Source organism: Hydrogenophaga sp. (assembly GCF_025699295.1).
GTDB lineage: Bacteria > Pseudomonadota > Gammaproteobacteria > Burkholderiales > Burkholderiaceae_C > Hydrogenophaga.
This window is the reverse complement of record NZ_JAILWB010000002.1, coordinates 170,334-227,671: the sequence shown is the minus strand read 5'-3', so window position 1 is coordinate 227,671 and position 57,338 is coordinate 170,334. Positions and strand designations below refer to the sequence as shown.

Annotated in this window: 53 protein-coding genes and 4 pseudogenes (1 of these 57 only partly in view); 26 read left to right on the top strand and 31 right to left on the bottom strand. The window is 61.0% G+C overall.

Annotated features, from left to right (window positions below; all coding sequences use genetic code 11):
• Positions 1–19 precede the first annotated feature (19 nt).
• A complete protein-coding gene (locus K5880_RS02645; RefSeq protein ID WP_079364944.1) occupies positions 20–1,348 on the top strand; it encodes a M23 family metallopeptidase in 1,329 nt (442 codons plus the stop codon).
• A gap of 140 nt (positions 1,349–1,488) precedes the next feature.
• Entirely contained in the window at positions 1,489–2,628 is a 1,140-nt protein-coding gene (locus K5880_RS02640) for a L,D-transpeptidase (protein WP_179130008.1), read from the top strand.
• Between the two features lie 108 nt (positions 2,629–2,736).
• On the opposite strand, the gene K5880_RS02635 is transcribed toward K5880_RS02640, so the two are convergent.
• From K5880_RS02635 to K5880_RS02570, 14 genes are all read right to left on the bottom strand, one after another.
• Positions 2,737–4,911, bottom strand: coding sequence for a heavy metal translocating P-type ATPase (locus K5880_RS02635; RefSeq protein ID WP_297648505.1), 2,175 nt, complete (start codon positions 4,909–4,911; stop codon positions 2,737–2,739).
• Positions 4,912–5,162: 251 nt separating this feature from the next.
• Positions 5,163–7,496, bottom strand: a complete 2,334-nt coding sequence (locus K5880_RS02630) for a heavy metal translocating P-type ATPase (RefSeq protein WP_179130009.1) — start codon at positions 7,494–7,496, stop codon at positions 5,163–5,165.
• Between the two features lie 3 nt (positions 7,497–7,499).
• Positions 7,500–7,748, bottom strand: a complete 249-nt coding sequence (locus tag K5880_RS02625) for a DUF2933 domain-containing protein (protein ID WP_079364947.1) — start codon at positions 7,746–7,748, stop codon at positions 7,500–7,502.
• 12 nt (positions 7,749–7,760) lie between these two features.
• Positions 7,761–8,207: a hypothetical protein gene (locus K5880_RS02620; protein ID WP_079364948.1), complete on the bottom strand. Its 447-nt coding sequence runs from the start codon at positions 8,205–8,207 to the stop codon at positions 7,761–7,763.
• 35 nt (positions 8,208–8,242) lie between these two features.
• Positions 8,243–8,509, bottom strand: a complete 267-nt coding sequence (locus K5880_RS02615) for a heavy metal-associated domain-containing protein (protein WP_297648502.1) — start codon at positions 8,507–8,509, stop codon at positions 8,243–8,245.
• Positions 8,510–8,588: 79 nt separating this feature from the next.
• Positions 8,589–9,257: an isoprenylcysteine carboxylmethyltransferase family protein gene (locus tag K5880_RS02610; protein WP_079364950.1), complete on the bottom strand. Its 669-nt coding sequence runs from the start codon at positions 9,255–9,257 to the stop codon at positions 8,589–8,591.
• Positions 9,254–9,538: a DUF2933 domain-containing protein gene (locus tag K5880_RS02605; protein WP_079364951.1), complete on the bottom strand. Its 285-nt coding sequence runs from the start codon at positions 9,536–9,538 to the stop codon at positions 9,254–9,256. Before K5880_RS02605 ends, K5880_RS02610 begins: the two co-directional genes overlap by 4 nt.
• A gap of 24 nt (positions 9,539–9,562) precedes the next feature.
• Entirely contained in the window at positions 9,563–11,203 is a 1,641-nt protein-coding gene (locus tag K5880_RS02600) for a multicopper oxidase domain-containing protein (protein ID WP_079364952.1), read from the bottom strand.
• Positions 11,204–11,260: 57 nt separating this feature from the next.
• The gene (locus K5880_RS02595) at positions 11,261–11,761 is read right to left on the bottom strand and encodes a hypothetical protein (RefSeq protein ID WP_079364953.1); all 501 of its coding nucleotides are present in this window, start codon (positions 11,759–11,761) and stop codon (positions 11,261–11,263) included.
• A 158-nt stretch (positions 11,762–11,919) separates the two neighbouring features.
• The gene (locus K5880_RS02590) at positions 11,920–12,282 is read right to left on the bottom strand and encodes a c-type cytochrome (RefSeq protein ID WP_079364954.1); all 363 of its coding nucleotides are present in this window, start codon (positions 12,280–12,282) and stop codon (positions 11,920–11,922) included.
• Positions 12,283–12,422: 140 nt separating this feature from the next.
• Positions 12,423–12,761 (bottom strand): copper-binding protein, encoded by a 339-nt coding sequence (locus K5880_RS02585; protein WP_079364955.1) that lies wholly within the window; start codon positions 12,759–12,761, stop codon positions 12,423–12,425.
• Between the two features lie 49 nt (positions 12,762–12,810).
• On the bottom strand, positions 12,811–13,302 hold the full coding sequence (locus K5880_RS02580) for a cupredoxin family protein (protein WP_079364956.1): 492 nt from the start codon (positions 13,300–13,302) through the stop codon (positions 12,811–12,813).
• Positions 13,303–13,362: 60 nt separating this feature from the next.
• The gene (locus K5880_RS02575) at positions 13,363–14,751 is read right to left on the bottom strand and encodes a copper oxidase (RefSeq protein WP_079364957.1); all 1,389 of its coding nucleotides are present in this window, start codon (positions 14,749–14,751) and stop codon (positions 13,363–13,365) included.
• A 13-nt stretch (positions 14,752–14,764) separates the two neighbouring features.
• On the bottom strand, positions 14,765–15,874 hold the full coding sequence (locus K5880_RS02570; protein WP_127806696.1) for a TolC family protein: 1,110 nt from the start codon (positions 15,872–15,874) through the stop codon (positions 14,765–14,767).
• A gap of 146 nt (positions 15,875–16,020) precedes the next feature.
• Between K5880_RS02570 and K5880_RS02565 the strand changes: the two genes are divergently transcribed.
• The 12 genes and pseudogenes from K5880_RS02565 (at position 16,021) to K5880_RS02510 (ending at position 30,517) form a co-directional block, all read left to right on the top strand.
• Complete coding sequence (locus K5880_RS02565) at positions 16,021–16,707, top strand: heavy metal response regulator transcription factor (protein WP_066159830.1); 687 nt, start codon at positions 16,021–16,023, stop codon at positions 16,705–16,707.
• Entirely contained in the window at positions 16,707–18,104 is a 1,398-nt protein-coding gene (locus K5880_RS02560; protein ID WP_079364959.1) for a heavy metal sensor histidine kinase, read from the top strand. The genes K5880_RS02565 and K5880_RS02560 overlap by 1 nt, the downstream gene beginning before the upstream one ends.
• Before the next feature lie 9 nt (positions 18,105–18,113).
• Complete coding sequence (locus K5880_RS02555) at positions 18,114–18,470, top strand: hypothetical protein (protein ID WP_079364960.1); 357 nt, start codon at positions 18,114–18,116, stop codon at positions 18,468–18,470.
• A 110-nt stretch (positions 18,471–18,580) separates the two neighbouring features.
• Complete coding sequence (locus tag K5880_RS02550) at positions 18,581–19,924, top strand: TolC family protein (RefSeq protein WP_066159728.1); 1,344 nt, start codon at positions 18,581–18,583, stop codon at positions 19,922–19,924.
• Positions 19,921–21,552 carry an efflux RND transporter periplasmic adaptor subunit gene (locus K5880_RS02545; protein ID WP_066159725.1) on the top strand — a complete coding sequence of 544 codons (1,632 nt, stop codon included), beginning with the start codon at positions 19,921–19,923 and terminating at the stop codon, positions 21,550–21,552. The genes K5880_RS02550 and K5880_RS02545 overlap by 4 nt, the downstream gene beginning before the upstream one ends.
• A pseudogene (locus tag K5880_RS02540) lies at positions 21,549–22,724 on the top strand (efflux RND transporter permease subunit); the annotation flags it as partial. The gene K5880_RS02545 and the pseudogene K5880_RS02540, both read left to right, overlap by 4 nt.
• Before the next feature lie 555 nt (positions 22,725–23,279).
• Complete coding sequence (locus K5880_RS02535) at positions 23,280–24,524, top strand: branched-chain amino acid ABC transporter substrate-binding protein (protein WP_297648302.1); 1,245 nt, start codon at positions 23,280–23,282, stop codon at positions 24,522–24,524.
• A 92-nt stretch (positions 24,525–24,616) separates the two neighbouring features.
• Entirely contained in the window at positions 24,617–25,564 is a 948-nt protein-coding gene (locus tag K5880_RS02530) for a branched-chain amino acid ABC transporter permease (RefSeq protein ID WP_297648300.1), read from the top strand.
• Between the two features lies 1 nt (position 25,565).
• A complete protein-coding gene (locus K5880_RS02525; protein WP_297648298.1) occupies positions 25,566–26,900 on the top strand; it encodes a branched-chain amino acid ABC transporter permease in 1,335 nt (444 codons plus the stop codon).
• The gene (locus K5880_RS02520; protein WP_297648295.1) at positions 26,897–27,667 is read left to right on the top strand and encodes an ABC transporter ATP-binding protein; all 771 of its coding nucleotides are present in this window, start codon (positions 26,897–26,899) and stop codon (positions 27,665–27,667) included. Before K5880_RS02525 ends, K5880_RS02520 begins: the two co-directional genes overlap by 4 nt.
• Before the next feature lies 1 nt (position 27,668).
• On the top strand, positions 27,669–28,364 hold the full coding sequence (locus tag K5880_RS02515) for an ABC transporter ATP-binding protein (RefSeq protein ID WP_297648293.1): 696 nt from the start codon (positions 27,669–27,671) through the stop codon (positions 28,362–28,364).
• 203 nt (positions 28,365–28,567) lie between these two features.
• Entirely contained in the window at positions 28,568–30,517 is a 1,950-nt protein-coding gene (locus tag K5880_RS02510) for an enoyl-CoA hydratase-related protein (protein ID WP_297648291.1), read from the top strand.
• A 369-nt stretch (positions 30,518–30,886) separates the two neighbouring features.
• Here the strand turns inward: K5880_RS02510 and K5880_RS02505 are convergent, their stop codons facing one another.
• The 11 genes and pseudogenes from K5880_RS02505 to K5880_RS02455 form a co-directional block, all read right to left on the bottom strand.
• The gene (locus tag K5880_RS02505; RefSeq protein WP_297648289.1) at positions 30,887–31,609 is read right to left on the bottom strand and encodes an SDR family oxidoreductase; all 723 of its coding nucleotides are present in this window, start codon (positions 31,607–31,609) and stop codon (positions 30,887–30,889) included.
• Positions 31,610–31,740: 131 nt separating this feature from the next.
• Entirely contained in the window at positions 31,741–32,445 is a 705-nt protein-coding gene (locus tag K5880_RS02500; protein WP_297648287.1) for a TetR/AcrR family transcriptional regulator, read from the bottom strand.
• 659 nt (positions 32,446–33,104) lie between these two features.
• Positions 33,105–33,842: an IS21-like element helper ATPase IstB gene (gene istB / locus K5880_RS02495; RefSeq protein WP_297648286.1), complete on the bottom strand. Its 738-nt coding sequence runs from the start codon at positions 33,840–33,842 to the stop codon at positions 33,105–33,107.
• A 49-nt stretch (positions 33,843–33,891) separates the two neighbouring features.
• Positions 33,892–35,436: an IS21 family transposase gene (istA, locus tag K5880_RS02490; protein ID WP_297648284.1), complete on the bottom strand. Its 1,545-nt coding sequence runs from the start codon at positions 35,434–35,436 to the stop codon at positions 33,892–33,894.
• 193 nt (positions 35,437–35,629) lie between these two features.
• Positions 35,630–36,595: pseudogene (locus K5880_RS02485) on the bottom strand (IS30 family transposase); the annotation flags it as partial.
• Between the two features lie 105 nt (positions 36,596–36,700).
• A complete protein-coding gene (locus K5880_RS02480) occupies positions 36,701–38,275 on the bottom strand; it encodes an AMP-binding protein (RefSeq protein WP_297648281.1) in 1,575 nt (524 codons plus the stop codon).
• A 46-nt stretch (positions 38,276–38,321) separates the two neighbouring features.
• Positions 38,322–39,116, bottom strand: coding sequence for an enoyl-CoA hydratase-related protein (locus K5880_RS02475; protein WP_297648279.1), 795 nt, complete (start codon positions 39,114–39,116; stop codon positions 38,322–38,324).
• Positions 39,117–39,152: 36 nt separating this feature from the next.
• Positions 39,153–39,935 (bottom strand): SDR family NAD(P)-dependent oxidoreductase, encoded by a 783-nt coding sequence (locus K5880_RS02470; protein WP_297648276.1) that lies wholly within the window; start codon positions 39,933–39,935, stop codon positions 39,153–39,155.
• Positions 39,932–41,110 carry an isovaleryl-CoA dehydrogenase gene (locus K5880_RS02465; protein ID WP_297648273.1) on the bottom strand — a complete coding sequence of 393 codons (1,179 nt, stop codon included), beginning with the start codon at positions 41,108–41,110 and terminating at the stop codon, positions 39,932–39,934. Before K5880_RS02465 ends, K5880_RS02470 begins: the two co-directional genes overlap by 4 nt.
• A 30-nt stretch (positions 41,111–41,140) precedes the next feature.
• Entirely contained in the window at positions 41,141–41,941 is an 801-nt protein-coding gene (locus tag K5880_RS02460) for an enoyl-CoA hydratase-related protein (protein WP_297648270.1), read from the bottom strand.
• A gap of 249 nt (positions 41,942–42,190) precedes the next feature.
• Positions 42,191–43,168, bottom strand: a complete 978-nt coding sequence (locus K5880_RS02455; protein ID WP_297648499.1) for an NAD(P)-dependent alcohol dehydrogenase — start codon at positions 43,166–43,168, stop codon at positions 42,191–42,193.
• Positions 43,169–43,399: 231 nt separating this feature from the next.
• Between K5880_RS02455 and K5880_RS02450 the strand changes: the two are divergent.
• Together K5880_RS02450 and K5880_RS02445 are read left to right on the top strand one after the other, a co-directional pair.
• Positions 43,400–43,594, top strand: a pseudogene (locus K5880_RS02450) (IS30 family transposase); the annotation flags it as partial.
• A 109-nt stretch (positions 43,595–43,703) separates the two neighbouring features.
• Positions 43,704–43,829, top strand: a pseudogene (locus K5880_RS02445) (transposase); the annotation flags it as partial.
• Positions 43,830–43,854: 25 nt separating this feature from the next.
• Here K5880_RS02445 and K5880_RS02440 read toward each other — a convergent pair.
• Positions 43,855–44,994, bottom strand: coding sequence for an aminotransferase class V-fold PLP-dependent enzyme (locus tag K5880_RS02440; protein ID WP_297648268.1), 1,140 nt, complete (start codon positions 44,992–44,994; stop codon positions 43,855–43,857).
• A gap of 90 nt (positions 44,995–45,084) precedes the next feature.
• Here K5880_RS02440 and K5880_RS02435 point away from each other — a divergent pair, with 90 nt between their 5' ends.
• The 7 genes from K5880_RS02435 to K5880_RS02405 all read left to right on the top strand — a co-directional run bounded on the left by K5880_RS02435 (position 45,085) and on the right by K5880_RS02405 (position 51,605).
• Complete coding sequence (locus tag K5880_RS02435) at positions 45,085–45,939, top strand: LysR family transcriptional regulator (RefSeq protein WP_297648265.1); 855 nt, start codon at positions 45,085–45,087, stop codon at positions 45,937–45,939.
• Between the two features lie 81 nt (positions 45,940–46,020).
• Positions 46,021–46,833, top strand: a complete 813-nt coding sequence (locus K5880_RS02430; protein WP_297648262.1) for an aspartate dehydrogenase — start codon at positions 46,021–46,023, stop codon at positions 46,831–46,833.
• Positions 46,834–46,885: 52 nt separating this feature from the next.
• Positions 46,886–47,914 carry an amino acid ABC transporter substrate-binding protein gene (locus K5880_RS02425; RefSeq protein WP_297648259.1) on the top strand — a complete coding sequence of 343 codons (1,029 nt, stop codon included), beginning with the start codon at positions 46,886–46,888 and terminating at the stop codon, positions 47,912–47,914.
• Positions 47,915–47,959: 45 nt separating this feature from the next.
• Entirely contained in the window at positions 47,960–48,916 is a 957-nt protein-coding gene (locus K5880_RS02420) for an ABC transporter permease subunit (protein WP_297648256.1), read from the top strand.
• Positions 48,917–48,923: 7 nt separating this feature from the next.
• Positions 48,924–50,048: an amino acid ABC transporter permease gene (locus K5880_RS02415; RefSeq protein WP_297648253.1), complete on the top strand. Its 1,125-nt coding sequence runs from the start codon at positions 48,924–48,926 to the stop codon at positions 50,046–50,048.
• Between the two features lies 1 nt (position 50,049).
• Positions 50,050–50,811: an amino acid ABC transporter ATP-binding protein gene (locus tag K5880_RS02410; RefSeq protein ID WP_297648250.1), complete on the top strand. Its 762-nt coding sequence runs from the start codon at positions 50,050–50,052 to the stop codon at positions 50,809–50,811.
• A 2-nt stretch (positions 50,812–50,813) separates the two neighbouring features.
• Complete coding sequence (locus K5880_RS02405) at positions 50,814–51,605, top strand: asparaginase (RefSeq protein ID WP_297648247.1); 792 nt, start codon at positions 50,814–50,816, stop codon at positions 51,603–51,605.
• Between the two features lie 42 nt (positions 51,606–51,647).
• On the opposite strand, the gene K5880_RS02400 is transcribed toward K5880_RS02405, so the two are convergent.
• From K5880_RS02400 to K5880_RS02385, 4 genes are all read right to left on the bottom strand, one after another.
• Positions 51,648–52,172 (bottom strand): hypothetical protein, encoded by a 525-nt coding sequence (locus K5880_RS02400; RefSeq protein ID WP_297648244.1) that lies wholly within the window; start codon positions 52,170–52,172, stop codon positions 51,648–51,650.
• Entirely contained in the window at positions 52,169–53,740 is a 1,572-nt protein-coding gene (locus K5880_RS02395; RefSeq protein WP_297648242.1) for an IS66 family transposase, read from the bottom strand. The genes K5880_RS02400 and K5880_RS02395 overlap by 4 nt, the downstream gene beginning before the upstream one ends.
• 61 nt (positions 53,741–53,801) lie before the next feature.
• Positions 53,802–54,149: an IS66 family insertion sequence element accessory protein TnpB gene (gene tnpB, locus K5880_RS02390; protein WP_054257764.1), complete on the bottom strand. Its 348-nt coding sequence runs from the start codon at positions 54,147–54,149 to the stop codon at positions 53,802–53,804.
• Complete coding sequence (locus K5880_RS02385) at positions 54,146–54,541, bottom strand: transposase (RefSeq protein WP_297648237.1); 396 nt, start codon at positions 54,539–54,541, stop codon at positions 54,146–54,148. Before K5880_RS02385 ends, tnpB begins: the two co-directional genes overlap by 4 nt.
• Before the next feature lie 76 nt (positions 54,542–54,617).
• On the opposite strand from K5880_RS02385, the gene K5880_RS23120 reads away from it, so the two are divergent.
• Complete coding sequence (locus tag K5880_RS23120) at positions 54,618–54,905, top strand: hypothetical protein (RefSeq protein WP_366882412.1); 288 nt, start codon at positions 54,618–54,620, stop codon at positions 54,903–54,905.
• 39 nt (positions 54,906–54,944) lie between these two features.
• Here the strand turns inward: K5880_RS23120 and K5880_RS02380 are convergent, their stop codons facing one another.
• A complete protein-coding gene (locus K5880_RS02380; protein WP_297648234.1) occupies positions 54,945–55,592 on the bottom strand; it encodes a thermonuclease family protein in 648 nt (215 codons plus the stop codon).
• Positions 55,593–55,839: 247 nt separating this feature from the next.
• On the opposite strand from K5880_RS02380, the gene K5880_RS02375 reads away from it, so the two are divergent.
• On the top strand, positions 55,840–56,163 hold the full coding sequence (locus K5880_RS02375; RefSeq protein ID WP_297648231.1) for a hypothetical protein: 324 nt from the start codon (positions 55,840–55,842) through the stop codon (positions 56,161–56,163).
• Positions 56,164–57,079: 916 nt separating this feature from the next.
• On the top strand, positions 57,080–57,338 hold the 5' portion of the coding sequence (locus K5880_RS02370; protein WP_297648229.1) for a helix-turn-helix transcriptional regulator. 74 nt of this gene lie beyond the right edge of the window; 259 of the gene's 333 nt are visible here — the first part of the coding sequence; it begins with the start codon at positions 57,080–57,082; its stop codon lies off the right edge, out of view.

The following is a 57,338-nucleotide window of genomic DNA, read 5'->3' as shown; positions in this document are numbered from 1 at the left end:
AGCCACTGCCTGCCTTGCCATGAAGCCTGTCCACTTGCGCAATCTGCAAACACTGATCCACAGCCACCGACGGCCCGTGCTGGCCGCCCTGGGCACCTTGCTGCTGGGCACGGGTGTCGTGGCCTTTGGCGTCTCACCTACCTTGCCTGACGCCGCCCAGTGGCCGGTCCGGCAGGTGGTGGAGACCATGGATACCCCTCTGGCGGAGCCTGCGCTGACGGCATCGGCGCCCGAGTTTCTGATTCACCAATCGCAGCTCACCCGCCGAGACGACTCCCTGCAGGCCTTGCTCAAACGGCTGGGCGTCGATGATCGTGAAGCACAGAGCTTTCTCGCCCGTGACACCACATCACGGCTGCTGCTGACGGGTGCTTCTGGCAAGCTGGCTTCTGTCACCCGTACCCCCGAGGGGCGCTTGAGCACCTTGTCGGTGCGCTGGGTGGACGCCGACAAGCAGCGCGTCAGTCGACTGGTGGTGGAGCGGCAAGACATTGGATTCAACGCCCGGCTCGAACAGCCCACGCCACGTCGCCTGGTGCGGTTCGGCTCGCTCACCATTCGCTCCTCGTTCTACGCGGCCACCGATCAGGCCGACATTCCAGATGCCATCGCCGCGCAGACGGTCGAGGCCTTTTCCGGAGACCTCGACTTTCAGCACGATCTGCGGCGTGGTACGCGCGTCAATCTTGTCTATGAAGCCTTCGAGCTGGACGGCGAAATCCTGTTCACAGGACAGCTGCTGGGCGCCGAGATCCAGCATGGCCGGGAAACACACCAGGCCATGTGGTTCCAGGCGCCTGGCAAAGCGGGCGAATTTGTCAGCCTAGATGGGGCGAGTCAGCGACGCGCCTACCTGGCTTCTCCCCTGGCGTTTTCCCGGGTCACCAGTTCTTACGGGCCACGTATCCACCCGGTGTTCGGGGGGCAGAAAGCCCACAAGGGCACGGACTACGGCGCGCCGACCGGCACCCCTATCCGAACCGTGGCCGACGGCGTGGTGAGCTTCGCGAGTCGCCAAGGTGGATATGGCAACTACGTCGTGATCCAGCACCCCGACAAAGCCGCCACTGCGTATGCGCACCTGGAACGCATCGCCGTCCGGGTGGGCCAACGCGTGCAGCAAGGCCAGACCATCGGAACGGTCGGCTCCACCGGGACGGCGACAGGCCCGAACCTGCACTTTGAATACCTCGTCAAAGGCGTGCAAACCAACCCGTCGCGGATCTCCAGCGATTCGTTGGTCTCGACCGTTGCGGTTGCCCAACTACCCGGCTTCAAGCAAGAGGCCAAGACCATTCGGGAACAGCTCGCCATGGCCGCTTCCGTCGCCCTGGCCGACGCGCAATGACCTTCGGACAGACCGATCTCATGACAGGGACATCCAATCTGTCCACTACTCGTCGAAAGCTGCTCTCCCGAGCTGCGCTCGCGGGTGCATCTCTGGTCCTGCCAATCGGACAGGCCACCGGCCAGACTGCCAGGAGCAGCTTGAACGATGGCGCTGTGCTTGCCGGCTCATTGCGTTCGTCGCCGGAAGCACGCCTCATCGCGGTCTACCACGCCATCGCAGCCGGGAACCGGCAAGCCCTGCCATTGGCCGCAGCGCTGGTGCGAGACGTGCCTGGTTTCCAGTTGGGGCAACTCGTCTATGGGGACCTTCTGATGACCCAGAGTGGAACGCTGCCCAGCTTCGCCACAGTGAAGGATGGCCCACCGGCCGTTCGCGAGCAACTGCAAAAGCTGCGCGCCGAGGCCGCCCGGCGCCTCGGTTCGCTCAGCGAGATGCCTCCGCCCGGCACGGTGCCGGAGCAAGTGCTGGAATTGGCTGGTAATGTTCGGCATGTGGTCGTCGTGGACGCCAGCCATTCACGGGTCTACGTGTTTGCGCAGCAGTCCGGCGGCCTGCAACTGATCCGCAGTTTCTACGCGTCCATCGGTCGGGCGGGTTTCGACAAAGAGGTGGAAGGCGATCTGCGCACGCCGCTGGGCGTGTACCACATCACCAGCCGGCTGGACGACCAGCAGGTCGAAGAGCTGTACGGGATCGGGGCGCTGCCGCTGAACTACCCGAACGAGCACGACCGCCGCATGGGCCGCACGGGCAGCGGCATCTGGTTGCATGGCGTGCCTCGCGTGTCCTACGTCCGCAGCCCCTACGCCACCGAGGGTTGTGTCGCTTTGGCCAACGATGACATGGCCTACCTCATGCGCGAGCTGGAGCCACGCCGCACGCCGGTCATCATTGCCGATGAGGTGAATTGGGTCAGACCGGACACGCTCTCCGCCCACAAAGCAGAGTTCCGCCAACTGCTCTCACGCTGGACGGAAGCCAGGTCACTGGGCGACTGGGCGACGATCCAGGCCCTGTCCGCCCGGGACTTCCAGGCAGACGACGGGGCACAGGACCGACCGCTCAAGACATTGGTGCGCGCTGCAGCGCCAGCGCGCCAGAACCGGCGCATCGATCTCAAGGAGGTGTCGATCTTTCGCTGGAAGCGCGGCACCGAAGTCACGGTGGTCAACTTTGCCGAGGTCGTGGAAGGTGAAACACGCGGGCTGGTCAAGCGCCAGTATTGGCGCAAGGAACAGGGCCGCTGGAAGCTGTTCTACGACGGCGTGACCGGCTGATCTGCGTTTGGTTGTCTCGCAAAAACGTGACCACCCAAACATTTCGGCAGGGCTTCACCGGTAGGAGGGAGCCCCCCTGAGCGCGGTTTTCAGACCGGGGCATGCCAATCAGCGCCCCATGCGAAGCACCCGCAGTCCATTGAAAACGACGAGCAGACTGCCCCCCATATCAGCGAACACAGCCATCCACATCGTCGCGCCGTTGAACAAGGCGAGCAGCAAGAACACGGCCTTGATGCCCAGAGCCAATGCGATGTTTTGCCAGAGGATGGACTGGGTCTTGCGTGAGAGCCTGATCGTCTCGGGAATGCGGCGCAGATCGTCGTTCATGATCACCACGTCCGCCGCTTCCATGGCCGTATCGGTACCCGCGCCACCCATGGCAAAGCCGATGTCGGAGCGCGCAAGCGCTGGGGCGTCGTTGATCCCGTCGCCCGTCATGGCCACACAGCCGAATTGTTTTTGCAACGCCTCGATAGCGGCGAGCTTGTCCTCCGGAAGCAGATTGCCGCGCGCATCGTCAATCCCAGCTTGCATCGCGATGGCCTTGGCGGTGGCAACGTTGTCACCCGTGAGCATGACCGACGTCACACCCAGAGCGTGAAGCTCTGCAATGGCCTCGCGCGAACTCTCCTTGATGGTGTCGGCCACAGCAAAGATCGCCAGCACCTGGCTGCTGGACGCCAGCATCGTGACCGTGCGGCCCTGTGCTTCCTGCTCTGCCAGACGCGCCTCGATCTGGGGACTGCAGAGGCCGCGCTCTTCCATCAGTCGGTGATTCCCCAGAATCAGTGTCAATCCATCGGCTTGGGCTTCAACACCACGCCCCGGCAATGCGGTGAACCCATTGAACTGACTGCCGCCCTTCTCTCTCACAAGCCCTTGTGCGATGGCTTGTGAGACGGGGTGGTCGGAGTGGGCCGACAGATCCGAGGCCCAGCGCAGGACCTGTGATTCACCGGGGCCACCAGTCAGAACTTCGGTCGCCACCAGCTTGGGTTTTCCTTGCGTGATGGTGCCGGTCTTGTCCAGCGCGATAGCCTTGATCTTGCGAGCGCCTTCCAGATGGACGCCCCCCTTGATCAGAATGCCGCGACGAGCTGCTGCAGCCAAACCACTGACCACCGTGACCGGGGTGGAGATCACCAACGCACAAGGACAGGCAATGACCAAAAGCACCAGCGCCTTGTAGATGGCCTGCATCCAGGTCCAGCCCATGAGCCACGGCGTGAGCAAACACACGGCCAATGCCAGTGCAAACACCGCAGGTGTATAGATGGAGGCAAAGCGGTCCACGAACTGCTGGGTGGGAGCCCTCGACCCCTGCGCCTGCTCGACCGCGTGGATGATGCGAGCCAACAGCGTGTCATTGGCCTCGGATTTGACCCTGACCTCAACCATGCCGGTCGCATTGATGGTGCCGGCGAACACGAGATCTCCGGCCGCTTTGTCAACAGGAATGCTTTCACCGGTCACAGGCGATTGATCGATGGACGTGTTCCCCGCGACAACCTCGCCATCCAGGGGAACCCGCGCTCCAGGCTTGATACGGACGATGGAGCCGATCGCGACGGTCTTGACCAGAACGTCAGACCAGGAACCATCAGCTTGCTGGACCTCGGCCATTTCTGGCGTCATGTTCAGCAGGCCCTTGATGGCGTTGCGCGCACGGTCCACCGAGCGGGCCTCAATGAGCTCTGCAATCGCGTACAGGGCCATCACCATGGCCGCTTCCGGCCACTGACCGATCAGGAACGCGCCCGTGACCGCGACAGTCATCAGCGCATTGATGTTCAAACGCCGGTTGCGCAATGCGGCCAATCCCTTCACGTAGGTCGAAAACCCGGCCAAGCCGATGGCCGCCGCCGCAAGGGCCATGCCAAGGCCGGTGAACACCAGGGTACTCGGCGCAAAAAATGAAATGCTTTCAGCACCAAAGGCCAACAACAATGCCAGCGCGTATCTGGGCAGACCTTCTGGCAGCGCAAGGCCCCGGTCATCATGCCGATGATCGTGATCGTGCCCGGAATGCTCGCCTGCCGCGCCCTCGGACAAGGGAACCGGATTGAATCCGGCTTTGCGAATGGCATCCAACGCCTGCTGGACGGACTCGGCAGGGGCATCGATGGCAATCGTACGTGCGCCCAGTTGAAAGCTCAGGCTGCGCAGGCCCGGGAGATCGGCCAGGGCATGGCGGATTTCGCCCTCTTCCGCCGCGCAGTCCATGGTAGGGATACGAAAAACCGGTACACCTTCTGGAACCGGTTTTGGCGGGGGCACCACGGTGGCAGATGGCCCCGCTCCGCAGGTGGTTCCACACCCACAGGAGTGGCTGGCATGGGGTTCTTCGGGATGCAGGGTACTCATGAGGGTTCTCGGAATGGCTTTGAAGCAATCGGCGCATTTAAAACCCTGTAGCGACCACAGAGTCAAGCCCTTTTGAGATGGTCCGCAGAGCGTGGCGAGGTTCTCCTTCTTGTCCTCAAAGTCCGTTCTTGTTGAACAGGTCCGACCAAGCCCATCGGAAGGCGTCGTCAGGGTTTCCCGTGTCGCAGCCGCAGCGCATTGCCGATCACCGACACCGAGCTCAGGCTCATGGCCAGCGCAGCAATCAAAGGCGACAGCAGCCAGCCCGTCAACGGGTACAGCACACCGGCGGCCACCGGGATGCCCAGTGCGTTGTACAAAAAGGCAAACACCAGGTTCTGCTTCATGTTGCCCACGGTCGCTTCCGACAGCGCCCGCGCGATCGCAATCCCGCGCAGATCGCCCTTGACCAGGGTCACCTGCGCGCTGTTCATCGCCACGTCGGTCCCGGTCCCCATGGCCACGCCCACATCGGCCTTGGCCAGTGCCGGCGCATCGTTGATGCCGTCACCGGCCATCGCCACCACGCGGCCTTCTTTCTGCAAACGCTCGACCAGCAGCAGCTTGTCGGCCGGCTTGACCTCGCCATGCACCTCGTCGATGCCCAGACGGGCGGCCACAGCCTGGGCCGTGGTCAGGCCGTCACCGGTCGCCATCACGATGCGCAGTCCCGATGCCTTGAGGGTCGCCAAGGCCTCTGGCGTGCTGGCCTTGACCGGATCGGACACCGCCAGCAGGCCCATCAGCTGGCCATCCACCGCCAGGTGCATCACGCTGGCACCTTCTGCACGCAAGGCCTCGGCCTGCGGCACCAGCGCCGCGACGGAGACACCGATTTGTTCCATCAGCGTGGTGTTGCCCAGTGCCAGCTGGCGCCCGGCCGCCTGGCCACGCACGCCGATGCCCGAGCCGGATTCGAAGTTCTCGGGCTTGTCCAGCGCCATGCCGCGTTCGCGGGCGGCGCGCACGATGGTTTCGGCCAGCGGGTGCTCGCTGCCCTGGTCCAGGCTGGCGGCCAGGCGCAGCACCTCGTCGGCGTCATATCCGGGCGCCGGAATGGCGCGCTCGAAACTCGGCCGGCCCTCGGTCAGGGTGCCGGTTTTGTCGATGATGAGGGTGTCGATCTTGCGCATGTTCTCGATCGCCGCGGCGTCCCGGAACAACACGCCGTGCGTGGCTCCCCGACCGGTCGCGACCATGATGGACATGGGCGTGGCCAGACCGAGGGCGCAGGGACAGGCAATGATCAGCACCGACACCGCGTTGATCAGGCCGAACACCCAGCGCGGCTCGGGGCCGAACAGGCCCCAGCCGAAGAAAGTCAGCAAGGCAATGCCTACCACCGTGACGACGAAGTAGCCCGCCACCACGTCGGCCATGCGCTGCATCGGTGCCCGGGAGCGCTGTGCCTGGGCCACCATTTGCACGATCTGCGACAGCATGGTGGACGCGCCCACGCGCTCGCTGCGCATCACCAGCGCGCCGCTGGTGTTGAGCGTGGCACCAATCACCTTGTCACCCACCCGTTTGGACACGGGCATCGGCTCGCCCGTGAGCATGGATTCATCGACCGAACTGCCGCCTTCGGTCACCTCGCCGTCCACCGGGATTTTTTCGCCGGGGCGCACGCGCAGCACGTCACCCACATGCACATGGGTCAATGGCACGTCCTCTTCCGTGCCGTCGGCGCGGATGCGGCGGGCGGTTTTGGGCGCCAGGCCCAACAGCGACTTGATGGCCGCCGAGGTCTGCGACCGTGCCTTGAGTTCGAGCACCTGGCCCAGCAGCGTGAGCGAGATGATCACGGCGGCGGCCTCGAAGTACACGGCGACGCGGCCCATGGAGATGAACGAGTCCGGGAACACCTGGGGCGTGACCGTCGCGACCACGCTGTAGACAAACGCGGCCCCTGTGCCCAGGCCGATCAAGGTCCACATGTTGGGACTGCGATTCACCACGGACTGCCAGCCGCGCGAGAAAAAGGGCCAGCCGGCCCACAGCACGATGGGAATCGACAGCACCAATTCGATCCAGGTCTGGGTCGAGGTTTCAAACCACTGCAGCTGATGACCGAACATCGCCAACACCGTGACTACGACGGTTAGAGGCAGCGTCCACCAGAAGCGGTGCTGGAAATCGCGCAATTCTGGGTTGTCGTCGTCTTCGAGTTCCGGCAGCAAGGGCTCCAGCGTCATGCCGCACTTGGGACAGGTACCCGGATGGTCCTGGCGGATCTCCGGGTGCATCGGGCAGGTGTAGACCGTGCCGGCAGCCGCAGCCGCAGCCGCTGGCGCTGCGGATACCAGGTATTGCAGTGGGTTCGCTGCAAACTTGCCCTGGCACTTGGCACCGCAGAAGTAATAGGGCCGACCTTCGTGTTTCAGCGTGTGCGCCGACTGCGCCGTGACCGTCATGCCGCACACCGGGTCCTTGAGATCGGTGGGCGAGACGGGCTGGGGCGGGGAGTGACTGCCGTGATGATGCTGTGCATGCATGTCCATGGCCTATCCTTTGTTGTGGGTGCGCGGTGACGTCTGCGCATGGTTGCCGTGCTGGCCATGGCCGCCGTGCCCATGCATCAGGTGCATCAGCGGGCAGGCCAGCAACAGCAGGTAGGGCCAAAACCCCAGGACATGGCCCCAGTGCTCGCGCAGCAGGTAGAACCCGGCGATCAGGGCGGCGGTTGCCAGTGCCCTGCCGGCCGGGCGGCGCCAGAACGAAGGCGCAGGGGCATCGTTGTCAGACTGGTCCATGGAATGACTCCTTCAGAGTTGCCAGCGAAAGCTGCGTGGCGCGGGTTCGCCCGGCCGGTGAATCCGGAGTTCGATCGCCCCCGGGCGCGGCGCCGGCACCTCAAAGGCCAGCACGCCTTCGCGGTGGTGGCCTCCCGGTGGCGCGCCCTGCCAGCCCGTGGGCTTGAGGGTCCGCCCGTCGTCGGTTGTCAAGGTGGCGCTTTGTGCTAGGTCATCGCTCAGATCGGCGCTGTGCGTGTCCAGCACGACAGCGAATTCCCACGGGCTGCCCGGCTGCCCGATCGTCTTCGCGGTCACCTTGACCGTCACCCCCCGCTCGCTGGACGACTGCTCGGTGGTCGCCGCGGGGTTTGTCTGGGCCCATGCAGCCCAGGGCGCCATGGCCACCAACAGGCCGGCCAAGGCCATGGACGCCACCGACCACCGCCCGCCTGACAAGCCATCTTGTTCATCGACCATCTTTTACTCCTTAATCAAAAGTTGAGATCTCATGTCTATCGGCGGCAACCGCAGCCGCCCGTGCTGCCGCTGTGACAACCCGAGGCTTTGGCCCGAGAGGGTGCTGCAGCCGTGGCAGCGTCTGACGCCAGCTTCGCGGGGTAGCCCGCACCAGTCAAGGCTCCAATCAACCGCTCGCCGCCATGCGCCAGCTCACCGCTCACCTGGACCCGGCCAGAGGGAAGATCGACATCCACGCCGCTGACACCTGGAAGTGGCAACAACGCCTGCGTGACGCGCTTGACGCATGAGCCGCAGCTCATGCCCTCGACTTGCAAGACCATCGTGTTCATATATCAACCTCCATAAAAATGAAACGCCCACCGCCAGAGAACATCCACGTCATTTCTTCGGCATCGAGTCAGCCTTTGACGGTGTGTTGCCCATGCGAGGGATGAACCGGGGGATGTGCAGGGCGTAAGCGTCGTAAGCCGCACCAAACTGCTTGCGCATTTCGTTTTCTTCGGTGTGGGCGAGCCGCCCGTACATCCACAGCAGGACGGGGAACATGATCAAGGTCAGCAAGGTGGGCCACTGCAGCAGGAAGCCCAGCAGGATCAGCACGAAGGCGCCGTACTGGGGATGGCGGACACGGGCGTAAGGCCCGGTGGTCGCCAGCGAATGCCGCCGTTGTGCGTGATACAGAACATGCCACGCGTTCGACAACAGGTAAAAGCCAGACCCCAGAAAGACGTAGCTGGCCAGATGCAAGACCCCGAAGTGGGGGTCTCCTTTTTCGCCCAGCAAGGTGGACCACAGGTGCCCGGTGTCGTGGGTCAACAGGTCAAGTCCGGGAAACCTGGTCGCCAGCCATCCCGACAGCAGATATATGGTCAGCGGGAATCCGTACATCTCGACAAACAGCGCCACGATGAAAGCGGAGAAAGCGCCAAAGGTTCTCCAATCGCGCGCGGTGGCCGGTTTGAAAAAGCTGAAGGCGAACAGGATGAAGACGGCCGAGTTGAGAGCCACCAGAAACCACAATCCATAGCCCGTTTCACCATGGTTCATGACCGATCTCCCTGGTTGGACTGGCTTGCTTCGTCTTTTCCGATCCGTGGCTGCTCCGCTTCGGAGTGATGGCCATGGCTGCCGTGGCCCCGGTGCATGAATACATGCATCAATGGACAAGCCAGTAGCAGCAGAAAAGGCAGGGCGCCGAAGAGGTGTGCCCGGTGCTCGGTCAGCAGAAAGAAAGCCGCGACCGCGCCCAAAGCCATCAGGCCGACGCCATGTCGTGTACGCCAAAAACTTTTGGGTGCTTGCGTTGGAGAAGGGATCTGGTGGTTCATGGTGACCTCTCGTGCATGGGTTGGTCAGGCTTTCACCGCGTATCGCATCATCATTCCCGCCTCGGCGTGTTCCAGCGTGTGGCAGTGAAAGACGTAGTCCTGATCGCCTGGGTGCACATGCGAAAAGTCGATGGCGATCCGCACGGATTCACCTGGCCACACCTGCAGGGTGTCGACCACACCCTGGTCTTGAGGCAGCAGGCCGCGTGCACCGGCCAGGGAGCGAACCTGCGCGGGACTGCCCAGGCGCTCGAGCACCCGGAACGAGAACCCGTGCAGGTGCATGGGGTGCGGCATGCTGCGTTCGGCGTTCTCGATCAGCCAGGTTTCACGCGCGCCCCGCTGGACGGTCAATGGGACCGCCGCGTGGTCGAACACCTCGCCGTTGATCGTCCAGTGGCCCTGGCCATCGTGGCCCAGTTGCATGCGCCGCGCGGCGCCCGCCGGTTCAGCCGGGGCGGTGAGGCTGGACAGGCGTGCAGGCAGACGGCGGTCGTACAGCGTGCTGGACGGCGCCAGGTCGATACGCATCAGCGCCAGCGCATCGCCTTCCATGGCCATCGCTGCGGGCGAGTCGGCACCTTGTGCAGCGCCATGCTGGCTGTGGTCCATCGTGGCCATGTCGTGACCACCTTCCTGGTGCATCGGATCGAAGGGCAAGGACGCCAGGGTCACCGGGCGGGTGGGGTTGGCTTCCCGGAAATCCACCAGCACATCCAGCCGCTGGCCCGGGGAGAGGAAGGTCTGATCGATGCGCAAGGGCTGCGCGAGCAGGCCACCGTCCGTGCCCGCCAGGTAGAAGCCCAGCGCCTTGCCGTCCTGCAGGAACGCGAGCCGGTAGCTGCGCGCGTTGCTGCCATTGAGGATGCGAAAACGCATGATGCGACGCCCGGCCTTCAGGTGGGGACGCTCGGTCAGGTTGACCATCAGCCGGCTGCCCACCCAGCCACCGAAAGACTGGGCGGCACTGGGCGCGTACTGGAGGCGCCCTTGCGCATCGAACTCCTTGTCCTGAAGCACCAGCGGGATTTCGGATTCGCCCAGCGCCAGCGCCAACTCCTTGCGCAGGGCGGCTTCATCATCGTCTTCGACAAACAGCAGGCTGGCCAGGCCGTGATAGGCCTGCTGAGGGATGTATCCGTGGGCGTGGGGGTGGTACCAGTACAACGACGACCGGTCCTGCAAGGCAAACGCGTAGTCCATGCTCTGACCCGGCGCCACCACGTTGAGGCCATTGCCATCGTTGCGAGAGTCGACACCCAGGCCATGCCAGTGAATGACCGTCGGTTGATCGATGTGATTGATCAGCTTCACCCGCATCTCGTCGCCTCGGCGGGCCAGAAGCGCCGGGTTGAGGAACTTCTTGCCACCCGATTCCACTGCGTAGGCCAGGACGGGGGTGCGCTGCCCCGGTAGCACTTCGATCTCGCTGCGGACCACATGGACTTCCTTGAAGTCTGTCGCACGCAGAACGCCAAAGAGACCGCTGCTTCCCGGGAGTCGCAAGGGGTTGGAGAAGCCCGCCGCCTGTGCCTCAAGGCGAAGGATCTGTTCTGGGGACAGGCCTGACTGGGCTAGGGTGGCCGCCCAGATGCCCGGGCAGGCTGTCGCAGCACCCAGAGCACCCACGCCGCTCAGAAACTGCCGCCGCGAATACATCGACATCACAAAATCTCCTGGACTGAAAACGAAAGCTGGCGCTGCCTCAGAACGTGGACGCGGTCACTGGGCACCGGTACTGGCGGGGGACTGCGGCATGCGCTGCATCATCATTTCCATCATGTTTTGCATCATGTCCATGCGCATTTCCATCATTTGATGGCGCTGGGTCAGGTCCGGCGTGGCGGTGCCAGGGGTACCCATCCCCGGCATGCCAGACATGCCACCCATGGATTTCATGCCCCTCATCATGTCCATGCCCTCCTGCATCGCCTTCATGTGCGCTGCCATCAGAGACTGGCGTTCGGCCGGCGTTTTGGCCGCTGCCATCTTGGCGCGAAGTGCCTGCATGGTGACCATGTGCTGCTGCATGTGCTCCTGCATCTGCGGCATCGAAGACATGCCCATCGGCATACCAGCCTGGGGTGTGGCCTGCTGGGTTGTGGTGCTGGCCGCCGAGGTAGACGGGTGGTGCTGGGTGTGGTCTGCGGCTTGCTGAGCAGAGGCTGCGAACGCAATGCCGGCGATGGCGGCGGCCACCAGAGAGCGCATCAACTTGGACATGTCAATTTCCTTTCATGACTGGCTGCTGGCGGGATTGCCAGAGCCGGCATGGAGGTGATCGGTCACCGGGGGTGCGTGTCACACCTTCACGCCATGCCGTCACTGTAGAAATCGATCCGGGTCGGCAAGATGACCCGAAGATGACAAAAAAGTCAGGTTCAGTGTTGCGAACGCTGTCTCGCCTGGCGGTTGAGCTCGTCGTGCTGGGATCGGGTCTCGGGTGGCCACTGGGACTTGATCCAGGACAGCACTGCGACGATGTCAGCGTCGCTGAGGGAATCGCCGAAGGCGGGCATGTTGGTCGCGTAGTCCGAAAGCCCTGCGGCTTTCGCCACGCCGTCCTTGGTCAGCTGAAACAGCACATCGTCCGGGTGGTGCCAGGTGTGACCGCTTTCGTCATGGGGCGGCGCTGGCAATCGCCCGTCTGGGCCCCGTTCTCTCCAGTTGGCTTGACCCTCCAGTTTCACGCCATGGCAAATGGCGCACCGGGCCTGGTAGATCAGCGCGCCCTGCGTGAGCATCACGGCGTCATCAGGTCGAAGCAGCCCGACAGGCTCTGATCGGAAGAGGTCAGGAGATCGCCACCCGAAAAAGGCTGCGGCAACCCCTGCCAGAGCTAGGACGGCCGCAGCCAACCGGAGTGACTTGAAACGGTGAAGGATCACTTCGCCGGTTGGATATCCGTCACCGTCATCTGACCGTTCTCGTTCGTGGCCATGAACTGGATCTTGGCGCCGACGCTGGTCTTGTCCAGCAAGGCCTTGTCCTTGACCACGAAGACCATGGTCATGCCGGGCATGTCCATGTGCTTGATGTCACCGTGCTTGATGGTGATCTTGCCCGCTTCTTTGTCGATCCTGCGGACCTCGCCGTCGGTCATGCCGGGCATGGCTGCCATGCCCATTTTTCCGTGGTCCATGTTCATCTGAGCGAACACGGGGTTGACTGCAAAGGCCGTGAAGGCCAGAGCGGTTGCGCTCAGAACCAGTCGCAGTTTCATCGTGAATCCTTGTGTGATTGGGTGGAGGTTGTGATGCTGGGAAAGCCGCTTACTTGGCGGCTACCTTGACCTGGCCCTTCATGCCAGCGTCGTAGTGGCCCACATGCAGGCAGGCGAAGTCCACCACACCGGGTTTCGTGAAGCGCCAGATCACTTCACCTTGCTTACCGGGTTTGAGCGAAATCTTGTTGGCTTCTTCGTGCTCCATGCCTGGATTTTTCTTCATGACCTCGTAGTGCTCCTTGAGCTCTTTTTCCGTGCCAAGGCTGAACTCATGCGGCACTTTGCCGGAGTTCTTGATGACAAAACGGATGGTTTCACCCTTTTTCACCGACACGTTCGAAGGCGTGAAGCGCATGCTGTCTGCGGCGTCCACTTCAATCGTGCGTGTGACGTTTGCGGCGACACCGGCCTCGCCGATCGGCGACTCATCGTGCCCACCGCCGTGGGTGCCACCAGCGAACGTGGCGGAAGCTGCCAAAGCCGCAGCAGCGAAAACAAAGCCAGCACGGGGAGCGATGTGGAACTTGACGAATTTCATGGTTGTCTTTCAGGGTTGTGGTTGGGGAAACAGTGAGGAGAACTTGGATACGCTGAGCGCTCAGTGCGACATGCCTTTGGCGGTGGGCTTGATCGCCTGGGCGGTGGCGGGTGTGGTGTCGCTGCTGGCCGCAGGACGCGGTGTCGGGGGCAGTGCACCGTTCCACTCGTAGGCCACGGTGCCTTCGGGGAACTTGTAGGGGCCCGGGTCCTTGTAGTCACCCGGCTTCTGGTCCTTGCGGACTTTGAAGACGGTGAACATGCCGCCCATCTCCAGCGGGCCGAACTGGCCGGTGCCGGTCATCATGGGTGCCGTGTTGTCGGGAATGGGCATCTGCATCTCGCCCATGTCGGCCATGCCGCGTTCACCCATCAGCATGTAGTCGGGCGCCACCTTCTGGATCTTCTTGACCAGGCCGCGGTGGTCCACGCCAATCATCGTGGGCACGTCGTGCCCCATGGCGTTCATGGTGTGGTGGCTCTTGTGGCAATGCATGGCCCAGTCACCTTCTTCGTCGGCGATCAGCTCGATCTGGCGCATCTGCCCCACGGCCACATCGGTGGTGACCTCGTACCAGCGGGTGGACGGTGGCGTCGGCCCGCCATCGGTGCCGGTGACCAGGAATTCGTGACCATGCAGATGGATCGGGTGGTTGGTCATGGTGAGGTTGCCCACCCGGATGCGCACCCGGTCGTTCAATCGCACGTTCAGCGTGTCGATGGCCGGGAACACCCGGCTGTTCCAGCACCAGATGTTGAAATCCGTCATGGTGTTGATCTTGGGTGTCTTGCTGCCTGGCTCCACGTCAAACGCATTGAGCAGGAAGCAGAAATCCCGGTCCACCTCGCTGATGTGCGGGTGTTTGGCCTTGGGGTGGGTCACCCACATGCCCATCATGCCCATGGCCATCTGCACCATTTCGTCCGCATGCGGGTGATACATGAAGGTGCCAGGACGCCGTGCCTCGAACTCATACACATAGGTCTTGCCCACGGGGATGGCGCGCTGGTTCAGGCCGCCCACACCGTCCATGCCGCTGGGCAGACGCTGACCGTGCCAATGGATGGTGGTGTGTTCCGGCAGCTTGTTGGTCACGAAGATGCGCACGCGGTCGCCTTCCACCACTTCGATGGTGGGTCCCGGACTCTGGCCGTTGTAACCCCACATGTTCACTTTGAAGCCCGGTGAGACCTCGCGCACCACGGGCTCGGCCACCAGGTGGAATTCCTTGACACCATCGTTCATGCGCCATGGCAGTGTCCAGCCATTCAGGGTGACCACCGGGTTGTAGGGCCGACCGGTTGTCGGGATCAAAGGCGGAGCGGTTTCGACCGACGTCTGGATGACGGGCTCTGGCAAACCAGCCAGGGCGGAACGGGCCACGGCCAGGCCGGCCACGGATGCGGCGGCGCCGGCAAAAAACTGTCGTCTGGAGTTTGTGTTTGTCATGTGTTGTGTCCTTTCAATGTGCGGCCGCAGTCGGTGCATCTCCACCGGCACCACCCAGCGAGACGAAGCTGTCCGGTTCTCCGCCCTGCAAGACCCACTGAAGATCGGTCTCGGCGATCCAGAAGTCGCGCTGTGCGCCAATGGCGTCTACCGTGGCTTGGGACTGGTTGCGCACCTCGTCCAGCAGATCCCAGACGCTTTTGAGCATGCCGTTGTAGTGCAGCACCGTTTCTTCGGTGATGAACTCACGGGTCTTCAGCACATCCCCTTGGCTGTCCTGCGCCAGCGCATGGGCGGCCCAGTAAACCTTCATGGCGCCTCTGGCCAGCGCTCGGTTGCGCAGGCTCTCAGCTCCAGGCAATTGGTTGCGGATCGCGTCGGCACGCTTTTGCAGATCGGCTTCCGTCATGGCCTGCGCCGGGATGGCGGGAAGCTGGTCTGGGAGCACAAACCCATCCTGCAAACCCGTTTGCCCCATCGTCTTGACCAATTTGTTTTGGGCCTGGGCGGCGGCTTGCTGCGCCCGCCGGAGATTCATGCGGGCGGTCGATGCCGCGAGTTGAACTTGCGACAGTTGCAACTTGCTCCAGTTGCCCACCGTCACCATGCGCTGCCCCAGTTCAAGGGCGGCCTGGGCGGCCTCCATCATGTCGCGCTGGTGTTTCAGAACCTGTTGAGCGGCCACAGCTTCAACCCAGGCTTTGCGCCCCGCTGCAGCCACCTCCAGCACCTCACCAGCATCTTCGACGCGCCGTTGTAGGCTTGAGTCGAGTTCTGTCCAGCGGCCTTCGGCGATCAATTGTTCATTCAGGGGACCCAGTTTCGACAATGGACGAGCCAGTTCACGATGGACCGTCCAGGCCATACGAACTGCGGCCTCTGCGTTGGGAATGGCAACACCCGTGGTACTACCCGGCGTCGTGGTGGACGCCCCCGCATTGGCCTGTTCCCACTTGAGCACGTCGGCATGCCCACGCTTGAGTGCACCCACCGCGTCGTTGGCCCGGCGCCAGTCGGGTTCTTGCGAAGGGCTGGCCGTTTGCGCTGAGAGCGCCAGCGGCAGGGCCAACAGGCCCGCCACCAGTAGTTGGCTTGTGGCTCGGTGACAAAACAAAGATTTCACTGCTTTCGCTCCTTTTGATGCAGATCAAGTGGTGCGGATTCTGGCGGCGCGAGTTCGTCACTTCCCTGTCGGTCAGATTACAAAAATGTCAGCTTCGGTCACGCCCGCTCCGCTGAGGGCAAACTTGCGGTCAGGAGAATGTGAACGTGAAAATTCTGATCGTTGAAGACGAACCCAAAGCCGGCGACTACCTGAAGCAAGGTCTGCGCGAGGCGGGCTACGCCGTGGACCTAGTCACCAACGGCGTTGATGGTCTGCACCATGGCCTGGAAGGCGATCACGATCTGGTGATCCTGGACGTCATGCTGCCTGGCATGGACGGATGGCAGGTGCTCAAGAACCTGCGCAGCCAGGGGCGCCAGATGCCCGTGCTGTTCCTGACGGCACGCGATCAGGTCGAAGACCGTGTCAAGGGCCTGGAGCTGGGGGCCGACGACTACTTGGTCAAGCCGTTTTCTTTTGCCGAGTTGCTGGCCAGGGTCCGGACGATCCTGCGGCGCGGCCGTTCAGGCCTGGAAGCCACCTCGATGAAAGTGGCCGATCTGGAGCTCGATCTGCTGCGCCGACGGGTGACCCGGTCCGGCAAACGCATCGATCTGACGGCCAAGGAATTCGGTCTGCTGGAATTGCTGATGCGCCGCCACGGAGAGGTGCTGCCGCGCTCCCTGATCGCATCCCAGGTGTGGGACGTGAACTTCGACAGCGACACCAACGTGATCGAAGTGGCCATGCGGCGTTTGCGGGCCAAGGTGGACGATGGATTCGAACCGCGCCTGATCCAGACCGTGCGCGGCATGGGCTACGTGCTCGAAGCACCCGAGGACGCCCACTGATGCTCGGCCGGTTGTCTCTGACGGCGCGACTGACCGCACTGTACACCCTGGTCTCGGCCTGTGTGCTCGTCGGGCTGGGCCTTCTGGTCTCGATCGCGGTGGGGCGGCACTTTGTCGAACTCGACCGGGATTTCCTGAAGGACAAGATCGAACTGGTGCAGACCATCGTCGGCGAGGCCTCGTCATCGGAGATGCTGGCATCCCGGCTGGATGAGCTGCTGACCAGTCACCACGGCTTGTCCGTCGAGCTGCGCAACAGCGACCGGCTGGTCTATGGCAAAAAGGGTTCGGTGTTCTCAGCGCTGTCACCATCCATTGGTTCAGATGGGCGCACTTTCGACTGGACGGTCGGCGACCAACCGCTGCGAGGTCTGAAGGCGGGCATACGACCGCCTGCCACCTGGAAGGACTTGGCCGCTGACGGTCAACCGCTTGAACTGCTGATCGCGCTGGACACGGCGCACCACACCCATTTCATGCAGTCGCTCAGGCAGACCCTGGCGCTTCACCTGATCGGCGCCATCCTGGCCAGCGGCTTGCTGGGCTGGTGGGCCGCCCGCCGGGGCCTGGCACCGCTTCGAACCATAAAAGAGCGCGCCATGACGGTCACGGCCCAGAAGCTGGACCAGCGCATGCCCGTGGACGCGGTGCCGGCGGAGTTCGCCGACCTGGCGCAGAGCCTGAACACCATGCTCGAACGTCTGCAATCCGACTTTGCGCGGCTGCAGGAATTCTCCAGCGACCTGGCGCACGAACTGCGCACCCCCATCAACAACCTGCTGACCCAGACCCAGGTGTCGCTGACGCAGAAGCGGGAGGTGGGCGTGTACCAGGACATCCTGGCCTCCAACGCCGAGGAGTTGCAGCGGCTGGCCCGCATGGTCTCCGACATGCTGTTTCTCGCCAAGACCGAGCACGGGATCGAGCTGCCGCACCGCGAGACCGTGTCACTGCGCGACGAGGTGCTGGACCTGTTCGACTTCTACGAAGCGCTCGCCGAGGAAAAGCTGATCCGCCTGAACACCGACGGCGATGCGCGCATTGTGTGCGACCGGCTGATGATCCGCCGCGCGATCAGCAACCTGCTGTCGAACGCGATCCGGTACTCACCGCCGAACGCGCCCGTGCGAGTGTCGGTGAACCAGGGCAACGGTCAGATCCAGCTTTGCGTGCACAACGCCGGCCCCGCCATCCCGGCGGCCGATCTGCCGCGGCTGTTTGACCGTTTCTACCGGACCGAGAAGTCGCGCAGCCACCCCGACTCAGAGGGCACGGGCCTTGGCCTGTCCATCACCAGAGCCATCATGGAAGCCCACGGAGGCTCCGCATCGGTGGCGTCCAACGATCTGGCGACCACCTTCTGCCTGAGCTTTCCCACGCGGGACGCATCGTCCTAGAATCCGCCCATGCGCCTGTTCCTGGCCTTCCTCTTGTGCCTGGCCCTTCCTCTGCAGGGTTGGGGTGGTGGCGTGCGCCTGCAACCACCATGCCCGATGGAAGCGGCCATGGCCCTGCAAGGCGACACGGCCGGCACCAGCCCGGACATGGCGATGGACGATTGCTGCAACGACGCCGAGACTTTTCAGCTCACCGGCAAGATGTGCAAGACCGGGCAGGAGTGCCAGGCCCCTACGGGCTTTGTGGTGCCACCGGTCATGGCCGTGGCGCAGGCGCTTCCTGTGAACGATCTGCACGTACCCGCGCCCCCCGAGCCACTGCGCGGCTCGCCCGCCAGCATCTGGCGCCCCCCTTCCCTGCTCTGACGTTTCCACCCTGACACCGACCAGCCCTTGGAGGCGGGCCGGTGCTCAGCAGCGGCGACCGCGCATCCCTGCGCGTGCTCAGCCCGTGTGCATTCTTTTGGAGCAGAAACATGGAACCCCTTTCCCCGGCGTCCGGTGGGTCGGTCCGCGCTCGCGGCCGCATCCTCACCCGCCACCGCACCACGATCACAACCGCACACATCGCAGTCCTGATCGGCCTCGCGATGTCCTCCATCGCGCACGCGGCAGAGGCGCTCTCGCTGCCTCAAGCCGTTCAGGCGGCGCTGGCGCGCTCCCCCGCGCTGGTCGCCCAGGACGCGGCCGCCCGCTCGGCACGGGACATGGCCGTGGCCGCCGGCCAGCGCCCCGACCCGGTCCTGCGTCTGTCGCTGGACAACGTCCCGCTGTCCGGGCCAGACCGGTTCAGCACCAGCCGCGATTTCATGACCGCGAAATCGGTGTCGCTGATGCAAACACTGCCCAGCGCAGCCAAGCGCCAGGCACGCACGGCGCGCTTTGAACGCGAAGCGCAAACCGCCGAAGCCGGGCGCGTGGAGCAAGCCGCCACCATCGGCCGAGAAACCGCCATGGCGTGGTTGGAGCGGCACGCGCTGGAGCAGCGCCTGGCGTTGTTGCACGAGCAGCTGGGCGAAGCCCGCCTGCTCGTGCAGGCCAGCGAATCGGCCGCACGCAGCGGCAGCGGATCGCCGGCCGACTGGATCGCGGCGCGGGAGTCGGTCGCCCAGTTGCAGCAAACCCTGTTGGGCGTCGAAGCCGAGCGCCAGAACGCCCGCCTCACCCTGACCCGCTGGACCGGCAGCACCCCCGATCAGCCGCTGGCCGCACCGCCCGATCTGGCGTCTTCACCCTTCGGAACGGGCGATGTGAGCGAGCGTCTGACGCACCACCCCGAACTGCTTCGGCTCTCGGCGCAAGAGGCGGCCATGGTCGCCGAGGCGGAGGTGGCGCGACAGGAGCGCGAACCCGACTGGAGCACCGAACTCATGCTCAGCCTGCGGGGCTCGGGTTACCCGAACATGGTCTCGCTGGCGGTTTCGGTCCCACTGCCCTGGGATCGCCCCCAGCGACAGGACCGGGAACTCGCGGCCCGTCTCGCCCAGGTGGACGGCTTGCGTGCCGAACGCGAGGAACGCGCCCGGGAACACCAGGCCGAAGCCCGCCGCTGGGAGGCGGGCTGGCGGGCCGGTCTGGCCCAACTCGCCCTGATCGATGCCGAGCGGCTGCCTTTGGCCGAGCAGCGCATCCAGACCACCCTGGCTGCCTACCGGGGTGGCCGGACGCCCTTGAGCGAGGTGCTGGCCGCGCGGCGCATGGCGCTGGACCTGCGGATGGAGCGCATCGAACTGCAACGCTCGACCGCCAGCCTGTGGGCCCAGCTCGCTTACCTCATCCCCGCCGAACCGGCTGCTGCAGCCAAAGGAGTGACACCATGAACGTCCGAACAACAATCGGCCTTGGCGTTGTGGCCGTGGCGACCCTGGGAGCGGTGGGCTACGGCGCGTGGACCGCCGGCATGCGCTCTGGCATGGAGATGGGGTCTTCCCAGCCGGCACCCCGCGCCGCCAGCGCCCCGCAGGACCCGGACGCCTGGAGCGTGGTTCAAGGCGGCGAAGCCACAGCCCGCCACCTCCGAGACGGGCTCAAGGCGGGCGACGTGGACCCGGTAACCGGCCGGGTGATCCTGAGCTACCACGACCCCATGGTGCCCGGCAAGAACTTCGAGGCCCCGGGCAAATCGCCTTTCATGGACATGATGCTGGTGCCGCGCTACGCCGGCGGCGCGAACGCAAGTGCCGACACCGGCGCCGTGGCGGTGAGCCCGCGCATCCAGCAAAGCCTGGGGCTTCGCACGGGAGAGGTGGTTCAAGGCACGCTGGCGGGCGGTTTTTCAGTGGCGGGCAACGTGGCCTGGAACGAGCGGAACCAGGTGGTGGTCAGCGCCAGGTCCATGGGCTTCGTGGAGAAGCTGCACGTCCGGGCCGCACTGGACCGCGTGGCGGCCGGTGCGCCTCTGGCCGAGATCTACGTTCCCGACTGGGTGGCCGCGCAGGAAGAGTACCTGGCCATCACCCGCATGCCCGGCGCCGACCTGGGGCCGCTGCGCGACGCCGCGACCCAGCGCCTGCGCCAGGCCGGCATGGACGCGGCACAGATTCAACACGTGGTGCGGACCGGTACGGTGCAACCCCGTTTCACGCTGCGCGCGCCGATCAGCGGGACCCTGACCGAGTTAATGGTGCGCGAGGGCGCGACCGTGATGCCGGGCATGCCGCTGATGCGCCTGCAAGGCACAGCCACGGTCTGGGCCGAGGGCCAGGTGCCCGAGGGCCAGGTGGCACAACTCCAGCCCGGCGCGAAGGTCAGCGCCACCAGTCCGGCAGCGCCGGGGCAGACCTTCGAGGGACGGGTGCAGGCTATCCTGCCCGAGGTGGACCCCGCCACGCGCACGCTCAAGGCGCGACTGGAGCTGAACAACCCCGGCGGCAGACTGGTGCCGGGCATGTTCGTGCAGATGCGGTTCGCCGAACCGGTACGCCAGCCGGCCCTGCTCGTGCCCAGCGACGCGGTGATCCACACCGGTCGCCGCAGCGTGGTGATGCTGGCCGAAGACGGCGGGCATTTCCGGCCCGTGGAGGTTCGTGCGGGACGTGAGGCCGGTGGCCAGACGGAGATCGTGCAAGGTCTTCAGGCGGGTCAGCGGGTGGTGCTGTCGGGCCAGTTCCTGATCGATTCCGAAGCCAGCCTGCGTGGGCTGGAGACGCGCCTGAACCAGGCCCCGGCTGCTGCTGCGGCCCCTGCTGCGGCTGTGGATCTGCACCGCACCGATGCCGTGATCGACGCGGTGGACGGGGACAGCGTGACCCTCACCCATCCCGCCATTCCGGCGCTCAAGTGGCCCGGGATGACGATGGCGTTCCGCCTGCCGCCTCCCGAACAACGGCCCAGCGGACTGTCCCGAGGAGACCCGGTGCGCATCGAGTTCCACACGCAGGATGGTGCCGAACCGCAGATCACCCGGATCGAGCGCGTGGCACCTCCCGCTCAAGGAGCGAAACCATGATCGCGCGGCTCATCCACTGGAGCATCGGCAACCGCTTCCTGGTGCTGCTGGCCACCGTGATGCTCACCGCCTGGGGCGTGGTGTCGATGCTGCGCACGCCCCTGGACGCGCTGCCCGACCTCTCGGACACCCAGGTCATCATCCGCACCAGCTGGCCCGGCCAGGCGCCGCAGATCGTCGAAAACCAGGTCACCTACCCGCTGACCACCACCATGCTGTCGGTGCCCGGGGCCAAGGCGGTGCGGGGCTACTCCCTGTTCGGCGACAGCTTTGTCTACGTGCTCTTCGATGACGGCGTGGACCTGTACTGGGCGCGCTCGCGCGTGCTGGAGTACCTCAACCAGGTGCAGTCGCGGCTGCCGCCGTCGGCCAAGTCCTCCCTGGGGCCCGACGCCACCGGCGTGGGCTGGATCTACCAGTACGCGCTGGTGGACCGCAGCGGCCGACAGAGCCTGGACCAACTGCGTTCGCTGCAGGACTGGTTCCTGCGCTTTGAGCTCAAGACCGTGCCGGACGTGGCCGAGGTGGCCAGCCTCGGCGGCATGGTGCGCCAGTACCAGATCGTGCTCGACCCCGACAATCTGGCCGCCTACCGCATCACGCAAACGATGGTGAGCGAGGCGATCGGCCGCGCCAACCAGGAGGCCGGGGGATCGGTGCTCGAGCTGGGCGAAGCCGAATACGCGGTGCGCGCCAGCGGCTACCTGAAGACCCTGGACGATTTCCGGGCCATCCCGCTGATGACAACCGACCTGGGCGTTTCGGTGCGACTGGGCGACGTGGCCCGGATACAGCTCGGGCCGGAGATGCGGCGCGGCATCGGTGAACTCGATGGCGAGGGCGAAGCGGCCGGTGGCCTGATCGTGATGCGTTCGGGCAAGAACGCGCTGCAGACCATCCGAGCCGTCAAAGCCAAGCTCGCCGAACTGCAAAGCGGCTTGCCCGAGGGCGTGGAGATCGTGCCGGTGTACGACCGCTCCGGGCTGATCGAGCGTGCGGTGGACAACCTCGGGTTCAAGCTGCTGGAGGAGTTTCTGGTGGTGGCCGTGGTCTGCGCGCTGTTCCTGTTCCATCTGCGCAGCGCCCTGGTGGCCATCGTCTCGCTGCCGCTGGGCATCCTGATGGCGTTCATCGTCATGCAGCAGCAGGGCGTCAACGCCAACATCATGTCTGGGCGTCTATTGAATCCCACCTCAAAAGCATTGATTATCCTCATTTTCTTCAAAAAAACTGCATTCTTGTACCCCGAGTACCACCCCTCCTGTGGCGTGGATGCAAATAAACATCCCTGGACTCATAGTAAACAGTGTCCCACTTCCGCATAGCAACCTGGGACGATTCAGTCAAACCGAGCGCCTGTGATCTGCAACTCTCTCCCTCAAGCTGGCGCAGGCGACGCAGCTCCGAGGAGCCAATGCCGCTGTAGCGCTTCCCAGCGGCCAGATATAGAAGGTGGCCTCGCTGATGTCTGCGGCGACAGGATGCGCCCAGATGTCCGGGGGCACATGATCAGGATTGCTGCACGCTCACAAAGATGTCGACGATGGCGACGTCCAGATCGATCCTTGCTCCCCATGTCAAAGCCGGTCCCGCGGGTACTTCCCAGGCCCCGTCTGTTGACACTTGACGAACCGTGGTTCACAATTCATAAGAACCGTGAGCGCAACCGGGCACACTGGGTTCGCCAAGAAGCATTCCCTGTAACTGACACAAAAAGGAGACAACTTATGAAGACCACCATCAAGGCAGTATCGGCAGCGCTGGTACTTGCGGTCAGCCCTCAAGTTTTTGCACAAAAGGGAGAGACGGTAAAAATCGCGATGTTCCTGCCCCTCTCAGGAACATTCGCCGGCATCGGGCAAAACTACCTCAGGAGCTGGCAGTTCGTTGCCAACCACATGTCGGGTGAAAAAAATCCGGCTGGTGTGAAATTCGAAATTGTGGGGTTTGATAACAAGGGCTCACCACAGGACACATTGAATGCATTCAGGGCAGCGCTCGATCAAGGCTTTCGGTATGTCATGCAGGCAAATGGCTCTGGGGCTGCCATCGCTCTGTCAGAGGCGGTTGCACGTCATAACGAGCGCAATCCAGGAAGAGAAGTTCTGAATGTGAATTCAGACGCTCAAGACCCATCGTTGACCAACGATAAGTGCAGTTTCTGGTACTACCGGCTCGATCCCGACACCTCCATGAAGATGGAAGCTTTGACCGATTTCATGAAGGATCATGCCAAGGTTCAAAGCGTCTACCTGATCAATCAAGACTACGCGCATGGCCACCAGGTGTCTGCCTATTTCAAGGAGGCCATCGGGAAAAAACGGCCGGATTTGAAGGTAGTTGGCGATGACCTGCACCCAATTGCACAGGTAAAAGATTTCGCACCATACGTTCAAAAAATCAGGCAATCTGGTGCAGACGCCATTGTGACAGGCAGCTGGGGGACCGACTTGACATTGCTGGTCAAGGCTATCAACGATGCAGGCCTGAAGTTACCGCTCTACACGTACTATGCCAACGTCACCGGGACGCCAACGGCACTGGCAACGAGCGAGGATGCGCAAGTTTATCTGGTCACGTACGCACACCCCTACCACTCCGGCGAACTCGGAACATTGATTTCGAGCTTCAAAAAGACCTTCAACGATGACTACTACAACGTGGCGTCTTACACAGGCACCCTGCTCCTCGGAGAAGCGATTGCAAAAGCCAAAAGCACCGACCCTGTGAAGGTGGCTGCTGCATTGGAAGGTTTGACCGTCAAAACCTTTTCAGGCGAAGTCACGATGCGCAAAACTGATCATCAACTGCAACAGCCGATGTTCATCACCAAGTGGCAAAAAGTCGACAGCAAGCACGCGTACAGCGTCGAGAACACCGGCTACACATTCGTGCCCATCAAGGAGATTGATGCTGCCACGGCGAGCGCGTCGACCAGTTGCCAAATGAAAAGGCCCAGCGGCATCAACTAGCCTGCATGAGAGCTGACAATGCCCGGAAGATAAATCTTCCGGGCTGCGACCGCTGAAACGCGGAATCACCTATCTCCATTCCACGCAGGCTCATGGAAACCTTCACAATTTCTCTTCTGAATGGCATCAGCTATGGGCTGCTGCTGTTCATGCTGAGCTCAGGCCTGACACTGATCTTCAGCATGATGGGCGTTCTCAATTTTGCGCATGCCAGCTTCTACATGTTGGGTGCCTATTTTGCATTCACCATCTCGACGCTTGTGGGTTATTGGCCCGCATTGATCCTCTCACCTTTGATTGTGGGCCTTCTTGGCGCAGCATTTGAAAATCAATTTTTGCGACGGGTTCACAAATATGGGCATGTCGCGGAATTGTTGATCACTTTCGGCCTTTCTTTTGTCGCACTGGAATTGGTGCAGCTGACATGGGGAAGAAGTCCGGTTAATTACACAGTTCCCAGCCAACTATCAGGTGCCCTTTTTTCACTTGGGGGAACACAATTTCCCGTGTACCGGGGTTTCATGATGCTGGTATCGGTGCTCATGCTGGCAGCAACTTGGCTGCTGCTCACACGTACCCGCATAGGCTTGGTGATACAGGCTGCACTGACTCACCCAGACACGGCCGAAGGACTGGGGCACAACGTCCCCCGTGTGTTCATGATGGTATTTGGAGGTGGCGCCGCTCTTGCCGGACTAGCCGGTGTCATAGGCGGCAATGCGTTCATCACCGAACCAAGCATGGCCGCAGCAGTGGGTCCCATCATCTTTGTGGTGATTGTGGTCGGCGGAATGGGATCACTCGTAGGTGCATTCGCCGCGTCCATGATAATTGGGATCATTCAGACTTTCGCAATCGGCATTGATAGCTCTCTCATGAGTGTTTTCTCATCCATTGGCTGGAACATCAATTCAGACACGTTTGGATATGCAATTTGGCGACTCAAAGTCAGCCAAATCGCACCTATTCTTCCATTTGTCCTGATGGTGCTGATGTTGGTGTTCCGACCGAAGGGTCTTCTTGGAAACAGGGAGAACTGATATGAGAAATATACAAAATATCAACGAAACCCGGAAACCTGTAGATTCCAAGATTTCCACCGCATCGAAGTTCAATTTGAGCCGCTGGGTCGTTTGGGTGGGGTTTGCCACCTTGCTTTTAGCGGCACCCATGGTATTTACCAGCAGTCTGTCACAGACCATGCTGTCGCAAATGGGTATAGCGATTATTGTTTGTCTTTCATTCAATATACTCCTAGGCCAAGGTGGAATGCTCTCATTTGGGCATGCTGTGTACGCTGGCATGGGATCATTTTTCGCCATCCATGCACTTAGCATTGCTGGTAATGGTCAGTGGCCCATTCCAGTCAGCATGATTCCGCTTGTAGGGGGTATCGGTGCAGCCCTTTTGGCTATTCTCTTGGGATACGTCACCACAAAAAAAGCCGCTGTCCCGTTTGCAATGATCACCCTGGGTGTGGGCGAGCTGATTTTTGCCATGTCTCTGATGTTTCCAGAATTCTTCGGAGGTGAGGGTGGCATCTCCGGTGACCGTGTGGTGGGATCCTCTCCTTTTGGCATCAATTTTGGACCGCAGATTCAGGTTTACTACCTCATTGCGATATATACATTCATCTGCACTGCACTGATGTTTGCCTTTACCCAAACGCCTCTCGGGCGCATGCTCAATGCAGTTCGAGACAATCCAGAGCGCGTCGAGTTCGTCGGGTACGACACACGAAAAGTCCGCTACATGGCTTTTATTATCGCGGCATTCTTTGCCGGGATTTCTGGAGGCCTTGCTGCGCTGAATTTCGAGATCGTCACATCAGAGGTAGTCAGCACGCATCGTTCAGGCGCCTATCTGCTGTTCACTTTCCTGGGCGGCACGACCTACTTCTTCGGCCCCATCATTGGCGCCATCCTGATGGTTTTGGCCTTTGTGCTGCTTTCCGAGCTGACAAAGGCCTGGCTCCTGTATCTGGGCCTCACATTCATGTTCATGGTGGTGTATGCACCCGGTGGAATCGCAAGCCTCATCATGATGAACGTTCGTGTTGCCAAATTCGGTAGGCTCAAAGAGCTTATTCCAAGCTACATCGGTCTCGCAATTGGCGCGGTCATTATGCTGTCTGGAGCAGCAGGCATGATCGAAATGGTATACCACCTGAATCTGCAGATATCAATGAACTCAGAGTTTAACTTTCTTGGGGTAATGCTCGATGCAAAGGGTCTGAGCAGTTGGCTTGGCTGTATTGCAGCCGCACTCGTCGGTCTTATCATTTTTGAAATGATCCGTCGTCGAACCCAGCGCAAATGGAGCGCCATTCAGAATGACATCGAGCAGGAAGTAAACCGTCGGGAGGGCCTTGTATGAGCTATGCCCTTGAAATCAAAGGCCTTCGCAAGAGTTTTGGTAAAACCGAGATCATCCGTGGTATCGATCTGGCCGTTGAGGAAGGTGAGCGCGTTGCCGTGATCGGTCCCAATGGCGCGGGCAAATCAACGCTGTTCAACCTGATCAGCGGCCGCTTTGCTCCCACCAGTGGAGAGGTTCTGCTCATGGGGGAGCGTCTAGACGGCAAAAAGCCCTTTGAAGTCAACCGCATGGGGTTGTCGCGTAGTTTCCAGATCACGAACATCTTCCCAAAACTGTCAGTGTTCGAAAACCTGCGCTGCGGGGTGCTATGGAGCCTGGGATACAAGTACACGTTCTTGAAATTCCTTGCCAACCTGGACGATGCCAACGCGCGTGCAGAGCATTTGCTGAGCCTGATCCACATGGAAAGAAAGCGCGATGTTCTGGCCATGAACCTCACGTACGCAGAACAGCGCGCGCTGGAGGTGGGCGTCACGATCGCAGGTGGAGCAAAAGTTGTGCTACTGGATGAACCCACGGCAGGCATGAGCCGCGAGGAAACCCAGCGATTCATTCAATTGATCAAGGAGGTCACTGAGGGCAAGACCTTGTTGACCGTTGAGCACGACATGGGTGTCGTATTTGGCCTCGCGGACAAAATCGCGGTGGTGGTGTACGGTGAGGTGATCGCGTTTGACACTCCTGAGAAGGTGCGCTCAAACCAGCGGGTGCAGGAAGCGTATCTGGGCTCCGTGGTTGCCGATCAACAAGCGGGGGGTCATTGACATGCTAAAAGTCGACAATCTGCAAGCCTACTATGGCAAAAGCCACGTCTTGCATGGGGCCAGCTTTGAAGTTCACCCAGGTGAGATCGTGGCTTTGTTAGGGCGAAACGGTTCCGGTCGTTCCACCACCGCAAAATCCATCATGGGCATGGTTGAGTGTCAGGGCTCAATCGAATGGAAGGGCCAGCCCATTCAGGGTTTGAAACCTTTCGAAGTCGCCCACAAGGGCATCGGCTACGTCCCAGAGAACCGAGACATCTTCCCAAGTCTGACGGTGCATCAAAACCTGTTGCTCGGCCAAAAAGGGCGCAATACGCGCGCGCGATGGAGTTTCGAGGACATGTATCAGATGTTTCCTCGTCTGAAGGAGCGTGAGCACACCGAAGCTGGCGTGCTGTCTGGTGGCGAACAACAGATGCTCACACTGTGCAGAACGCTCATGGGAGATCCTGACCTGATCATCATCGATGAGCCCACAGAGGGGCTTGCCCCCAAGATCGTGGAACTTGTGGGCGAGTATCTGAAAAAGCTCAAGGATCGCGGCATTTCGGTGCTGCTCATTGAACAAAAGCTCACCATCGCGATGGCAATATCCAATCGTGTACTCATCATGGGACACGGGAGTATCGTGTTCACCGGCACACCCGAATCACTGAGACAGGATGCGGCTGTTCGCAAGGAGTGGCTCGAAGTTTGACCCTCTTTGCGCTCATGAACATTCTTTGAGCGCCTCAACAAACCCGCGCTGAGTTCAAGAAAGCGGTGTTTGGTGCTGCATCAGCAAGGGGGCTTGGCAGTGGTGTGCAAGGGCCCAGGCCTTGCCTGAGGCTCAAGCTCCAACGCGCACAAGGATCCGAGATCCGTTTGGAACTTTCAATGTATTCAGGAAAAACTCTTTGGGTGAAACTGTTCGCCGACGGCGTGGCCGAGCTCTGCTTTGAACGCGCTGACAGCCCTATCAACAAGTTCGATGCATTGACGATGACCGAGTTGCGCGAAGCGCTTCAGGTGATTGCCTCGGAACCGCGCGTTCTCGGTTTGCTTGCGACAAGTGCCAAGGACGTGTTCGTGGTGGGTGCAGACATCACCGAGTTTGTTGCGATGTTTGATCAGCCCGTGGCCGAACTCGCTTCAGGCGTTCGCCGCTCCAGCGAGGTTTTCGTCACGCTGGAAGATCTGCAAATTCCAACCGTTGCAGCCATCAACGGCTACGCCCTCGGTGGAGGGTTCGAATTTGCCCTGGCCTGCTGCATCCGTGTCATGTCGGACGTCGCGCATGTCGGCCTGCCAGAAGTCAGCCTGGGTGTCATCCCAGGTTTTGGTGGCACGGTACGCATGTGCCGCACGGCAGGAATCGCCAGAGCCATCGATTGGGTGACGAGTGGCAAGCCTGCTGATGCGCAAGCGGCGCTCGCTGCGCGTGCGGTCGACTCCGTGGTCGCAGCGCCTCGGCTGCGGGAACACGCGCTGGAACAATTGCGCTTGTGCATGGGAGGCCGGATCGACTGGCGATCATTGCGAGAGGGAAAACTCGGGCCTGTCAAAGCGCATTTGGCGGAGCGCGCCGCCGTGTTTGCGGAGTCACGCAGCAGGATATTGCCTCACTGCCCGCCCCATCAACCAGCGGCCGCCATCGCCCTGGATGCGATGGAACAGGGCGCTGCGCTCGAGCGTGGTGCCGCTTTGGACATCGAGTCCATGGCATTCGCACAGGTTGCCAAAACCCAGGCTGCTGCCGCGTTGGTACAGAAGTTTCTCAACGGGCAGCAAGTGAAACGGTTGGCGAACCGCGCTGCGAAAGGGGGCACGGAAGTGGCCTCTGTCGGCATCCTTGGCGATCGTGATTTCGATAACTGGCTGGCGGTCATGGTGGCTCAGGCCGGTCTCTGTGTTCAGGTTCCAACAGCTTCCATTGCCCTGATCGATGACTTGATTGACGGCGTGTCACATGCCGGTGCCGATCAGCGGCAGACCCTTCGTGACCGCATCCAGGCGCCGGTATCCGCAGCCGGACAGTGGACGCTTGACACGGTCATAGCACCCACTGAGCTCCAACTTGAACCGGCGAGCTCCTGGCAGGTCTCCGCCAAGACGGTGCCGACTCCGAGAACAGTGCTCATCGCGGGTTGCTCTGGTGACCTGCGGCTGAAAGCGTGCGCGGCCAACTTGCACGAACCCGGCGCCCTCGCCGGGCTGCATTTCCCGCAACCAGTTGAAGACACGCAAATTGTCGAAGTCGTGCGTGGCGTGCAAACGAGCGACGCAGCTGTAGCTGCGGCAACGGGGTTCGCGCTGCGCTTGGGCAAGACCCCCATCGTTGTTCAGGACCACCAGGGCTATGTCGTGAACCGCATGCGTGCTGCCTATGTGCGCGCGGCGTTGTGCGTCATGGAACAAGGAGTGCTCCCTGCGCGAGTCGATCGAATCCTGGCAGATTTTGGTTGGCGTTTTGGACCCGTCCGGCTTATGGACATCATGGGCATGGACCAGGTGAACAAGCAAGCCTGCGCGCTTTCAGAGTCTCTTGTGCAGGAAGGCACGCAGAACCTGTCAGACGATGAGGTCGTTGAACGCGTCATGCTCGCATTCCTGGTGGAAGCGGTACGTTTGCTGGAAGAGGCGGTGGTTTCCACGGCGGCTGAAGTCGACATCGCCGCGCTACAAGGTGTGGGCTGCCCCGCATGGATCGGCGGCCCTTTGACATATGCCGACTGGCTCGGGCTTGCGGCCGTTGTCAAAAAATGCGACGCCCTGAAAGAGCACCACCCGGCCTGCGCGCCCACTGCGCGGATGCGCGCGATGGAAGTTGCTGGTGATCGTTTTTATCCAGCAATGGCAACTTCGCCTTAACCGGATCGAATCGGCCCGCATACAGCCTGCAGTGCCTCGCACACAGAAAATCCAGACAGACCCGAGAGCCACGCTGGCCACCGAGGCGTCGGCCGCGCACACTCGAGCGGGATTTGCTGTTTGAACTCGGCGCTGTAGCGCCGACGGGACTTGTTTTTGGCTCCGTTCATGGTGTCCACCTATTTCGTTTGGTGGACACCATGGTTTTGTCGCTTGTGTCGCCCTGTCCTCAAGCGTTTGGAGACCGCGTGCTTACTGTGCTTTCGTGGCCTGACCTCGGCATATTTCGGTGGGTCAATACACAACCACTACCGCCGTGAGGACTGCCGCCAATTGCTCTCGTGGGGCGAGGCAGGAACACAGAGAACGTCAAGAAAAAATCAAACCGCCGTTCACATCCATAACGGCGCCGTTCATATAGTTCGATGCCGACGAACACAAGAACGCGATGGGCCATGCCACCTCATCTGCCATCCCCATGCGTCCCATCGGCACCCTCGAAGTATCAAACGGCTTCCCGGCCAACATCTCTGTCGCAATGCTCCCTGGTGCAATGCCATTGACGTTCACACCGTTGGGGGCCGCCCGCTGCGCAAACCATCGAACGAGCGCATGCACCGCTCCTTTTGACGCCGCATAGTGTGGGCCAGCCTGCATACCGCCCATTCGACCCGCTACTGAGCCCACGAAAACAATCTTTCCGCTGCGACGCTCGCACATGGCTGGAAAAAACACACGCGCCAAATTGATCGAGCCTCGCACATTCACAGCCATGACGCGGTCAAATGAGGCATCCCATTGCTCATCCATCCAGTCATCGAAAGGCAGGATGCCAGCGGAAAGCACCAAGCCGTCGGTATTGGGGAAATCCCTGAAAAGCTGCTCCACTGCACGTCGGTCTGTGACATCGCAGACCGCCGATCGGGCATTGGGACCCAATTCCGCCAGCAACACATCACTTACTGGCGCCTGGTCGCACAGAACGACTGAAGCGCCCTGCTCCAACAATGCACGCGCCGTTGCCAGACCAATGCCACCAAGTGCCCCGGTTACCAACACCGACTGCCCGTCAAGCCTAAACAAATTGCTCATCAAATCAACCTTTATCAAAGATCAAATAATTTTCGATATAGCAGCCCCAGAAGATCATCTCAAATGATGATTTAAACTCAATACAGCCGCAGCATATCCACCGGAATCATCAGCTATCGCATGAGGATCAATTATTTTCGAACAAAAAGACCTTGCTCCACAAGTTTCATATAGGTCGATATATAAGATTGATCAACACCTTTTTTCGCGGCACCAGGATTGGATCTCCACAACATGGTGAGATAGGTTCTAACTCCCATCAACATATATGCAACTGCAGTCAGCTCATCCTCATCGAAACCATTTAATTCACCATTTCTGCGCTGCTTGTCAAGTGCCTTGACATATCTCACCGCAAAATTCTGAATATGCTGCCTGAATGCAGCTGGCGCATATACTTCCGCTTCATTCAAAATTCTCAGGAATCCTGAGTTTTTCTGGAAAAACTCAAAATACGTGACAATTCGAGCACGCTCACGGTCCACGCCCGTCAAATTTTGATCCAGCCGTCCTGCAATATATTCCAACAACTGGCCACCAATGGAAGGCAGAAGTTGGTCAAACAAATCTTGCCTGGTCTCGAAGTAGTTGTAAAAGGTTCCATTTGCAACACCTGCCTGATCCGTGATTTTTGTAATCGATGCCTCTTCGTATCCGTATTTCCCAACGACCACAGCTGCCGCAGCGAACAACGCCTTTCGTGTCTCCAAGGCCTTCACCTCTCGGCGGCCGCGCTTTTTGGCCTGCGGCTTGCCATCGAAAGCTGGCATGACGACATCACTCGGCTTCACACTTTGAACTGATGGACGCGTAACGGGCATAACCGGATCTTTCATAAAATGCTGAACATTCTGGGAGAGAATTTTAAAGGACAATCTCCAACCTAGATGTCACAAGCATTTTGGCGCCCACACAGCGGACCCTCTAAATGCCAGCCGTCCCTTGAAAAAAACTGCAGCATTGCCCACGTCACCCGCCCAATCGGCGGCCAAAGGCACCGGCGAGCGATCAATTCCTGGCATCCCAGAAGTCATAGACAAGGACTGAAGTGCAAAGACAGACATGACTTCATCCATGATTGACTGCCCTGCGCTTCAGTCATTGAAGCATCAACACGATCACAATCCAGCATCATCCAGTTGGCACAAACTCCACCGGGAGAGAGGCCTCTCCAAGCTGTCATTCTCAACAGGTCGACGCCCACAGCGAAACGTCATGGACATTTGATGTGGCGGAGTCAAGCACCAAGTGCAACACCGATTTATTGAATTGAGGAGTTGGGTTCATTGAGCTTGTCCAACATGGCCTGGTAGACGGCAATGGGCGGATAGAACCCATGGGTGCGCATTCCACTGATGGCGGACAGTGATTCCATTCCCATCGCGGACAGCGTTCCATGCGATGGCGGACACGTTGCGCGGGTGTCCTGAGTGACGCTACAAATCGTAGCCGAAGTGTCCGCCATCAGCGTGGAACGGCGGTCGGCGCGGCCGGCTCAAGCGGTCTTGGCGAGCTTTCTCATCGACTCGCCCTTGAGGGCTATCTTGTGCGAGCCGTGCACGATGCGGTCCAGGATGGCGTCGGCCAGCGTAGGCTCGTCCAGCCAGGCGTGCCAGGCCGTCACCGGCAACTGGCTGGTGATGAGCGTCGAGCGCGTGCCCACCCGGTCGTCCAGCAACTCCAGCAAATCGTTTCGCTCGTGCGCGGCAATTGGGGCAATGCCAAAGTCGTCCAGGATGAGAAGGTCCAGCCGGGCCAGTTGCGCCAACCGCTTGCCAAAGCTGCCGTCGCCATGAGCCACATGCAGCTCTTCAAGCAGGCGAGGCGCACGGGCGTAAAGCACCGAGAAACCCAGTCGTGCCGCCTGCTGCCCCAGCGCACACGCCAGCCACGTCTTGCCGCAACCGGTGGCACCGGTGAGCAGCACGTTGTGACCATGGCGCAGCCAGTCCCCGCCGGCCAAGCTGGCGATGACTTCGCGGCTCAGGCCCCGACTGCCCCGCCAGTCGATGTCCTCTAGGCACGCGCTGGAGACCTTCAGGCGGGCGGCTTTCAACAAGCGCTCCAGGCGCTTGCTGTCGCGCCAGTCCACCTCACGCTGCACCAACAGGGCCAGGCGCTGTTCAAAGGGCAGCTCGCTGGCGGCGATGTGGGTGGCGGCATCGTTCAGGGCGGCCACCATGCCGTCCAATCGCAGGGCGCGCAGTTGGTTCAAGGTGTGTTCGTTGAGCATGGTTGTTCTTTCTCTGTTTCGCTTCAGTGTTTGGTCTTCTCAGTGGTAGTCAGTGGTAATAGCCCGGCCCGCGCACGTTCTCGTGCAGCGGCAGGCTGGCCTGCGTGGAAATGGAGGCCTCCAGCGGGCGCTGGTCCAAGCCACAACTCAGGATGGAGGCGATGCTCTTGTAGGACGGTGAGCGAATCGACTGGGCTCGCGCGCAGGCCGCCTCCAGCCGGTCGGCTCCGTACTGACGCCCCAGGCGCATGAGGCCCAGACAGGAGCGGTAGCCCTGCTCAGGGTGGGCGCGGTGCTCCATCTGCCAGCGCACCACAGCCGCGGTAGCAGCACCCACCCGTTCGCCCCAGGCGATGAGCTTGGCCGGCGTCCACTGCAGGTGTGCCCGGTGCGAAGCCGGCATGTGCTCAGGCGTGGTGGTGTGCGCACCTTTGCGCCCATTGAGCGCGTGGGCGGCCACCCGCTTGTTGCCGTGCAGGACTTCGACGGCGGTGGCCGTGATGCGCAGCTCCACCGTCTGGCCCACCAGGGCGTGGGGCACCGAGTAGTAGTGGCCATCGAGCTCGACGTGGTAATCGATGTTGACGCGGGCGGGTTTGAACCGGGCGATGGCCATGCGCGTGGCCGGCAGCGGGCGCAGGACCGGACGGTCGAGTTCGGCAAAGGCGCTGGCGCGGTTGCCGGGCAGCTTCTTGAACGCGCGCTGGTTCAAGTCCACCAGCAAGGTGGCAATCGCCCGGTTCAGGGCGGCCAGGCTGAAGAAGGTCTGGTGACGCAGCCGGGCCAGAATCCAGCGCTCGACCACCTGCACGGCGACCTCCACCTTGGGTTTGTCGCGCGGTTTGGCCGGGCGTGCGGGCATCACGGCCAGGCTGTAGTGCGCTGAGAGTTCTTCGAGCAGGCGGTGCGCGGTGGGCTCGTAACGGTCGGGGCGGGTCATGAGGGCGCGCGGCTGGTCGGGCACCAGCAGGCGGGGCACGCCGCCGATGAACTCCAGTGTGGCGATGATGCTGGTCACCCAGTCGGTGGCTTTCTGGCTGGCGGTGGCGCAGGCATAGGTGTAGTTCGATGCCCCGAGCACCGCCACGAAGACCTGGGCCTGCGTTATCTCGCCGGTGCTGGCGTCCACGATGGGCACCGTCTGGCCGGCGTAGTCCACAAAGAGTTTGTCGCCGGCCTCGTGGGTCTGGCGCATCGAACGCTTCAAACGCCGGGCCCAGGCTTGGTACTTCTCGCAGAAGGCGCTGTACTTGTAGGCTTGGCCTGCATGTTGCTGCTGGTACTCCTCCCACAGCAATTGCAGAGTGACGCCGGGGCGGCGCAGTTCGCGGTGGATGTGGGCGCAGTCGGGCTCCAGGTGGCGGGATGCGCGGGGCACTGGCGGTTTGTAGAGCCGGGACTGCAGCTCTTCATCGCTCAAGGTCTGGGCCAGTGCCCAGTCCACGCCAGCCACGCGTGCGTAGCTGGCGATTTCGCTGACAGTGGATTTGGAGATGCCGAGGGCGGCGCCGATTTGGCGGGTGCTCAATGTCCCGCCGTGCAGCAGTTGCAGTGTGTGTCGTATCTTGCTCATGGTGACCCTGGGTGTGGGCATCGCTGTTTCCGGTCAAAAAACCGGGCAGCGTATGCCGCGTTCGGGTCACTCAGAACACTCCGCAGCTGTCCGCCATCAGTTTGGAATGCTGTCCGCCTTCAGCGTGGAACGGTGTCCGCCATCACGCTGGAACACTGTCCGCCATCAGCATGGAATCGTGTCCGCCATCGCGTGGAATACGCACATGGACGGCACGGGGGCGGTTGTTGAGCAGGTCGGCAATCGCATCGAGCTGCTCCTGGCTGTGGACCGACAGGTTCGTTCCCTTGGGCAGGAACTGGCGGATCAGGCCGTTGGTGTTCTCGCAGGAACCGCGCTGCCAAGGGCTGTGCGGGTCACAGAAGTACACCATCACGCCGGTGTTAGCCGTCAGCTCGGCGTGGCGTGCCATCTCCTTGCCCTGGTCGTAGGTCAGCGTCTTGCGTATGGGTTCGGCGATGCTGCGCAGCTTGGCCGTGAAGCCCTCCAGGGCAGAGGCTGCCGTCGCATCGGCCAGCTTGATCAACATAACCAGCCGCGAGCTACGTTCGAGCAGCACGCCCACTGCCGAGCGGTTGCCCGCACCCTTGATGAGATCGCCCTCCCAGTGACCGGGGAACGCTCGGTCGCTGGCCTCAGGTGGGCGCACATGGATGCTCAGCAGATCGGGCATCTGGCCCCTGCGATCCTCGCCCCGGCTGCGCGGCATGCGCTTGGCCTTGGCGCGGCGCAGACAGGCGATCAGGTCTTTGCGCAACTCGCCCTTGGGCATGGCGTAGATGCAGGTGTAGATGCTCTCGTGGGAGACGGTGCGCTGGGGTTCATCGGGCCACATGCGCTTGAGTGTGCCCGCGATCTGCGAGGGCGACCAAGCCTGGGCCAGGAAGTGCTGGACCACGCCAAAGAGCACGGTATCGGTGGCCAGCTTGGAGCGCTTGCGGCATTTGAATCGTTGGCGCCGCGCTCTGAGACCGGCAGCGCGGGCATCGTATTGACCAGGCGTGTCGGCCATCGCGGTGGTCCGATCTGGCCACGCCGCAAAGCGCGCCAGTTCGCGGGTGATAGTCGACGGCGAGCGGTGCAGCGTGCGGGCCATGTGCCGCGCCGAGCAGTTGCTCGCCTTCATCATCATGATCGCTGCACGTTCTTCAGCGCTGAGTTGTTCGTAGTGCTTTCCCATCGCGGTACCTTACCGGTTTGGTGTTGCACTTGATTATTGATTCCGCCTGTACAAAATCGGATCGAACCATCGTTCGCTCATGAAATCTCGTGGCGAGCACAGCCTTCACTTTCCGGTCTCAGCAAAAAGATCAACCAGTTCCTTTCGAAGCGCAAACTTCTGCAGTTTTCCTGTCGAGGTTTGCGGCATCTGAGTAAATTGAACAATTTTTTTCGGCACTTCGTAAGGAGCAAGCTGTGCCTTGCAGTAGGTAATAAGTGCTTTCTCATCAAACTCGGCATCAGGCGCCGCAACGACCGCAGCCACCACCGCCTCCCCCCAATATGGGTGCGGCACACCCAGAACGGCCGCAGCAGACACATCAGCATGCGCAAGAAGGCAACTCTCAACTTTGACAGATGAGACGTTCTCCCCGCCCGACTTGATCATGTCCTTCTTCCTGTCGACAAACACCAAAAGACCATCCTCGTCAAACAGCCCCAAGTCTCCGGAGTGAAACCATCCGCCAGCGAATGCCCTCTGAGTGGCTTCAGGATCCTTCAAATAACCTTCCAGGATCATGGGACCACGATAGACGATCTCACCCACTTCGCCGTCTGGAACGATGCAAAGATCGTCGTCCATGATCGCGACCTCTGTCAAAGGCGTTGACCGCCCCCAATATTGCCCGGACTTTGTCAGTTGGAACTCTGGTGTGAAAACGACCGTTGGTGGATATGCTTCAGTCTGACCGCTGGTCAGGGCGAACCGAACGCCCAAGCGGTCTATCGCATGTCGCAGCGTGCTTTGATCCATAGGGGTCATGGCGTAGAGGCAGAACTCCAGGCTCGATGTATCTGCCTTCTCCAGGTTCGTCTCCGTTAAGAGCCGGCGATACATGGCAGGCAGCGCAAATATCCAGGTGATGCGCTCTCGCTCAATGGACTCAAGCAGCGCTTGGGGCTGGAAACCATCCATGATCACAACCGTCCCACCGTGCAGGAGTGTCCCGCTGCTGATGGAAAGTTGACCGCAATGGAACAGGGGCAACATGGCTGTGGCGACCGTGTTGTCATGAACTTCGCCGGCGAATGCATTGTTCACAGCACCCGTCACCACATTGGTGTGGGACAGCATGGCACCTTTAGGGGCCGACGTCGTGCCGCTGGTGTACATCACCATGGCGATGTCCCTATCGCCCACGGGAAGCTCAGGATCGCGCGCCTCCATTCCGATGGCCAAATCCTCCAGAGAGGTCAGCTCAGTGCCCGCGCGACGCTCCAACACATGCACACTTCGGATGCTCGGTACTTGCCGAGCGACTTCGGCGAGTCTTCCGGCACGGTCCTCATCCACAAAAAGCGCTTCAACCTCTGCATGGTTCAGTATGTAGACGAGGTCTTTGTCGGGCTGGTCAGGGTTGGCGGGGCACATGACCGAACCGGCCTTACCGCAAGCAAAGTACAGCACCATGAACTCGATCGAGTTGCGAGCCAGCACGGCAACCCGCGCACCTCGCCCAAGGCCTCTGCTCAGCAGCCCCTGTGCCAGCTTGTTCGCGGCATCGTTCAGTGCCCCATAGGTCAACCTGCGCTCGCCCATGATCAGCGCCGTTTTGTGTCTGTGGCGCCGCGCCCCCCGCCTGGCAATGTCACCCAAGTTGACATGCCGCCCCACAGCCATGTCGTTAGAACCGCTCATTGTTTGCTCCAACTTTTTTGGACAAGCATCAACCGATCTGTCAATTTCAGTCACCTTCTCTGGAGAACACGGGCGCCCTTTTCTCGATAAAAGCGCTCACGCATTCGCGATGGTCAGGGGAGTGAAAGCACTCTTTTTCAAGCGCCAGTGAGTAGTCGAAAGCCAGATTGGCCGTATCGCGCAGTATCTTGTTGAGCGGCAACTTGGTTGCACGAATGGCGAGCTGCGGGCCATCCGCCAGGCGCTTTGCCATTTTGTAAGCGGTCTCCAGCAGCTCATCGGGGGCCACCACCTGATTGACCAGCCCGATTCTCTCGGCCTCGCGAGCAGGGATCTTGTCACCCGTCATGAGGTATTGCTTGGCTCTTGCCATGCCACACAACCAGGGCCAGATCACGGCCCCTCCGTCTCCTGCGCCAATGCCCGCCAACACATGCGTATCGGCAATGATCGCCGTTTCCGATGCATAAATGACATCACTCAACAGAGCGAGTGTTGCACCGAGACCAGTCGCAGCACCGTTGACAGCAGCAACAATGGGCTGAGGAACGTCCAGCATATCGAACACGATGCTTCGAGCTTCGACAAACAGCGTATCCAGTGCGTTTGGCGTCATGTTCTTGAACCAATCGATGTCGCCACCGGCGCTGAAGGTCCGCCCCTCTCCCGTGAGCAACACTGCACGAACGCTTTTATCGGATGCGATGTCTCTCCACAGCCAAGACAGTTCTGTGTGCACTTCGGCATTGATGGCATTCAATTTTTCAGGGCGGTTGAACGCCACCGTGAGAACGCCATCTTCTTGCTTGAACGCCAACAGCTTGTACTTCGATTTCCACATAGTCAACACTCCATGTTCATTGTTCTGCAGGTCAAATCAGGATGCGAGAAAGCCACCGTCTGCATTGATAGCAGCCCCATGCATAAACGATGCAGCATCGGAGGCAAGCCACAGCACGACGGCCGCAATCTCTTCCGGTGTGCCCAGCCGGCGCACAGCGGTGCGGCTCAGCTTGTCTCTCAAGATGTGGTCCGGAATCCCTGCCAGGTCACCAACCACCATTGGGGTCTCCACAAATCCAGGGCAGATGGCATTGATGCGAATACCTCTGCCTCCATACTCCATGGCTGCACTGCGTGTCAGCCCCACCACCCCATGCTTGGCCGCCGAGTACGCACTCCCACCTGGCGTTCCTCGCAAACCCATGACAGACGATGTGTTGACGATCACGCCACTGCCTTGCTTCTCAAACACCTTGAGCTGAGCCTGCATGCAGTTGAAAACACCGGTCAGGTTCACATCGAGAACACGGCGCCATTCACTCAACGGGTACTTGCCAACCACTCCTGACGCGCCGGTAATACCGGCGTTGTTGAATCCGATGTCCAGGCGGCCATAAAGCTCAAGCGCTTTTGCAACCGCGTGGGAGCAATCGGCTTCGTTGCGGACGTCGACATGCATGTAGTCAGCCTCACCACCAATAGAGCGCACCTCCTCAGTCGTCCGCGTGCCGGCCGAATCATCAAGATCGACCAACAGCAGCCGGACACCTTCGCGTGCCCACGCCAGAGCGGCAGCCCGTCCGATACCAGAACCGCCCCCCGTCACCAACGCAACACGCTTGCCGCCAGCTTGAAGTTGAGTGCCTGCGTTCATCATGCGTTCTCCGAAAAGAGTTGACGGCCAATCAGCATGCGACGGATCTCGGAGGTTCCTGCGCCGATCTCGAAGATCTTCGCGTCACGCCAGTAACGCCCCGCCGGACACTCGTTCATGTAACCCGTACCACCCAGAATCTGAATGGTTTCTCCAGCCATCCACGTCGCCTTTTCTGCCGCGTACAAGATCGTGGCGGCACAGTCCTTCCTGGCAGCGTGTCCATCGATATGCTTCGCATCCAGCGCACGTGCAACCCCGTACAGATAAGCGCGCGAGGTCATCAGCGCTGTGTACATGTCAGCCAGCTTGCCCTGGATCAGCTGGAACTGGCCGATGGGTTGTCCAAACTGGGCACGGTCATGGGTATAGGGCACAGCCAGATCCATGCATGCCGCCATGATTCCAACTGGCCCTGCAGCCATCACAGCCCGCTCGTAGTCCAAGCCCGACATGAGAACCTTCACCCCACCGCCAACCTGACCGAGCACATTCTCCGCAGGGATGAAGCAGTTCTCAAAAATCAGTTCACAGGTGTTCGAACCACGCATACCCAACTTGTCCAGCTTCTGGGATGTGCTGAACCCCTTGAACTCGCGCTCCACAATAAATGCGGTGATCCCTTTCGAACCTGCGCTGGGATCGGTCTTGGCGTAAACGACCAAGGTATCTGCATCGGGACCGTTGGTGATCCACATCTTTGTCCCATTGAGCACAAAACCGTCACCCGAGGGTGCTGCTCGCAGCTTCATGGAAACGACATCTGAGCCCGCCCCACTCTCCGACATTGCCAAAGCGCCTACATGCGTACCCGACACCAAGCCAGGCAGGTATTTTTGCTTCTGCGCCACCGACCCATTGCGAGCAATCTGGTTCACGCACAAGTTGGAGTGCGCACCGTAGGACATACCGACCGCAGCCGATACACGGGATATCTCCTCCATCGCCACGATGTGCGCCAGATAGCCCAAACCCGATCCGCCGTCCGCCTCGGCCACGGTGATCCCCAGCAGACCCATGTCCCCGAACTTGCGCCACATGTCCTTCGGAAAGTCATTGGCAGACTCGATAGCACTTGCTCTAGGAGCAAGCTCGGACTGCACAAAACTCCTGACAGAGTCACGCAGCATGCGGATGGACTCATCCAAACCAAAATCAATTGGCGACAGATCTAACATTTCTATCCTTGGGTGTTTTTCCAATGAAGGTCACTGGTTCGAAAATTTCGGCGGGCGCTTAGCGAGAAAGGCACGCACACCTTCAATGAAGTCGGCCGACTGGCTGATCTCTACGAAGGCCCGCGCCTCTTTCTGCATGTGGTCGGAAAGCTCCGACTCGCTCGCCGAACGCACCAGGCGCTTTGCAGACCGAAACGCCTCTTGAGGACCAGCCAGCAGGCGCTGGACCAACGCATCGCTGGCACTCTCAAATGCCTCACCCTCTGCAACGAAGTTGACCAGACCGAGCTCTCGCGCCCTCTCTGCATCAAAACCGTCGCTCAAGAGCAGCAACTCAAGCGCGCGGCGCTCCCCAAGCCCGCGAGTGAGGAAGTAAGACGTACCAGCATCGGGGGTTGCACCAATCTTTGCGTACGCCAAACTGAAGCGCGTTTCAGAATGCGCGATCACCAGGTCCGCCGCGAACATCAGGCCAAGCGAGCCGCCGGCAACGGCCCCATGCACAGCAGCCACCACAACGGCCGGCATCGAACGCAGCCCCTCAATGGCCCGCCCAATAGCGCTCAGCGTGTCCCCTATGCGCTGCTCAAGGCCCGGTTTTTCGACATCGAACCAAGACACGTTGCCGCCAACGCCAAAGCATTTCCCTGTGCTGCGCAACAAAACCACGCGAACGCCCTCGGCGCGTTCGACGGACTGCACGGCATCAGCCAGCTCAAGCGCAACCTCCGCATCGATCGCATTCACGCCACGCGGATCATCCAACTCGATCACGGCAAGGCCGTCAGGACGAAAAAATGTATTGATCATGATGCGTTGAATCTGTGCCATGTGCCGCGGCTAAGCGCAGCGCTCGAGAGAGCGGACTCCAATGGGAGAGCAATGAATCAATGCTAGCATTATATGAACAGTGAGTCAATTTTCATATAAATTCACCAACGGACGCATGTCGTATTCCCACAGAAGAACACCCGCCTGCGCCGAGCTCAAGCGCGAGGACATGCACCAAGGTCATCGCACTTCGCCGTCTGACGAGGCAGTCATCCGGGCAGGCAACTGACCCATACACAGCAACTCAACCTAGGGAACCAGCACCGCGCGGCCGAGCACGCGCCCCTCTTGCAAATCTGAGATCACCGCGCCCCCAGCACTCAAGGGATGAAACGTCACGTGAGGCTGGATGAGGCCGGACTCTGCAAGACAAATGACCTCCTGCAGCTCAGCCCTCGACCCCCAGTAAGGAAAGCTCAACGTCGCTCCCCATGGAACAGCAGACTTTGAAAAGGGAAGCACTCCTCCAGCAAGACCCAAAACCATCAAATGGCCATCAACGCCGGTAAGTGCCAAAGCGGTTTTCATCGACTCATGACTTCCAACACAGTCGAGCACGAGCCCGCACGAAGCCCCCTCAATCAGTTCCACCGATGCCATACCTCGACAGTTCAAAACCGTGTGAGCACCAGCCTTCAAAGCTAGATTCAGTTTTTCATCGTCCACATCCAGCGCAATGATCTTGCAGGCTGTGATCGCCTTCAGAATCTGGACGGCCATATGCCCCAAACCGCCTACACCGATGACCGCGACCGACACCCCAGGGCTCAGCACATGCCGAGCCCGTTTTATGGCGTGATAGGGCGTCAACGCAGCATCGGTCAAGGGCGCCGCCATGCTAGGCTTCAGATGCTTCAGCAGAACCAAATGCCGAGACGATGGAACAACCATGTACTCGGCCATGCCACCGTCCACCCCTGCGCCACCAAAGAGCGCGGGGCGATTTGGCAAGACGCTCGTGCAATAGTTTTCACACGAGCGTAGGCAAGCAGCGCATTGGCCGCACCCCCATTTGCCGTACACAGCCACGGCATCACCTTCCTTGAAATCGGTGACGCCAGCACCGAGCGCATCCACCCACCCTGCGTTCTCATGACCCAAGGTGAACATGGACGCACCACCTTCGCGCCCTGACTCCAGCAGATGCAAGTCCGAGTGACAGACACCAGCGCCTCCAATGCGAATGCGAACCTGCCCGGGACCTGGCTCAGGAACTGGTAGCTCCATAAAACGCGGAGGAGAACCTTTTCCCACAAAGCGCCAAGCTTTCATACGCCCTCTCGAAACACATCCCTATGCACCCAAAGGGTCTAGGTTTTGTCATATTAAAATGAATGATGATTCAATCTTACATGTTTTATTCGTTTTGAATGCATATTCCACCCTGAAAAACTCGCACGCCGTTGATCTGGCGTATAGATCGCCAAATTCGAAATGTGGGGCCGACCTGCGAGTTGGATGCAGAAGCAGGCGGAACGTAGCGCGATGCGCTCACCTGGAGCACCGTCACTTTGGCTAGAAGTGAAGCGTTAGTTCTGGCAGCAGACTGCCTACGGAATCACGAGCGAGAAGGCGGCCGAAGCCGTCGGCGTGTCGCTGCCAATTAGCTCACGCGGGTTCCGGCAACGTGGCGGCATGCCATTGTTCATGTCGACGATGCCACCGTGCATGCGCCGACAATGTACGAAACGGTTTGAGAATCAAACCGGTATCCGTCCACCGAAGTTGGTCAACTCCAGGAAGATGAAACTGGAGGTGACTCATGGACAGAAGAAGGACATTCAGCCGAGAGCCCAAGCTCGAGGCGGTCAAGTTTGTGGTCGAGCGTGGTGTTTCTGCGGCTCAGGCGGCAAGGGACCTGGACGTTCACGAGAACGTACTGCACAAGCAGACTGATAGATCGCTTTTGCTGCTCAGCACCTGCTTGACGCCGCAGACCGGAGCGCGACGACGAACGCCTCGACATCTTCAGGCGTGTTGTACACATAAGGCGCAACGCGCAAGAAACCCCGCCTTGGACTCACGAACACAGACAGCCGCTCCAACTCGGCGGCGAGATTAACGACATCAATCGCGCCGGTCTCGATGCTAAGGATGTGCGGGCTGCGGTGCGCCCGGTCGAATGTCTTATATGGTGTACCAGCGAGCGATGAAACCAACTGATCGTTCAGTGTCCACAGAAGGGCTTGTTTTTCTGCAGGCGCTTGATGCAGCGCCAGCCGCATGCCTTCGGCAGCAACCGCCATCAAGACTTCGTCGTCGCGCTCTCCCCGGTCAAACCGTACGGCCCCTTCGATATGTGAAAAATCGCCCATTGAACCGCCGCGGCGCAACGCTGGCGATTTGCGCGTTCCCATGTGCTGCTCAAGAGTGACCCCCTCATGGTGCCGGGGGTGTGCGTACAGAAACGCCAGGCCATATGGACCTAGGAGCCACTTGTAGGCCGGGAACATCATGAAGTCAACGTCAAGCTGCGGTGCATTCAGCTCAATCACGCCCACCGCCTGGGTGGCATCCACGATCAGCGCGATACCCCGGCTGCGGACCACGGGAGCAATGCGCTCAAGGTCCAGTGTGCAGCCGTCAGCCCAGTGCACGGGTGGCAGCACGGCAACATCGATCATGGGTCCGTTCTCGATTGCGGTGAGCACTGCGCTTGTCCAGTCCCCCGAGCGGGGGCGCGGAACGACACGCACCGCTGCCTGTGATGCCGCTGCGGTGTGGTTCCAGATCAGGGATGAGGAAGGATGGTCGTCCTCCAGCAACAGTATCTGTCTGCCTGCCCGCACCGGCACATTGGCCGCAGCTGTTGCCATGCCATAGCTGACGGAGTTGACCAGTGCGATGTGCGATTCGTTTGCCCCGATGGCTTCAGCGGCCAGCGCCCTCACCGCCTCGATCAGCGCTGCCTTGTGCTCGCGCCGGTGCCATGGCCGCGCCGATGCATCAAGAGCTACCTGTCCTGCACTCACGCCGGCAACGGGGCGGGGAGTTATGGACGCGGCGTCCAGATAGCAAACGCCAGGTTCGAAAGAAAAATGTGATCGCATCATGGGACAGTGATTCAAAAGTGGAGATTTCGGTTGATAAGGGTACGGTTGGCGCCTAGAGTGCAGGCCATGATGTTTCCTGGTCCACTTCGAGTGTTTCACGAGGTCGTGCGAGCCGGATCCGTGCGAGCGGCAAGCGATCTGCTCGGCGTTTCGGCATCATCTATCACGCGCCAGATACAGCAACTAGAGCACCAGATTGGTGCCACCTTGCTGGACCGGTCTTCGACCGGTGTGGCCCCCACCCATGCCGGCAAGCTGGTGGCCCAATTTGCGCAATCCGTCGTTCTCGAATACGACACCTTGCGCGCCGACGTGAACGAGCGCCGTGGCCTCAAGGGGCATATTCGCGTGGCTGCCGTCGAAAGCACCATGGGCAAGGTAATCGACGCCATTGCAGCGCTAAGAGAGAAATTCTTCGATGTCACTTTTTCGTTGTCGATGTTGCCGGCAGGACGGGTCTTCGAGGCGGTCAAGACCAGTGAGGTGGACGTCGGCGTCACGTTCTGCGCTGCGCCCGACCCTGACCTCACCGTGCTGGCCAGGTATGTGGAGCCCGTGGTCCTTGCGGTCAGCCCGAACCACGACTGGGCCTTCAAGGAAAGCGTTGCCCTGCATGAGCTCTCCCGTGTTGCCCTGGGTATTCCCGAAACGACTTTCGGCGTGCGCTCCATCCTTGACGAAGAAGCGCGCAAGTGCGGACTGAAACTCATGCCCAGCCTCGTGACCAACTCTTTTGATGCGCTACGGGCGTTCGCGCGTTCGGGGGCCGTCAGTGTCCTGCCTCGCATGAGCTTCGACAGCGAAAGACGGGCCAATATCCTGAAAACCGTCGTGATCGATTCGACAGCGTTGAATGAGACTACTGCGGATGTCATCACCTTGCGGGAGCGCCGCCCCAGCCGGCTGCTCAAACTGTTCTATTCCGAATTGGAACGGATGTTCTAGCCACATGTGTTGCAGTTTGTGCAACGCTGCGTTCGCAAGATAGGTCTGCGTTGCCACACGCATTTCTGCAGACTGTGCGACATGACAAAACGGGTTGGCATTATTGGATTTGGCGCGATTGGCCGCACGGTCACTCAAGCATGGTTGGACGCACCGGTTGCAGGGCACGAGATTGCAAGCCTGCTGGCCAGAAGTCATCAGGTAGATGAGGCTCGCGCCCTGCTGGGCGACGCCATTCGAATCACGGCAGACTTCGACGAGTTTCTGGCCAATGATCTCGATGTGGTGGTCGAGCTCGCGGGTCAGCCTGCCGTTCGGGACCTGGGCACCAAGGTCCTGCGGGCCGGCGTTGATCTGATGGTTTTGTCGGTGGGATCGCTGGCGAGCCAAGCTGTGTTCGACGAGTTGCTCGCTGCTGCGGCCGAGCGGAGCGTGCGCGTTCTCGTGCCCGTGGGCGCCATCGCAGGGCTGGACGGGTTGCTCGCGCTGCGGCGGGCAGGCCTTAGGCAAGTCGTCTATACCTCCGTCAAGCCACCGCAATCGTGGAAGGGAACGGCTGCCGAGCAGGCTCTTGATCTGGACAACATCAAAGCGCCGACCATCTTCTTCGAAGGATCGGCCCGGGAAGCCGCTTTGAAATACCCCAAGAACGCGAACCTGGCGGCCGCTGTTGCGCTCGCCGGTCTTGGCCTGGACCAGACCTCCGTGGTCCTGATAGCAGACCCCGGAACCAAAGAAAACATCGGGCGCATTGAGGCCGAGGGTGCGGGCTCCAGGTTGCAAGTAACCGTTGCGGGCCGCAGCGAGCCGTCCAACCCAAAAAGCTCGCAGATCACCGGAGTCAGCGTTCTTTCTGCTCTCGAGAACGATGCCCAATTGATTGCATTCGCCTAGGAAAACCTGGGCACGTCAACGCGGAAGTTCCGCATTTCACCACGGAGAAATCATGAACAAATGGATCTGCAAATCTGTGTTCGCGGCAGCCATCGTCGCGGCCAGCAGCACTGCGGCATGGGCCCAGGGCGCGGCGGCCCAATCGCCGACGCTCAATGCCGTCAAGGCCAGAGGCCACCTTGTGTGCGGTGTCATCGGGTCGTCCGCAGGCTTCTCTCTGCCTGACAACCAGGGGGTGATGCAAGGCATCGATGCCGATGCGTGCCGCGCCATCGCTGCCGCCGTGTTCGGCGACGCCTCCAAGGTTAAATTCGTGTCGCTCACCCCGCAACAGCGTCTGACCGCTCTCCAGAGCGGCGAGGCGGACGTCGTCTATGCCAACTTCACCTGGACCATGACGCGCGAAACGCGCTCAGGCGCGCAATTTGTAGGCGTTCACTACTACGATGGCGTTGGTTTCTTGGTCCCCACGGAACTCAAGGTTAAGTCCGCCAAAGAACTCAAGGGCGCGAGCGTGTGCGTACTGGCAGGCCCGGCAGAAGTGACCACGCAGGAGTACTTCTCCAAGCTGAAGATCAGCTACAAGCCCGTCACTTTTTCCGAAGGTGAGGAAATGCGCAAAGCCTTCCTGGCCAAGCGCTGCGACGCCTATGTCAGCGACCAGTCTCACCTGGCCAAGTTCCGCACCTCGCTGGGCGCGAACACCGAGAAATACATGATGCTGCCTGAAGTGATCAGCAACGAACCTCTGGGCGGCGCCGTTCGCAAGGGCGACGAGCGCTGGTTCGACATCGCACGCTACACGCACTATGCGATGGTGACGGCCGAGGCCATGGGCATCAATGCGGCGAACGTGAAGTCCTTCAACACGAACGACCCCGCCGTCAAGCGCCTGCTGGGCACCGAAGGCGAGCTCGGAGCCTCGATGGGGCTTGACAACAGCTGGGCCGTCAACGTCATCGCGGCGGTTGGTAACTATGGCGAGATGTGGACCCGCCACTTCGCCAGCAGCGGTGTGCCACGCGGCCAGAACCGACTGTGGAACGACGGCGGGCTGCAGTACGCGCCTCCTCTGCGCTGAAGAATGACAGGCGCTTCATCTCAAGCCGGAGGGCTGTCCGCCACCATGCGCCACGTCATGTGGCAGGCGGCAGCCTTTGCGCTGGCAGGCCTGTTGATCTTCCTGACGCTTCAGGCTACCAGCGCGAGCTTGAGCCAGAAGGGCGTAGCGACAGGTTTCGGGTTCCTCGAGCAGATTGCCCGCATACCCGTGACCAATGCCTCTATTCCCTTCGAAGACGGGGTGGACACCTATGCGCGCGCGCTCATGGTGGGTGCCGTCAACACCATCAAGATCGCCGCAGCGGGCATTGCCTTGGCCACCGTGATAGGCATCTTCGTCGGCGCCGGCGGCTTGTCCTCGAACCCCTTAGTCCGGTGGCTGTGTTCCGCATACGTCGATCTGATGCGCAATGTGCCCGTGCTGCTGCACATCACCATCTGGTACATGGTGTTCCTTTCGCTGCCCGGTCCCCGGGAGGCGATCAACATCGGCGACTGGCTGATGATCTCCAACCGCGGCATCTTCCTGCCGGGATGGCTGGTGGAAGACGGCAACTGGGTCTTCAAAATGCCCTCAGTCGAAGGCTTCAACATCGTCAGCGGCATCTCCATTTCGCCCGAGTATGGGGCCCTGGCCATCGGCATCGGGATGTACACGGCCGCCTTTGTGGCCGAAATCTTTCGCGGCTCGATCCAGGCGATCCCAAACGGCCAGTGGGAGGCCGGCCAGGCCATCGGCCTGCACCGCCGGAAAGTCTTCTGGAGAATCGTTTTTCCCCAGAGCACACGGGTCGCCATTCCACCCCTGACGAGCGAGTACCTCGGTGCCTTGAAAAATAGTTCACTGGCCGTCGCGATCGGGTACCAGGATCTGGTGGGTGTCGGCAACTCCGTGTTGTTCGAGACAGGCCAGGCCATCGAGGTCATCAGCCTGACCGTACTGTTTTACATCGTCATCAGCCTGATCGTCAGCCTGCTGATGGAGGTGGTCAATCGCAGGTTTGCTTTGAAGGAACGGTAGTGCTGTCATGAGTTCATCATCGTTTCATTTCGTGAGCCACACCGTCCGGGAAGCCCTTGCGCGCCCCGCCGAGAAATCAGGCTGGATACAGGGCCTGCGCACCGCGCTTTTCGGCACCGGGGTCAGCTCGGCCCTGACCGTGCTGATGGTTGGACTGGTCGTATGGTGGGGAAGCTATTTCTTCCAATGGGCCTTGTTGAAGGCGGTTTTTCTGGGCGGTGCCGACGCACTGACGCAGTGCCGCGCCGTCGAAGGCGACGGTGCGTGCTGGGCGGTCGTTTCCGAGAAATGGCGGCTGATCATCTTCGGCCTGTACCCCTACGACGAGCAATGGCGACCCGCCGTGGCGTCGGTGCTCACCGTCCTGCTGCTGGCGGTTTCGGCCGTGCCCCGCTTCCAGCGCCGCGCGCTTGTCGTGGCCTGGGTAGTGGTGGGATCCTTGATCGCAGCGCTGATGTGGGGCGGCGTCGCCGGCCTGTCGTCGGTGCCATCGGACAGTTGGGGGGGGCTGCCCGTCACCTTGTTCCTGTCGGCGTTCGGCCTTACCTGCGGCTTCCCGCTCGGGGTGCTGCTCGCACTGGCCCGCCGCTCGCAGTCATACCCCGCGGTCAAGGCGTGCGCCGTGGCCTACATCGAGTTGGTCCGGTCCATTCCGCTGGTCGTGGTGCTCTTCATGGCCAGCGTGATGTTCCCGCTGTTCCTGCCGCAAGACGTCACGGTGTCCAAGCTGCTGCGGGTGCAGGTGGCCATCGCGCTGTTCGCCGCGGCCTATCTTGCGGAAGTCATACGCGGAGGCTTGCAAGCGATCCCCAAGGGGCAGGAAGAAGCCGCTGACGCCTTGGGCATGCGCTACTGGAAGAAGATGATTCTGATCGTCCTTCCGCAAGCTCTGCGCATCTCCATTCCCGGCATCGTGAACACCTTCATCGGTTTCTTCAAGGCCACGTCGATCGTGGTGGTGGTCGGCATCTTCGATCTGATGACCGCCGCCAAGCGGTCGGTGGCCGACCCACTGTGGCAGGGCTTCGGTCTGGAGCTCTACCTGTTCGTGGGTGCGATCTATTTTGTGTTTTGCTTCTCGATGTCTCGCTACAGCCGCTGGCTGGAGGCCAGGCTGAAGAAAGGACGTTGAGATGAGTACGGTTGAAAACAATGTTGCGGCGCCCGCTTTGCTCGAAGTGACGGGCCTGCAGAAATGGTATGGGCAGTTCCACGTGCTGCGGGGCATCGACCTGACAGTAAGACAGGGGGAGCGGATCGTGATTTGCGGCCCCTCGGGGTCGGGCAAGTCCTCGCTGATCCGCTGCGTCAACCAGCTCGAGGATTTTCAGCAAGGCGACATCCGCTTTGAAGGGAAGCCGCTGGGCAAGTCCGAGCGCCAGAAGGCAATGGCCCGCCAGAGCATCGGCATGGTGTTCCAGAGCTTCAACCTCTTTCCTCACCTCACGGTGCTGGAGAACTGCACCATCGGCCCCATCCAGTCCAAGGGAGAAGCCACGGCCACGGCGCAAGCCCGGGCCATGCAACTCCTGGAGCGGGTGCACATCGGTGACCAGGCGCAGAAGTACCCCAGCCAGCTTTCCGGTGGGCAGCAGCAGCGGGTGGCGATCGCGCGAGCGTTGTGCATGCAGCCGGCGCTGATGCTCTTTGACGAGCCTACCTCGGCACTGGACCCGGAGATGGTCAAGGAAGTCCTGGACACAATGGTGTCACTAGCCAACGATGGCATGACCATGATTTGCGTTACCCACGAGATGGGCTTTGCTCGCGAAGTAGCCGACCGCGTGATCTTCATGGACCAAGGCCAGATCCTAGAGATGGGCACGGCGGAACAGATGTTCCAGTCTCCGCAGCATGACCGCCTGAAGTCGTTCCTGGGCAAGCTGATCGTCTGATCATGGTTGCGTACACACCCGAGGACTCCCATCCAAGGGCACTCACGACGGTGCCTGGCTCAGGCTCCGCCCATCCTCAAAGGCTCATCGTTCTGGGAACCGGCGGAACGATCGCCGGCAGTGGACTTGATCCGCATGCCGATTCGCAGTACGTTACAGGAGTCCTCGGGGTCGAGGACTTGGTCAGTTCGCTGCCTATTCCCGCTGGTTATCACCTTGAGACTGAGCAAGTCGCGCAGCTCGATAGCAAGGACATGGACCATGAGACCTGGTATGTCCTAGCTTGGCGCTGTGTTCACTGGCTGCGCCAAGATGACGTCGCCGGCGTGGTCATTACCCACGGGACAGACACCATTGAGGAAACTGCGTTCTTCCTTCAATGTGTTCTGCCAACGGAAAAACCCGTCGTCTTGACATGTGCCATGCGCCCTGCCTCGGCCTTTGCGCCTGACGGCCCAAAGAACCTGGCTGACGCTCTGATCGTCGCAAGCTCGGACAATATGAGTGGAGTGAGCGTGGTAACTGACGGCAGGATCCATGACCCGCGCTTCATACAGAAAGTGCACTCGCATCGCCTGGACGCCTTCGACTCCGGCGACGCTGGCCCCTGCGGCTACGTGGTGAATGGACGAATAAGGCATGCAAAGATCTGGCCTGGCTACATCACAGCTGGAAGTTTCCATATTGGGACACTTGGCAAACCACACGAATGGCCGATCGTTGTAATTGTGGCGAGCCATGCGGGCGTATGCGCCACCGTCCTGGAAGCACTGCTGAACGCAAGTGAAGCGTAAGCGTCGCCTCAACACCCTCTTGACGAGGAGGACGAGGGTTGGTCAGACGTCGACGACGTGGCGCAGCAGGGCGAAGCCGACGCGCCAATGGGTGCCGTCGCCGGGATCGATGGTGGCTGTACGGCTGTTGATGCGCACGATGGTGCCCACCACCGTCTGCAGGTACTTGTCCTCGAAGGCCACCTTCTCGCCGCAGCGAAAGTCGTTGCGCGTCGGTCGCGGCGCAGCTGGCGGCTCTGGCGCCTGGGCTTGAGCAGGTGCCGCAGGATCATCAGGTTGCGGCGGCTCAATCGCGGCGTAGGGAAGCTTCCACTCCTTGCGTTCTCGCAAGTCCTGCAACGTGACCTGTGTCTCGCGCATGGCCACGACCTTGCCCTGTCGCAGGCTGCCATCGCGCCAGTCCACAAAGCGCACCGTCTGCCCCAGGTGCATGTCCTTGCGCACGGCAATGATGCGCCGCGGATCGGCCAGCAGTCGCTCGATGAGCGTGCTCAGCTGGAACAGCTCCAGGCTGCTGGCGTTCTGCAGGGCGTCCAGCACCCGCGGGTCGATGCCGGGTGCGCTCATGCTGCCCGGCGCTGCTGTGCCCGGTTGGCTCCTGACTGCATCAGGTTCCAGGGCAACAGCTCATCGATGCGGTTGATGGGGTGCTCGGCAATGCGGCTGAGCACCTCGCGCAGGTAGGCCTCGGGATCCAGACCATTGAGCTTGGCTGTCTGCACCAGGCTGTAGATCGCGGCCGCGCGCTCGCCGCCAGCGTCCGAGCCCATGAACAGGTAGTTGCCCCGACCCAAGGCCACCCCACGCAGCGCTCGCTCGGCGGCGTTGTTGTCCATCTCGATACGGCCGTCATCGCAATAGTGCGTCAGGGCCTGCCAGCGCGTGAGGCTGTAGCCGATGGCTTGCGCCAGTTCCGATTTGGCCGACACCCGCCCCAGCAGGTGGCTCAGCCAGGCGTGCATCTCCTGCAGCAGCGGGCTCGCCCGTGCCTGGCGTTGGACTCGTCGCACCTCTGGTGGCTGCCCTCGGATCTCACGCTCGATCGCATACAGCTGGGCGATGCGCCGCAGGGCCTGCGCCGCGATGGAGGTCTCGTCGCGGCCGCTGCTGAGGTACAGATCCCACCATGGCCTGCGCGCGTGGGCCCAGCAAGCGGCCTCGGTGATCTGGCCTGAGCCGTAGAGCTTGCCCCAACCGCCATAGGCGTCCGCCTGCAGGATGCCCCGGTAGCGTCGCAAGTGCCGCTGTGGGTGTTCGCCCTTTCGGTCTGGCGTGTACTGGTACCAGGCCGCAGGAGGCTCGCTCGAACCGATCGGGCGGTCGTCTCTGACGTATACCCACAAGCGCCCGGTCTTGGTCTTGCCTCGTCCGGGCTGCAGCACCGGCACCGGCGTGTCGTCTGCGTGGATCTTGGCCGCCGCCAAGGTGTAGCGCCCCAGCGCCGCCACCAGCGGGTCCAGCAACTGATCGGCCTGCTCGACCCAGCCGGCCAGCGTGGAGCGGTCCAGCTCAACACCGCTGCGGGCATAGATGCCGCTTTGACGGTACAAGGGCAGGTGGTCGCAATACTTGGAGACCAGCACATGGGCCAGCAGGCCGGCGCCGGCCACGCCGCGCGCAATCGGGCGGCTGGGTGCGCAGGCCTGGAAGATCGTCTGGCAAGCCATACAGACCAGCTTGGGCCGTACATGCCGGATCACCTTGAAGTGCGCCGGCACGTACTCCAGCTGCTCGGAGACGTCTTGCCCGATCTTGCGCAACCGGGCACCGCACGCCGTGCAGCCGCAGGGCTGACCCGCACTGTCGTGGTGACTGTCGCTGACCTCAGGCCGATGTTCCTGGACATCACGCGGCAGCTGTGCCGGCAGACTGCGGTCGATCTGCGCGTCGTTGGCTGGTGTCTGTGTCGATGCGAGCTTGGATCGGGAGGCCATGGCGGCATCGCCGCCATCGATCAAAGGCATTTGTGCCGCCCACTGTTCGCTGGAGTGGCCGAACTCGGCGCGCATGCGACGCAGCAGTTGCAACTTGAGCTTATCGACCATCAGCTTGAGCAGCGCCACCTCGGTATCGCGCGCCTCGATGATGCGCAGCAACTCTTCTCGGCTCGGCTGTGATGGGGTAGCTGTCGACACGGCCTCGATTGTGCCGCTCACCTGCGCAGCAGATGATCGGGAATCACCCGCAACAGCGCCCCTACGCAGCCAGCTCTGGCCGATGCGTGCGCGCCGGCATGCGCCAATCGATGCCTTCGAGCAGCATCGACAACTGTGCCGGTGTCAGCGATACGCCACCGCCCGAGGCTTGGGGCCAGACGAAACGCCCGCGTTCGAGTCGCTTGCTCAGCAGCAGCAGGCCCTGGCCATCGAACCACAGCACCTTGATGATGTCGCCGCGCCGGCCGCGGAAGACGAAGACGTGGCCACTGAACGGGTTCTCGCTCAGCGCAGTCTGCACCATCGCAGCCAGGCCATCGAAGCCCTTGCGCATGTCGGTGTGTCCGGCCACGATCCACACCCGCGTGTTCGCTGGCAAGCCAATCATGCGCGCAACGCGGTCAGCACCGTCCTCAGTTGCGCGGCATCGACCTGACCGCTCAGGCGGATGACGGCACCGCACAATTCGATCTCCACCGTCCCCGAGGATGGTTGGGCAACGGTGGTCGCCACCACATCGGCACAGGGCGGCGCCCCCACAACGGTGACGGGCAACAGCGTCGGTGAGCCGGACTGCCAATGTCCTAGCTTGATCCAGTGACGAAGCAGATTGGCGTTGACGCCGTTGCGCAGCGCCAGGCCCGAGACGGAGGCGCCTGGTCTGCTGGCCTGATCGACCAGCCAAGCCTTGAAGGCCGAGAAATAGATGTGCTTGCCGTTGCCAAGGGTGCGCTCAACCTTCGGCCCGTTCCACTCAGGGGTATGTCCACTGTCCTGCATATGGACACATGCTGCCGGGCCCCTGCCAGCTTCACAACAAGGGCCTTGAGGCCACGCTTACAGTGAAGCCGCTCGGATCGACGGCATTGTTGTCTGCGCCACTGGCAATGGAACTGTGCACCTCAGGTTAGAAAACTCACTGCTCAGGGCGCATACCTACGGAATAGAGGTTTGGCGCGCCAGCCGCTGTAGTCGTGGCTGGCAAATTGAAAACGACAATACGCCCCCCGCTCTTGGAAGTGACCTCTCACCGGTGAAGGCAAGGATCCTTTTGATGCTGAAGCAGGCCAGGTCCCGGGCAGAATCCGTCAAGGTCGAGCCAGTCGATCGAAACCGGGAGTCGTCCTCGGCCCAGGGCGGTTGAGCTTTTTTAGGCTCACCCCGGGCTGGTCTTTGCAATGACCTATTGTGGACTGGCACCACGCTCGCCAGAGCGCCAGCTCCAAGGCGGAATCGGATGGGAATCAGCCCACAGCCCTCGCCTTTGGGCTCGAGCTTCATCTTCTGCCTGTGCATATAGCTGCCGATCGATTGCACTCTGCTCTCGTGCGTATTGCTTGTAGTGCCAAGCCATCCCTTGGGCCACCAGGATGAGATTCACATCTCGCCCTTGATGCATGACCTTGCCGATGGTTCGCCCGTAACGGTCTTTCTTCTCGGTCAAGACCTCTACTTGCTTGCGAAACACCAGGTCCGCAAGCATCTGGCGAGAGCGCTGACCAAACGGCTGCTTCCGCTCAGGGGCATCGATTCCAGCCAAACGGATCTTGTGCTGCACACGGTCGGCATCCAGCACCGTCAGGGTGTCTCCATCAGCGATCGCTACCACCTCGCCGACCAGGTTTTGTGCCCAAACACTGAATGACAGCGTGTTGGCCAGCAGGCCGACGATCAGAAGCCTGAACAGGTTGGGGTAAACAGACAAATCGCATTTCCACAAAAAAGATGCCCGGCCATAGGCCGGGCAGTCAAAGGCGTCATAGGACGCCTCAGGGAGGATGGGCTCTAGAAAGCCCAGTTGAATTATGGGGGTGAAGCGCCTCGCGTTCAACTCCTGCGAGCACCTTCCAACGAGTGCACATCCATTTTTTGATGAATATGACTCGCCTCCGGGCAGCAGCAAGCGAAGGCAATCACACCAGATGAGGTTGCTCTGAAATTCATAGCAATACTCTTTTCGGTATGCGGTCTGAGCAGCGACTCAGTTGATCAATTCTCTATTGATACGGCCAATGATGTGGAAACCATTCTTATGGAGAACCACCCCAAACGCTCGTTTTTTCTTCAAGGAGTTCAACATGCCCGCCCCTATCCCCGTCCAAATCGCCGGTCAATCTTTCCCAAGCATCAACCAAGCCCGCCTGCACTTCAGCGGCATCCTGCAAAACTGCCAAATCGGACAGCCGATCAGCGATCAAGATCGGTCTCAGATCCTGGCGCTTGCCACCGCAAGCCACAAGTTCTTTGTTGAGGATGAGAAGTCGACCGCCAGCGTCGTGAATGGCAATTACGGGAAAAAGTGCTTTGCCGTGTCAACCAACAAAAAAGCGCAGATCATCTCGATCACCCTGTCTTTGAAAAACAGCGCTCGGCCCCCAGCACCGACATCTGCCCTCAACTGACAACCGTCACAACATCTCTCCTCCTCTCCTGTGCCGAGCGGCTATCGGCTGCACTCACCGCCTATGATGGCTACGCAGCGATTGCGGCCAGTGGGTGCTTCCATGCGTACTCACGCTGCCTGCCACGAAGCGGCTGTCGAGTAGTGCGACTGGCGTTGGCCCGAATGGCGACTGTACGAGGTACTGCGGTCATAGGACTTCCGCGACTCCGCTGGCACTGCCCCACCGACCGCCTCCCCATCACCTGGACTGACGGTATCGACCCTGAGGAGACGTGCACACTACGAAGTTCGCTGCCCCAAAGCAGTCGGTGACAGCAAACGGCACCAACGCTGGTCGTCCCCCTCGTGTAAGGCGGATCGTTTGAGCCGCGCTTATGTACCTCCGCGCCAAGGGCGATGGCTCCATTTCGTTGCATGATGCCACACCAAACCTGGCGAATGCAGTTCGCCATAAGCGAACAAAGTTCTTGCGATTTTGGCGATCAACCGCTACACTGACTGTGCTTGGGCTAAAGAGAGCACTCGTTAATCGTGGGGATGTGGAAGCACATCTCGTGGGGCCGAAAGGCTCTGATGTTCTCTGCGGTCACGCGGTCGCCGGTACGCGGTGGTCTGGGTGGTTGCAGCGAAGCCGGTCCCGGACGAGTACCGGGACCGGTTAGGGGTCCAGAGGTGCAAACAGCCGACGTTCTCTCACTTTCTTCAGAACTGACGAGAGGCTCTGCATGGTGCAGGGTCGTTTTGAAGAAGGAGGCATCAAATGCCTGAGATTCGTAAATGTTCAAGCCGTCGGCCGGCATCGGAGAAGAAGAGTCTGCGAGGGTGGTTTTTCCGCCATCGCGTGGTGCTGAAGGGTGTCATCGGGGTCGGTAAGGCTCTGCTGTACATCTGGAGCATCTGGCACCGATTCCGAGATGACCTCTGGCCTTTTTATGTATGGATCACAGGGCGTATTAATGCAACACGAGGCGCTTCGTTTGGTGCGTGTGTTTCACGACTTGAACCAGACGACTTTGGCAGAACGACTGCAAATTTCAAAGTCCTACCTCTCGGAGATCGAGAGTGGCAAGAAGCAAGTGACGCTGGAGTTGCTCCAAAAGTACGCGGATACGTTTGGCATGCCCGTGTCGTCGTTGCTCTTCTTTGCTGAGCAGGTTGAAGGCGGCGCCCGCG

Excerpts from the sequence above, each read along its gene's own strand:
- K5880_RS02460 (WP_297648270.1), bottom strand. The coding sequence starts at position 41,941 with ATGGCACAGATTCAACGCATCATGATCAATACATTTTTTCGTCCTGAC.
- K5880_RS02575 (WP_079364957.1), bottom strand. The coding sequence starts at position 14,751 with ATGACAAACACAAACTCCAGACGACAGTTTTTTGCCGGCGCCGCCGCA.
- istB (WP_297648286.1), bottom strand. The coding sequence starts at position 33,842 with ATGCTCAACGAACACACCTTGAACCAACTGCGCGCCCTGCGATTGGAC.
- K5880_RS02455 (WP_297648499.1), bottom strand. The coding sequence starts at position 43,168 with ATGGAGCTACCAGTTCCTGAGCCAGGTCCCGGGCAGGTTCGCATTCGC.
- K5880_RS02430 (WP_297648262.1), top strand. The coding sequence starts at position 46,021 with ATGACAAAACGGGTTGGCATTATTGGATTTGGCGCGATTGGCCGCACG.
- K5880_RS02480 (WP_297648281.1), bottom strand. The coding sequence starts at position 38,275 with ATGAGCGGTTCTAACGACATGGCTGTGGGGCGGCATGTCAACTTGGGT.
- istA (WP_297648284.1), bottom strand. The coding sequence starts at position 35,436 with ATGCCCACACCCAGGGTCACCATGAGCAAGATACGACACACACTGCAA.
- K5880_RS02425 (WP_297648259.1), top strand. The coding sequence starts at position 46,886 with ATGAACAAATGGATCTGCAAATCTGTGTTCGCGGCAGCCATCGTCGCG.
- K5880_RS02610 (WP_079364950.1), bottom strand. The coding sequence starts at position 9,257 with ATGAACCATGGTGAAACGGGCTATGGATTGTGGTTTCTGGTGGCTCTC.
- K5880_RS02475 (WP_297648279.1), bottom strand. The coding sequence starts at position 39,116 with ATGTGGAAATCGAAGTACAAGCTGTTGGCGTTCAAGCAAGAAGATGGC.
- K5880_RS02615 (WP_297648502.1), bottom strand. The coding sequence starts at position 8,509 with ATGAGCTGCGGCTCATGCGTCAAGCGCGTCACGCAGGCGTTGTTGCCA.
- K5880_RS02520 (WP_297648295.1), top strand. The coding sequence starts at position 26,897 with ATGAGCTATGCCCTTGAAATCAAAGGCCTTCGCAAGAGTTTTGGTAAA.
- K5880_RS02545 (WP_066159725.1), top strand. The coding sequence starts at position 19,921 with ATGAACGTCCGAACAACAATCGGCCTTGGCGTTGTGGCCGTGGCGACC.
- K5880_RS02525 (WP_297648298.1), top strand. The coding sequence starts at position 25,566 with ATGAGAAATATACAAAATATCAACGAAACCCGGAAACCTGTAGATTCC.
- K5880_RS02625 (WP_079364947.1), bottom strand. The coding sequence starts at position 7,748 with ATGGACCAGTCTGACAACGATGCCCCTGCGCCTTCGTTCTGGCGCCGC.
- K5880_RS02550 (WP_066159728.1), top strand. The coding sequence starts at position 18,581 with ATGGAACCCCTTTCCCCGGCGTCCGGTGGGTCGGTCCGCGCTCGCGGC.
- K5880_RS02560 (WP_079364959.1), top strand. The coding sequence starts at position 16,707 with ATGCTCGGCCGGTTGTCTCTGACGGCGCGACTGACCGCACTGTACACC.
- K5880_RS02500 (WP_297648287.1), bottom strand. The coding sequence starts at position 32,445 with ATGAAAGATCCGGTTATGCCCGTTACGCGTCCATCAGTTCAAAGTGTG.
- K5880_RS02400 (WP_297648244.1), bottom strand. The coding sequence starts at position 52,172 with ATGAGCGCACCCGGCATCGACCCGCGGGTGCTGGACGCCCTGCAGAAC.
- K5880_RS02410 (WP_297648250.1), top strand. The coding sequence starts at position 50,050 with ATGAGTACGGTTGAAAACAATGTTGCGGCGCCCGCTTTGCTCGAAGTG.
- K5880_RS02555 (WP_079364960.1), top strand. The coding sequence starts at position 18,114 with ATGCGCCTGTTCCTGGCCTTCCTCTTGTGCCTGGCCCTTCCTCTGCAG.
- K5880_RS02590 (WP_079364954.1), bottom strand. The coding sequence starts at position 12,282 with ATGCTCACGCAGGGCGCGCTGATCTACCAGGCCCGGTGCGCCATTTGC.
- K5880_RS02645 (WP_079364944.1), top strand. The coding sequence starts at position 20 with ATGAAGCCTGTCCACTTGCGCAATCTGCAAACACTGATCCACAGCCAC.
- K5880_RS02630 (WP_179130009.1), bottom strand. The coding sequence starts at position 7,496 with ATGGACATGCATGCACAGCATCATCACGGCAGTCACTCCCCGCCCCAG.
- K5880_RS02415 (WP_297648253.1), top strand. The coding sequence starts at position 48,924 with ATGAGTTCATCATCGTTTCATTTCGTGAGCCACACCGTCCGGGAAGCC.
- K5880_RS02515 (WP_297648293.1), top strand. The coding sequence starts at position 27,669 with ATGCTAAAAGTCGACAATCTGCAAGCCTACTATGGCAAAAGCCACGTC.
- K5880_RS02530 (WP_297648300.1), top strand. The coding sequence starts at position 24,617 with ATGGAAACCTTCACAATTTCTCTTCTGAATGGCATCAGCTATGGGCTG.
- K5880_RS02600 (WP_079364952.1), bottom strand. The coding sequence starts at position 11,203 with ATGTCGATGTATTCGCGGCGGCAGTTTCTGAGCGGCGTGGGTGCTCTG.
- K5880_RS02605 (WP_079364951.1), bottom strand. The coding sequence starts at position 9,538 with ATGAACCACCAGATCCCTTCTCCAACGCAAGCACCCAAAAGTTTTTGG.
- K5880_RS02420 (WP_297648256.1), top strand. The coding sequence starts at position 47,960 with ATGCGCCACGTCATGTGGCAGGCGGCAGCCTTTGCGCTGGCAGGCCTG.
- K5880_RS02595 (WP_079364953.1), bottom strand. The coding sequence starts at position 11,761 with ATGTCCAAGTTGATGCGCTCTCTGGTGGCCGCCGCCATCGCCGGCATT.
- K5880_RS02505 (WP_297648289.1), bottom strand. The coding sequence starts at position 31,609 with ATGAGCAATTTGTTTAGGCTTGACGGGCAGTCGGTGTTGGTAACCGGG.
- tnpB (WP_054257764.1), bottom strand. The coding sequence starts at position 54,149 with ATGATTGGCTTGCCAGCGAACACGCGGGTGTGGATCGTGGCCGGACAC.
- K5880_RS02535 (WP_297648302.1), top strand. The coding sequence starts at position 23,280 with ATGAAGACCACCATCAAGGCAGTATCGGCAGCGCTGGTACTTGCGGTC.
- K5880_RS02405 (WP_297648247.1), top strand. The coding sequence starts at position 50,814 with ATGGTTGCGTACACACCCGAGGACTCCCATCCAAGGGCACTCACGACG.
- K5880_RS02440 (WP_297648268.1), bottom strand. The coding sequence starts at position 44,994 with ATGATGCGATCACATTTTTCTTTCGAACCTGGCGTTTGCTATCTGGAC.
- K5880_RS02585 (WP_079364955.1), bottom strand. The coding sequence starts at position 12,761 with ATGAAACTGCGACTGGTTCTGAGCGCAACCGCTCTGGCCTTCACGGCC.
- K5880_RS02470 (WP_297648276.1), bottom strand. The coding sequence starts at position 39,935 with ATGATGAACGCAGGCACTCAACTTCAAGCTGGCGGCAAGCGTGTTGCG.
- K5880_RS02580 (WP_079364956.1), bottom strand. The coding sequence starts at position 13,302 with ATGAAATTCGTCAAGTTCCACATCGCTCCCCGTGCTGGCTTTGTTTTC.
- K5880_RS02465 (WP_297648273.1), bottom strand. The coding sequence starts at position 41,110 with ATGTTAGATCTGTCGCCAATTGATTTTGGTTTGGATGAGTCCATCCGC.
- K5880_RS02385 (WP_297648237.1), bottom strand. The coding sequence starts at position 54,541 with ATGCAGGACAGTGGACATACCCCTGAGTGGAACGGGCCGAAGGTTGAG.
- K5880_RS02620 (WP_079364948.1), bottom strand. The coding sequence starts at position 8,207 with ATGGTCGATGAACAAGATGGCTTGTCAGGCGGGCGGTGGTCGGTGGCG.
- K5880_RS02375 (WP_297648231.1), top strand. The coding sequence starts at position 55,840 with ATGCCCGCCCCTATCCCCGTCCAAATCGCCGGTCAATCTTTCCCAAGC.